Origin of the sequence: Peribacillus sp. FSL R5-0717 (assembly GCF_038002945.1) — a bacterium.
GTDB lineage: Bacteria > Bacillota > Bacilli > Bacillales > DSM-1321 > Peribacillus > Peribacillus frigoritolerans.
This window is the reverse complement of record NZ_JBBOOF010000001.1, coordinates 1211102-1268772: the sequence shown is the minus strand read 5'-3', so window position 1 is coordinate 1268772 and position 57671 is coordinate 1211102. Positions and strand designations below refer to the sequence as shown.

The 57671-nt window shown below is 42.5% G+C and carries 54 protein-coding genes, 2 pseudogenes and 1 riboswitch (2 of these 57 running past the window's edge); of the genes and pseudogenes, 45 read left to right on the top strand and 11 right to left on the bottom strand.

All coding sequences use genetic code 11. The features are described from left to right. Positions 1-230: the 3' portion of a UPF0715 family protein gene (locus tag NYE65_RS27180; protein ID WP_445670402.1), read on the top strand. 7 nt of this gene lie to the left of the window's left edge; 230 of the gene's 237 nt are visible here — the last part of the coding sequence; its start codon lies beyond the left edge, outside the window; the stop codon is at positions 228-230. 91 nt (positions 231-321) lie between these two features. Here NYE65_RS27180 and NYE65_RS06155 read toward each other — a convergent pair whose 3' ends face one another. After that, positions 322-1002, bottom strand: a complete 681-nt coding sequence (locus tag NYE65_RS06155) for a copper homeostasis protein CutC (RefSeq protein WP_034309543.1) — start codon at positions 1000-1002, stop codon at positions 322-324. A 217-nt stretch (positions 1003-1219) separates the two neighbouring features. On the opposite strand from NYE65_RS06155, the gene NYE65_RS06150 reads away from it, so the two are divergent. The 4 genes from NYE65_RS06150 to NYE65_RS06135 all read left to right on the top strand — a co-directional run bounded on the left by NYE65_RS06150 (position 1220) and on the right by NYE65_RS06135 (position 3512). Beyond that, on the top strand, positions 1220-1486 hold the full coding sequence (locus tag NYE65_RS06150; protein ID WP_034309540.1) for a transporter suffix domain-containing protein: 267 nt from the start codon (positions 1220-1222) through the stop codon (positions 1484-1486). Between the two features lie 39 nt (positions 1487-1525). Further along, positions 1526-2152: an NUDIX hydrolase gene (locus NYE65_RS06145; protein ID WP_268591988.1), complete on the top strand. Its 627-nt coding sequence runs from the start codon at positions 1526-1528 to the stop codon at positions 2150-2152. Positions 2153-2522: 370 nt separating this feature from the next. Continuing rightward, a complete protein-coding gene (locus NYE65_RS06140) occupies positions 2523-2984 on the top strand; it encodes a DUF2690 domain-containing protein (protein WP_052137328.1) in 462 nt (153 codons plus the stop codon). 84 nt (positions 2985-3068) lie between these two features. Next, positions 3069-3512, top strand: a complete 444-nt coding sequence (locus NYE65_RS06135) for a DUF2690 domain-containing protein (RefSeq protein WP_176548667.1) — start codon at positions 3069-3071, stop codon at positions 3510-3512. Positions 3513-3537: 25 nt separating this feature from the next. Here NYE65_RS06135 and NYE65_RS06130 read toward each other — a convergent pair whose 3' ends face one another. Then, positions 3538-4080, bottom strand: coding sequence for a methylated-DNA--[protein]-cysteine S-methyltransferase (locus tag NYE65_RS06130; RefSeq protein WP_340860042.1), 543 nt, complete (start codon positions 4078-4080; stop codon positions 3538-3540). Next, a complete protein-coding gene (locus NYE65_RS06125; protein ID WP_340860041.1) occupies positions 4070-4666 on the bottom strand; it encodes a bifunctional transcriptional activator/DNA repair enzyme AdaA in 597 nt (198 codons plus the stop codon). The genes NYE65_RS06130 and NYE65_RS06125 overlap by 11 nt, the downstream gene beginning before the upstream one ends. A gap of 174 nt (positions 4667-4840) precedes the next feature. Between NYE65_RS06125 and NYE65_RS06120 the strand changes: the two genes are divergently transcribed. The 17 genes and pseudogenes from NYE65_RS06120 (at position 4841) to NYE65_RS06040 (ending at position 25333) form a co-directional block, all read left to right on the top strand. After that, positions 4841-5767, top strand: a complete 927-nt coding sequence (locus NYE65_RS06120) for a DNA-3-methyladenine glycosylase family protein (protein ID WP_340860040.1) — start codon at positions 4841-4843, stop codon at positions 5765-5767. 604 nt (positions 5768-6371) lie between these two features. Continuing rightward, positions 6372-6797: pseudogene (locus NYE65_RS06115) on the top strand (collagen-like triple helix repeat-containing protein). A 282-nt stretch (positions 6798-7079) separates the two neighbouring features. Beyond that, positions 7080-8675, top strand: coding sequence for an ATP-binding protein (locus NYE65_RS06110; protein WP_057276838.1), 1596 nt, complete (start codon positions 7080-7082; stop codon positions 8673-8675). Next, on the top strand, positions 8669-9358 hold the full coding sequence (locus NYE65_RS06105; protein WP_057276837.1) for a response regulator: 690 nt from the start codon (positions 8669-8671) through the stop codon (positions 9356-9358). Before NYE65_RS06110 ends, NYE65_RS06105 begins: the two co-directional genes overlap by 7 nt. Positions 9359-9719: 361 nt before the next feature. After that, positions 9720-10601 carry a helix-turn-helix transcriptional regulator gene (locus tag NYE65_RS06100; RefSeq protein ID WP_340860039.1) on the top strand — a complete coding sequence of 294 codons (882 nt, stop codon included), beginning with the start codon at positions 9720-9722 and terminating at the stop codon, positions 10599-10601. A gap of 215 nt (positions 10602-10816) precedes the next feature. After that, a complete protein-coding gene (locus tag NYE65_RS06095) occupies positions 10817-12109 on the top strand; it encodes a CitMHS family transporter (RefSeq protein WP_340860038.1) in 1293 nt (430 codons plus the stop codon). Between the two features lie 201 nt (positions 12110-12310). Further along, complete coding sequence (locus NYE65_RS06090) at positions 12311-14254, top strand: PTS mannitol transporter subunit IICBA (protein ID WP_340860037.1); 1944 nt, start codon at positions 12311-12313, stop codon at positions 14252-14254. An 86-nt stretch (positions 14255-14340) separates the two neighbouring features. Next, positions 14341-16431 carry a BglG family transcription antiterminator gene (locus NYE65_RS06085; RefSeq protein ID WP_340860036.1) on the top strand — a complete coding sequence of 697 codons (2091 nt, stop codon included), beginning with the start codon at positions 14341-14343 and terminating at the stop codon, positions 16429-16431. A 5-nt stretch (positions 16432-16436) separates the two neighbouring features. After that, positions 16437-17579 (top strand): mannitol-1-phosphate 5-dehydrogenase, encoded by a 1143-nt coding sequence (locus tag NYE65_RS06080; protein WP_340860035.1) that lies wholly within the window; start codon positions 16437-16439, stop codon positions 17577-17579. Between the two features lie 619 nt (positions 17580-18198). Beyond that, entirely contained in the window at positions 18199-19728 is a 1530-nt protein-coding gene (gene nikA, locus NYE65_RS06075; RefSeq protein ID WP_340860034.1) for a nickel ABC transporter substrate-binding protein, read from the top strand. Next, positions 19729-20682 carry a nickel ABC transporter permease gene (gene nikB, locus NYE65_RS06070; protein WP_340860033.1) on the top strand — a complete coding sequence of 318 codons (954 nt, stop codon included), beginning with the start codon at positions 19729-19731 and terminating at the stop codon, positions 20680-20682. Further along, positions 20673-21512, top strand: coding sequence for a nickel transporter permease (gene nikC, locus NYE65_RS06065; RefSeq protein WP_445670401.1), 840 nt, complete (start codon positions 20673-20675; stop codon positions 21510-21512). The genes nikB and nikC overlap by 10 nt, the downstream gene beginning before the upstream one ends. Next, entirely contained in the window at positions 21509-22306 is a 798-nt protein-coding gene (locus tag NYE65_RS06060; RefSeq protein WP_289350711.1) for an ABC transporter ATP-binding protein, read from the top strand. Before nikC ends, NYE65_RS06060 begins: the two co-directional genes overlap by 4 nt. Next, entirely contained in the window at positions 22303-23067 is a 765-nt protein-coding gene (locus tag NYE65_RS06055; RefSeq protein ID WP_251541902.1) for an ABC transporter ATP-binding protein, read from the top strand. Before NYE65_RS06060 ends, NYE65_RS06055 begins: the two co-directional genes overlap by 4 nt. Before the next feature lie 288 nt (positions 23068-23355). Further along, positions 23356-23760, top strand: coding sequence for a DoxX family protein (locus NYE65_RS06050; protein ID WP_260358432.1), 405 nt, complete (start codon positions 23356-23358; stop codon positions 23758-23760). 4 nt (positions 23761-23764) lie between these two features. Continuing rightward, positions 23765-24613, top strand: a complete 849-nt coding sequence (locus tag NYE65_RS06045) for a VOC family protein (protein ID WP_340860032.1) — start codon at positions 23765-23767, stop codon at positions 24611-24613. Between the two features lie 33 nt (positions 24614-24646). Further along, on the top strand, positions 24647-25333 hold the full coding sequence (locus NYE65_RS06040; RefSeq protein ID WP_340860031.1) for an FMN-dependent NADH-azoreductase: 687 nt from the start codon (positions 24647-24649) through the stop codon (positions 25331-25333). A 74-nt stretch (positions 25334-25407) separates the two neighbouring features. Here NYE65_RS06040 and NYE65_RS06035 read toward each other — a convergent pair whose 3' ends face one another. Beyond that, positions 25408-26820 (bottom strand): sigma-54 interaction domain-containing protein, encoded by a 1413-nt coding sequence (locus NYE65_RS06035; RefSeq protein WP_057276823.1) that lies wholly within the window; start codon positions 26818-26820, stop codon positions 25408-25410. Positions 26821-27201: 381 nt separating this feature from the next. On the opposite strand from NYE65_RS06035, the gene pruA reads away from it, so the two are divergent. From pruA to NYE65_RS05950, 17 genes are all read left to right on the top strand, one after another. After that, positions 27202-28749 (top strand): L-glutamate gamma-semialdehyde dehydrogenase, encoded by a 1548-nt coding sequence (gene pruA / locus NYE65_RS06030; protein ID WP_249597328.1) that lies wholly within the window; start codon positions 27202-27204, stop codon positions 28747-28749. 18 nt (positions 28750-28767) lie between these two features. After that, on the top strand, positions 28768-29961 hold the full coding sequence (locus NYE65_RS06025; protein ID WP_034309472.1) for an ornithine--oxo-acid transaminase: 1194 nt from the start codon (positions 28768-28770) through the stop codon (positions 29959-29961). Between the two features lie 22 nt (positions 29962-29983). Beyond that, entirely contained in the window at positions 29984-31249 is a 1266-nt protein-coding gene (locus tag NYE65_RS06020) for a Glu/Leu/Phe/Val family dehydrogenase (protein ID WP_445670400.1), read from the top strand. A 37-nt stretch (positions 31250-31286) separates the two neighbouring features. Further along, positions 31287-31541, top strand: a complete 255-nt coding sequence (locus NYE65_RS06015) for a hypothetical protein (RefSeq protein WP_098866167.1) — start codon at positions 31287-31289, stop codon at positions 31539-31541. Between the two features lie 655 nt (positions 31542-32196). Further along, entirely contained in the window at positions 32197-32877 is a 681-nt protein-coding gene (locus NYE65_RS06010) for a DUF975 family protein (protein WP_340860030.1), read from the top strand. A gap of 431 nt (positions 32878-33308) precedes the next feature. After that, a complete protein-coding gene (locus tag NYE65_RS06005; RefSeq protein WP_034309467.1) occupies positions 33309-33488 on the top strand; it encodes a hypothetical protein in 180 nt (59 codons plus the stop codon). 630 nt (positions 33489-34118) lie between these two features. After that, positions 34119-35354 (top strand): cytochrome P450, encoded by a 1236-nt coding sequence (locus NYE65_RS06000; RefSeq protein ID WP_340862093.1) that lies wholly within the window; start codon positions 34119-34121, stop codon positions 35352-35354. A 303-nt stretch (positions 35355-35657) separates the two neighbouring features. Then, on the top strand, positions 35658-36308 hold the full coding sequence (locus NYE65_RS05995; RefSeq protein ID WP_340860029.1) for a phosphatase PAP2 family protein: 651 nt from the start codon (positions 35658-35660) through the stop codon (positions 36306-36308). Between the two features lie 82 nt (positions 36309-36390). Next, positions 36391-37002, top strand: a complete 612-nt coding sequence (locus NYE65_RS05990; protein ID WP_328176392.1) for a DedA family protein — start codon at positions 36391-36393, stop codon at positions 37000-37002. Between the two features lie 178 nt (positions 37003-37180). Then, the gene (locus tag NYE65_RS05985) at positions 37181-38818 is read left to right on the top strand and encodes a spore germination protein (protein WP_328176391.1); all 1638 of its coding nucleotides are present in this window, start codon (positions 37181-37183) and stop codon (positions 38816-38818) included. Next, on the top strand, positions 38808-40034 hold the full coding sequence (locus NYE65_RS05980) for a Ger(x)C family spore germination protein (RefSeq protein WP_328176390.1): 1227 nt from the start codon (positions 38808-38810) through the stop codon (positions 40032-40034). Before NYE65_RS05985 ends, NYE65_RS05980 begins: the two co-directional genes overlap by 11 nt. A 21-nt stretch (positions 40035-40055) precedes the next feature. Further along, positions 40056-41174 carry a GerAB/ArcD/ProY family transporter gene (locus NYE65_RS05975; RefSeq protein WP_328176389.1) on the top strand — a complete coding sequence of 373 codons (1119 nt, stop codon included), beginning with the start codon at positions 40056-40058 and terminating at the stop codon, positions 41172-41174. A 19-nt stretch (positions 41175-41193) separates the two neighbouring features. Then, on the top strand, positions 41194-41427 hold the full coding sequence (locus tag NYE65_RS05970) for a hypothetical protein (RefSeq protein ID WP_328176388.1): 234 nt from the start codon (positions 41194-41196) through the stop codon (positions 41425-41427). A 170-nt stretch (positions 41428-41597) separates the two neighbouring features. After that, complete coding sequence (locus NYE65_RS05965; RefSeq protein WP_340860028.1) at positions 41598-44807, top strand: DEAD/DEAH box helicase; 3210 nt, start codon at positions 41598-41600, stop codon at positions 44805-44807. 419 nt (positions 44808-45226) lie between these two features. Next, the gene (locus tag NYE65_RS05960; RefSeq protein ID WP_328176386.1) at positions 45227-45709 is read left to right on the top strand and encodes a DUF2975 domain-containing protein; all 483 of its coding nucleotides are present in this window, start codon (positions 45227-45229) and stop codon (positions 45707-45709) included. Positions 45710-45719: 10 nt separating this feature from the next. Beyond that, positions 45720-45941, top strand: coding sequence for a helix-turn-helix domain-containing protein (locus NYE65_RS05955; RefSeq protein WP_034309451.1), 222 nt, complete (start codon positions 45720-45722; stop codon positions 45939-45941). Positions 45942-45996: 55 nt separating this feature from the next. Next, a complete protein-coding gene (locus tag NYE65_RS05950; RefSeq protein WP_340862092.1) occupies positions 45997-46788 on the top strand; it encodes a DUF817 domain-containing protein in 792 nt (263 codons plus the stop codon). Positions 46789-46871: 83 nt separating this feature from the next. Here NYE65_RS05950 and NYE65_RS05945 read toward each other — a convergent pair whose 3' ends face one another. Together NYE65_RS05945 and NYE65_RS05940 are read right to left on the bottom strand one after the other, a co-directional pair. Beyond that, positions 46872-47186: a DMT family transporter gene (locus NYE65_RS05945; RefSeq protein ID WP_034309447.1), complete on the bottom strand. Its 315-nt coding sequence runs from the start codon at positions 47184-47186 to the stop codon at positions 46872-46874. Beyond that, complete coding sequence (locus NYE65_RS05940) at positions 47186-47527, bottom strand: DMT family transporter (RefSeq protein ID WP_063594494.1); 342 nt, start codon at positions 47525-47527, stop codon at positions 47186-47188. The genes NYE65_RS05945 and NYE65_RS05940 overlap by 1 nt, the downstream gene beginning before the upstream one ends. 72 nt (positions 47528-47599) lie before the next feature. Next, positions 47600-47700, bottom strand: a riboswitch (guanidine-I (ykkC/yxkD leader). Between the two features lie 472 nt (positions 47701-48172). Here NYE65_RS05940 and NYE65_RS05935 point away from each other — a divergent pair. Then, positions 48173-48505 (top strand): response regulator transcription factor, encoded by a 333-nt coding sequence (locus NYE65_RS05935; protein ID WP_445670399.1) that lies wholly within the window; start codon positions 48173-48175, stop codon positions 48503-48505. A 184-nt stretch (positions 48506-48689) separates the two neighbouring features. On the opposite strand, the gene NYE65_RS05930 is transcribed toward NYE65_RS05935, so the two are convergent. After that, a complete protein-coding gene (locus NYE65_RS05930; RefSeq protein WP_241635009.1) occupies positions 48690-49661 on the bottom strand; it encodes a DMT family transporter in 972 nt (323 codons plus the stop codon). A 501-nt stretch (positions 49662-50162) separates the two neighbouring features. Between NYE65_RS05930 and NYE65_RS05925 the strand changes: the two genes are divergently transcribed. Continuing rightward, complete coding sequence (locus NYE65_RS05925; RefSeq protein ID WP_053536026.1) at positions 50163-50447, top strand: AbrB/MazE/SpoVT family DNA-binding domain-containing protein; 285 nt, start codon at positions 50163-50165, stop codon at positions 50445-50447. 59 nt (positions 50448-50506) lie between these two features. Here the strand turns inward: NYE65_RS05925 and NYE65_RS05920 are convergent, their stop codons facing one another. The 4 genes from NYE65_RS05920 to NYE65_RS05905 form a co-directional block, all read right to left on the bottom strand. Beyond that, positions 50507-50944, bottom strand: coding sequence for a GNAT family N-acetyltransferase (locus NYE65_RS05920; protein ID WP_057276806.1), 438 nt, complete (start codon positions 50942-50944; stop codon positions 50507-50509). A gap of 352 nt (positions 50945-51296) precedes the next feature. After that, positions 51297-52442: a Ger(x)C family spore germination protein gene (locus tag NYE65_RS05915; RefSeq protein ID WP_340860027.1), complete on the bottom strand. Its 1146-nt coding sequence runs from the start codon at positions 52440-52442 to the stop codon at positions 51297-51299. Positions 52443-52446: 4 nt separating this feature from the next. Further along, the gene (locus tag NYE65_RS05910; protein WP_340860026.1) at positions 52447-53931 is read right to left on the bottom strand and encodes a spore germination protein; all 1485 of its coding nucleotides are present in this window, start codon (positions 53929-53931) and stop codon (positions 52447-52449) included. Further along, positions 53906-55006 (bottom strand): endospore germination permease, encoded by a 1101-nt coding sequence (locus NYE65_RS05905; RefSeq protein ID WP_340860025.1) that lies wholly within the window; start codon positions 55004-55006, stop codon positions 53906-53908. The genes NYE65_RS05910 and NYE65_RS05905 overlap by 26 nt, the downstream gene beginning before the upstream one ends. Before the next feature lie 234 nt (positions 55007-55240). Here NYE65_RS05905 and NYE65_RS05900 point away from each other — a divergent pair, with 234 nt between their 5' ends. The 4 genes and pseudogenes from NYE65_RS05900 to NYE65_RS05885 form a co-directional block, all read left to right on the top strand. Continuing rightward, the gene (locus NYE65_RS05900) at positions 55241-55759 is read left to right on the top strand and encodes a YfiT family bacillithiol transferase (protein ID WP_412762696.1); all 519 of its coding nucleotides are present in this window, start codon (positions 55241-55243) and stop codon (positions 55757-55759) included. A gap of 33 nt (positions 55760-55792) precedes the next feature. Beyond that, positions 55793-56305 carry a GNAT family N-acetyltransferase gene (locus tag NYE65_RS05895; RefSeq protein ID WP_340860024.1) on the top strand — a complete coding sequence of 171 codons (513 nt, stop codon included), beginning with the start codon at positions 55793-55795 and terminating at the stop codon, positions 56303-56305. Between the two features lie 23 nt (positions 56306-56328). Next, on the top strand, positions 56329-56814 hold the full coding sequence (locus NYE65_RS05890; protein WP_340860023.1) for an SRPBCC family protein: 486 nt from the start codon (positions 56329-56331) through the stop codon (positions 56812-56814). 624 nt (positions 56815-57438) lie between these two features. Then, positions 57439-57671, top strand: a pseudogene (locus NYE65_RS05885) (MFS transporter); it runs 1016 nt beyond the window's last position.

Genomic DNA, 57671 nt, shown 5'->3' with positions numbered 1-57671 from the left:
CTTTTTATATCGTCATCCCGTATTTATTATTTGCTGTTCCGGTACAGGTCCTTTTCAATAAACATCCTAAAAAATTCAGTTTAAACTATTTTTGCCTTTATATTTTTTTCTCTTTGCCGGCCGTATTCGTTTATAGTTCGGTGCTTAATTTTGACTTCAGCATGGATATTTTGACTACAAAGAATTACTATGCAATCAGCCTTTCAGCGGCACTGTTTTTTTGGTTTTGAGATTCGGTCTTTTTACAAAAAAAAAGCTCTGCATCATAAAAAGGGACCTTCAGACAAACAAAAGGGACCGGTTAAATGGTCCCTTCCAACATTATTTCTTTAGCAAGTTTACGATTTCTTTAGCTTTTTCTAATGTAACTCCTTCAATGATACTGTTGTTTTTTCGAACAGCCGTACCGAAATGATAGTGACCGGTATGCAGTTCGGAATGGATAGAAAGGATATTATCCTTATTCAATCCGCTTCCAACCAGTATGGCTATGTCGCCGCAGACTCTTTTCATTTGTTGAATCGTTTTCATGCGGCTAGGGAAATCCCCATGCCCGCCTGAGGTCAATATCGTAGTGATTTCTGGATATTTTGCTAGCATTTCAGCTGAAATGACAGGGTCGTGCGTATCATCTATGGCTCGGTGGAATGTAATTTCCAAACCTTCACATACGGTCAATAGTTCTTCGAGGTATGGTCGATTGATTTCATTTTTTTCATTTAATGCACCTAATACGACCCCGTTCGCTCCCAGTGATCGAATGATTTGGATATCTTTTTTCATGATTTCCAAATCCTTTTGCGTATAGCAAAAAGATTGGCTATGAGGCCTTACCATCACGTTGACTGGTATCTTCACTGAATTGACGACAGCTTCTATCAGGGCGTGGCTTGGAGTTAATCCACCCTCGGCTAAAGAACTGACAAGCTCGATTCGGTCTGCGCCCGATTCTTCGATTATAAGGGCATCTTCTATCGTTGTGGCAATGAATTCAATGTACATTGGATTTTCCTTTCCTGCATGCAAGTGTTATATGAATATTAAATCCATTAAAAATCGCAAAGTCAATTCATTAATAGTTTTCCTCAAATGGAATATCTTTATTTCTCAAATTTATGAAACGAAATGAACATTCAAACGTATAAAAACAGAATATATTCAATGGTATATTTGTTCGGCGGGGTAATTAAATGAAAATATCATGACGGAGGTTATTTAATTGGATAAAGAAAGTAAGGAAATAAAGAAATCGAGATTTTACAAAGTAGGGATGGGGTTCCTTATCATTTCCCTTCTCACTTGGATCATTCCTGTCGCGGCTCCTTTTACGCCATTTTCGACTGCGGTCAAGGCTGGGGTCATAACAGGTGCGATTGTCTTTGCGGAAGTGATGTTTTGGGCAGGAGCGCTTTTGGTCGGGAAAGAAGTAGCCGCTAAATATAAAGGCTATTTAAACCCGAAAAATTGGAGAAAAGAAAAAGGCTGAAGCTGTTTTTTATAAAAAAGGGCTGGGAGTGAAGCTCCAATGGAAACTGAGTTGTTGAAAGTTTTCGATTCCAATCGCATTCAAACCGGCGTGGCTTCGCGAGAGGAAGTACATAGATTGGGACATTGGCATGAGGTTTTCCATTGCTGGTTCGCAAGTTCGGAAGCGGGCGTGGATTACCTATATCTTCAGCATCGTTGTGCGATGAAAAAAGATTATCCGAATCTATGGGATATTACGGCTGCCGGCCATTTACTGGCTCATGAAACGGTATACGACGGAGTAAGGGAGATTAAAGAAGAGCTAGGCATTGACGTTTCCTTTGACGAGTTGGTTCCATTAGGGATTATTGAATACCATCAAACGAAAGAAGGTTTCATCGACAAAGAACTGGCAAACGTCTTTCTATATGAACGTGCACATGGCTTCGATGATTTCACCCTGCAGCCAGAAGAGGTTTCCGGGATGGTGAAGGTTGTGCTGACTGACTTCGAAGAGCTTTGGACCGAAGCGAAGGACAAAGTGAATATTAAGGGATTTGAAATGAATCACGAAGGCCGCAGGATGATGATCGATCGATTTGTTGGACGGAATGAGTTCGTTCCGCATGATCGTTCCTATTATGATAACATCATTAGATTGATCAGAGAAAACCTCGCTAATTGAATTTAAAGCCCTGATAAAACGATTCGCGTTTTGTCGGGGCTTTTCTTTTTTCTTGAAAAAAACATTAAGTATATCGACCTGTATCTTTCCCGATCAACGGCAGCCTATTGGCTCGTTTTGTCCCAGCTTGATACTCATAAGTTCTTAGTTACCTTATTTTGCCCTGAATGGCTCATAGGGATAATGACTTTGTCTCTGTGATGATTCAGCTGATAAAGCAAGACATACCAGACTGTAATGATGATGCCAGGCTGCATCGTAAAGGCGGGGATGTAGTTTTTCATGAACTAGGGAATTTATCACTTGTAAGAATATTACAAAATTGTAAGATGAACAGTGTATAAATTTTGTTAAGGGGATGAGTGAAATAATGAAAAAAATGGTTTTATGCATTTCATTTTTTGTAGCTTCTTTAGTCCTTTTTGGCTCCCTTGATTCTTTTGCGAACAAAGCTTCAGCCGAAACACACACCTATGATGGAAAAAGTCCTTACTATAATAGTTGTGCGAATAGCGCTGTCACGAAGAAGTCGGTGAAAATTTATGCCAATGGCGGTTCTGCCAATTTGGAGTTGAAATTCAGCACTGTCTGTAAAACCGCCTGGGCGAAGATCACTCTAAGCAGACCGGCTAAAGCAGATGGTGAGGCAACGGCATTGGTTGTCCGCAATACTGATAATAAACAATTCAGCTGTGCATCTCCTGGAGGAAATGGTGAAATAAATAAAGGTCAAACGTCATGCTATACACCGATGGTATATGATTTAGATCCGCGTAAAGCAAAAGCGGTAGCCTTTTGGCCATATACAGCAGGTGAAACCGACTGGTATTAATGAAAAAAGAAAAACCTTCATCTATATTTTTGCAAAGAGAGGATGAATGAATTGAATAAAAAGCTTAAAATGATAGGTTTAACCATGGTGATGACACTGTCGCTGTTTATTGTCGACTTTGGATTTGGAAAAAATCAAGCACTGGCCGAAACACACACCTATGATGGAAAAAGTCCATACTATAATAGTTGTGCAAATTCGGCGGTAACGAAGGATAAAAAATGGATCGATTCCAATTCATACGTAGAATTGAAATACAGCACTGTGTGTAAAACCGCCTGGGCAAAAGTGACCGTAACACGCCCCGCCGTATACAATCATGAAGCGGATGCCAGAATCGTCCGAAGTACTGATGGTAAGGCCTATACATGCTCAAGTTCCGGGGGCAATGGTGTTGTGAATATCGGGCAGACCTCATGCTATACACCAATGGTATATGATTATGACCCGCGCAAAGCACAGGCCCAAGGGATCCATGCGATTCCAAATAGTGATGCCTATAATAAAGCGGTGACTATTTGGTACTAAAAACAGAAAACGCAAAAAAGCATCCTTATAGCCGGATGCTTTTTTTGCGGTCAGATTGTGCTTCCAATTCAAGTAGATATCGTTTCATCTCCGTACCTCCACGGTAGCCGGTGATGGCCCCGTTTTTTCCGATAACCCGGTGACATGGCACCGTGATCAGAATTGGGTTGGCGCCAATGGCCGTACCAACCGCACGAACAGCTGCAGGTCTTTGGATGATTTGGGCAATATCGGAATAGGAACAGGTTTGTCCATAGGGTATTTGATTCAGCGCTGCCCAAATTTCTTGTTGAAAGGGGGTTCCTTTTATATCTGCAGGAAGGGAGAAAGTCTGCCTGGTTCCTTTGAAATATTCTTGTAGTTCTTTTAGATAGGGATTTAATGCTTTTTCATTTTCAACAAGGTTCGCATTTGGAAAGCGTTTTTGCATCATCGACTTCAGTTCTTCATACGTTTGACCGGGAGAGCCTACATAGCAAAGCCCTTTTTCCGTTCTGGCCACATATAATTGCCACTTATCATAATGCAATATGGCCCAGTCAATGGTTTGTTCTTTATCATTCTTCATTTTCTTCACGCTCCAAAGCTTGAGTTTTGAGATAAGCATTCCTATATCCTGAAGGGGTATTCCCCATTTTCCTTTTGAATAACGTCATGAAATAGGGTGTACTGGAGAACCCGGCAGTGAAGCCTATTTCAGTTATCGGCAGTTCGGAGGTTTCCAGCAGCCTCGCCGCTTTTTCAAGGCGAAGCCGCTGAATGTATTCAGTGGGCGATATTCCCTTTACTCGCTTGAATGTTCGTTGTAAATGATACGGGCTGCCATGGGAAATATCCGCCAATTTGTTCAAAGTGAGGGGTTCGCTGTAATGGGTGTCGATCCATTCGGCTATTTGTTCAACCCATTCTTCTGTCGGCACATTCAGTCCTTCCGGTTTACATCGTTTACAAGGCCGGAACTCCTCTTCCAAAGCCATCATGGCATTTTTGAAGATCTTCACGTTTTCCTTATTAGGCACCCTTGATTTACAGGAGGGCCTGCAAAAGATGCCTGTCGTAATTACCCCGTATAAAAAATGATCATCATATGCTGCATCACAATCTATAATAGCTTTCCAATATTCATTCGGGAAATCTGCTTTTTTCGGATTCACTACATTCACCTCTCCATTCAGTATACAAGAAAGGGTTGATATACAAACATTTTGATAATATAAAAGCAAGATAACGTAATTGTTCAATGGGATTTGTTAAAATTAGGGAGTTAAATGAAAGAGCAAGATAACGTATCGGTTTGTCATTAGAATAAAGCTAAAGGAGGGAGCAGGATGAAAGAGACATTATCAAATGATGAAGGCATAAATGAATTGAGAATTCATGCACCAAAAGAGTTTCGTTTTTCGGAAAATCTTAAATATTTATCAAGATCCTCCAATGAATGTCTGTTCGATATTGTTGATCAAAAAATTTATCGAGCACTTGTTGTCGAAAACGAGACGCTTTTAGTAGAAATCAGTGCGATGAATGAAACGGAGCTGACCGTCCGTTTCCCAGGACGAACAGCACCGGTGGAAAATCAGGTAAAGGATGCTGTTTGCCAATACGTTCGTCACTGGTTCGATCTTGAGACAAATCTGCTTCCTTTTTATGAATTGGCCCAAAAGGACCCTTTATTGCAAAAGCCGGTAAGCCAATTCTTCGGCTTGAGAAATATGGGCATCCCTGATTTATTTGAAGCGATTGCCTGGGGAATACTTGGTCAGCAGATTAACTTGACTTATGCCTATACCTTGAAACGGAGGCTTGTGGAGGGATTTGGTGAATATATTGAATTTCAAGGAAAGCATTATTGGCTGTTTCCGACCCCTGATGCGATCGCGAAATTGACCGTCGAAGATTTTGCCGATTTGAGGATGACGGTAAAGAAGTGTGAATATTTAATAGGTGTTGCTCAAATGATTGCAGAAGGGAAACTTACTAAAGAAAAGCTATTGAATGCAAAGGATGTAAAAGAGGCTGAAAAAATGCTGACCAACATACGGGGAATCGGTCCGTGGACAGCGAACTATGTCTTGATGCGCTGTTTGCGTTTTCCAGCAGCCTTTCCCATCGATGACGTCGGGCTGCATAATTCCATGAAACTGCTCATGCAAACAGAAGCAAAACCAACGAAAGCGGAAATCCTGAAACTATCGGAAGCGTGGGCTGATTGGGAATCCTATGCAACCTTCTATTTATGGAGATTGCTATATTGAATCCCGGGATAAAACTGCAAGTAACGTCGATATATCCCTCGGAGATAAAACTATAATTTACGACGATATATCTCTATTCAGTAGAATTCGTTGATATATCTCCATATTCGGAGATAAAACTATAAATTTCGTCGATATATCTCCATATTCGGAGATAAACCAATAAATTACGTCGATATATCTCTATTCGGAGATAAACAGTAGAATTCGATGATATATCTCCATATTCGGAGATAAAACTATAAATTACGTCGATATATCTCTATTCGGAGATAAACGGTAGAATTCGTTGATATATCTCCATATTCGGAGATAAAACTATAAATTACGTCGATATATCTCTATTCGGAGATAAACGGTAGAATTCGTTGATATATCTCCATATTCGGAGATAAAACTATAAATTACGTCGATATATCTCTATATTCGAAGATAAACCAATAAATCTCGTCGTATATCCCTATATACGGAGCTAAAGCAATAGAGTACGTCGATATATCCCCATATCCGGTGATATATCTATTTTCTAATATAAATGCCTTTCCAGCCCAAACACGTTGGGTCCATATTTCATAACCTATTACATTCAATCTTATAGAGGTGAATGACCATGTTTATGTACCCAACGTATCATTATGAGGATCAAGTTCTTCTTGAACGGCAGTTTCCCGGTCTATCCGGCTTTCCGGGCATACCAGGATCACCGGGCTTTCCAGGCCAACCCGGTTTTCCCGGTGTGCCTCAATTTCCAGGTTAGCCAGGACCACCGCCGGGTTCGCAAGCACCTTCAGCTCCTCCGCCAGCATTTATTCCCCAACAGCAATCGGCTTCAGCATTTGCGATAGATCCGGGTGCGATTTCCTTTTGTCTGTTCAGGAATACTTTTATATGGCTAAACAATGGTGCGCGTTTCTGGTATTACCCCATCTTCGTCGGTCCGCGTTCTGTTGCCGGCTTCAGGTGGAATGGCAGGTTCTGGACGATTTTTGGCATCGATACAAGACAAATCAATTCATTTACCTGTTTTTGAAAAAATGCTCAAAGGAAATGTTTCCTTTGAGCATTTTATGTTTCAGATTGTTTTGCTTTCAAGACAGAACCAGCATTGTCCAAAGATAAGCATCATTAAGATTACAAGGTGGAAAACAACTGCTCCTTGAACTTCGCACCATCTTCGGCGTGTCCATTTTTCTTAAATAGGGCACGGGGAAATAAACGGCCAACAATGTTCAATATTTAATAGAAATGGTAAAATCATTATGCTCCTATAAAAATTAGTGAATGAAAATGAAAATAGAGGATGCTGTTGAATATGAGGAAAGTATCGCTGGAAACCAAGATTCTCGGGTTAGTCTTATCGTTGAGCCTGTTTTTGATCCTGTTATTGACGACTACTTTTTCCTATATGGAAGGAAGGCAAATAGCGAAGGATAAAGGTCAATTGGCGTTGGAGCTTTCAAAGACGATTAGCTTCATGCCTACCGTTACAGAGGCTTTTGAGACGGATGATCCCGCTGGCATCATCCAGCCGATTGCCGAAAAGATCCGCAGGGAAACAGGTGCTGAGTTCATCGTTGTGGGGAATGCAGAGGGAATTCGCTATTCCCATCCGCTGGCTTCCGAAATTGGGAAGCGGATGGAAGGCGGGGATAATAGCAGGGCCATTCAGGAAGGCGAATATTATGTCTCCGAAGCGGCAGGATCACTAGGTCTTTCCATTCGGGGGAAGTCACCGGTATTCAATGAGGATGGAAAAATAATTGGAATCGTCTCCGTCGGTTTTTTGGTGGACGATGTCCGCGCCCAAATTTTCAAGGATTTGTCCAAGGAGATGATTGTATCTTTAGTGGCCATCATGATCTCGATCATTGGCAGTTATATGCTGGCAAGGAGCATACGTAAAGATACACTGGGGCTGGAACCATTTGAAATCGCCAATTTATATAAAGAAAAAAATGCAGTGCTTCAATCGGTGAAAGAAGGGATTCTGGCCATTGACCAAAATGGGCTGATTACCTCGATGAATCAGCCGGCGAAAAAATTGCTGGATATTAAAGAGTCCGTTCGCCATTTGAACGTCGATGGCCTATTTCCTTCGAAATATTTATTCGAGGTGCTGAAGTCCGGTGAACCGCAAGTGGATAAGGAGATTTCATGGGAAGACAAATCCGTTATCGTCAATTGTACGCCGATTTTCGATAGTGAAGGGGTAAGCGGTGTTGTCGCTTCGTTCCGTGATCGAACGGAAATTGAGGAAATGGTCAACACACTATCGGAAGTGAAGATGCATTCGGAGGATTTAAGGGCACAAACCCATGAATTTACCAATAAACTATACGTCCTTTCAGGTTTGATACAATTAGGGGAATACGATGAAGCAATCGATATGATTCAAAGCGAAACATCCGAATTGCATTCCCTGAACCGTGTCGTGTTCGAACAGATAAAGGATACAAAGGTACAAGCCCTGTTACTTGGCAAGATCGGGAAAGCATCGGAGAAGAAGATCATCTTCGAAATAGATGCACAAAGTTACCTGGAGAAACTGCCGGACCATATAAAACTTTCACAACTAACATTGATTCTAGGAAACATTATCGATAATGCACTTGAAGCGGTTTCAAGCATGGAGGAGCCGCTCGTGAAATTTTTCGCCACAGATATCGGAAATGATATGGTATTTGAAGTGAGTGATAACGGAAAAGGAATACCTGAGGATGCCATCGCCCATATTTTCGATAGGGGTTTCACTTCGAAAAACAGCGGAAGTCCGAGTGGTTATGGACTTTCGAATGCTGATCATGTCGTAAAAGAGCTGGGCGGCATCATCGAAGTTCAAAGCGAGGATGGGAACACCATATTCACCGTTTATCTTCCTAAAGAACAGCGAGGAGGGAAAGAATGCTGAAGATAAGAGCAGTCATTGCAGAGGATGATTTTCGTGTAGCGGATATCCATGAAAAATTCTTGAAAAACTTTGATGAAATAGAAGTGGTCGGAAAAGCTGTCAATGCCAAAAAAACGCTTCGGATTTTGGAACAAAAAAGCCCGGATTTGCTTTTGCTTGATGTTTATATGCCAGATCAGCTTGGTACAGACCTCCTTCCGGACATACGGAAAAAATTCCCGAATGTGGATATCATCATGATTACCGCGGCAACGGATAAAGAACAACTGGAAAAGGCGCTTCACTATGGTGTTGAGAATTATTTAATTAAACCAGTGGAGATGAAGCGTTTCAACCAAGTTATCGAAGAGTATCTGAAGAAAGTCCATCTGATGAAATCCAAACAAGAGATAGACCAGGATTTTGTGGATCTCATTTTGAAAAAGGGTTCATCCGTATCGGAATCGAACGATGGGCAGGCCCTGCCGAAAGGGGTCGACGAAATCACTTTGGCGAAGGTGATCGAGGTACTCGAAGGAAGCGATATCGGTTTGTCGGCTGAGCAAGTGAGCGGACAGATCGGTGCTTCCAGGACAACCGCGAGACGCTACCTGGAATACTTGATATCCGTTAAGAAATGTAAAGCGGAAGTCGTATATGGGGTAGTGGGGAGACCTGAGCGAAGATATTATAAAATTCAATAGAATTAAGTGAGAGACACCTTCAAGATTGAAGGTGTCTTTTTTAGGCTGTTTTCCCATACTTTGTTGCTATTTACCAGGTAGTGAGTTGTGGTTGATTTCCCCTCCAGATGTTCGCTTTCCGCGGGGCGGGCGGTGAGCCTCCTCGGCGTAAACGCCTGTGGGTTCTCACCTTTCCCGCTGCTCCCGCAGGAGTCTCGCACTTCCGCTCCAATCAACCTTAAATAGTTTCGTTTTAAAAACAACAATCTTTACGAAGAGTACCTTTTTTTATGATGCATCGTTTGAAGGATTATGAAAAAAGCAATATATGTCAAAAAACCGATATGTTAATCTGTTATCCTTTTCTTAAGGAGGTTCGGAAATGAGATATAGCCCCATCATCCAAAAAACGATTGAATATATAGAGAATAGCTTACAAGACGAATTATCCTTGGAGAACATCGCAAGGTTCGCAGGTTTTTCGAAGTTTCATTATCATCGAATTTTTCACAAGGAGGTTGGCGTGACCGTATCGGAATATATTCGATATCGAAGAATTGCCAATGCAGCTAACATGCTGCTTTATACCGATGAAAAAATAATCGATATTGCTTTATATTACCGCTTTGAAACACAGGAATCCTTTACTCGTTCATTCAAGAAATATTATGACCTGCCGCCAGGGCAATATCGGAAACTCGTAAGTAAACTAACCTTGCAAAAGGAGGAAATGACGATGAAAAACGAACAATTATTAAAAGGCTGGGGCTTAAGCGGGAGTCATCCATTCAATTATCAAATGGGAATTGACCGGGAGACATTTCATAAAGGCCAGGCATCAGGATTCCTGAAATCCGTCACTGCCGAATCCAAGGAGGAATTTGCTACGATGATGCAGCAATTCAAGGCGGAAAATTACCTAGGTAAAAGAATGAAACTGTCGGGCTTTTTAAAATCAAAAGGTGTTGATGGATTTTGTGGTTTATGGATGAGGGTGGATAATGCGCTCCAGGATGTTTTGCAATTCGACAATATGGGGAATCGGCCCATCGTCAACGATACGGAATGGAACCATTATTATATTGTCCTGGATGTGCCCGAAAACAGTGCCATCATTTCATTCGGGGTCCTTCTTTCAGGGCGCGGCCAAGTATGGATCGATGAACTGGAATTCGAGGAAGTCAGTATCGATACACCAACGACCAATATAGATTACGGCTGTGACCTTTTGGACGGACCGGAAAATTTATCATTTGAAGAATAAATGCGCGGAACATTTGCTTGAATATTCGCTTATTTACTTAGAGAACGCGCCATTCAACCCGGGGAATGGCGTTCGGTTCCTCCTCGAAAAATCGGTTCCGTGAACACAATGAACAAAATTAACAAAATAGTTTTAAAACACAATAAATTGAGAACGCTTACAAATGAAGCGGTTTCATATACACTTTATCTTATTAGAAGATAGGAGTGATAGATATGCTCGCTTTATTAGGATACTTGATGATAGTAGTGTTTATGATTTTAATTATGACAGGGCGACTTTCAGCCATGATAGCTTTGATTGCAGTACCAAGTGCCTTTGCACTTATTGGCGGGTTTGGCGGTAAAATGGGTGAGATGGCGCTGGAAGGGATCAAAGACGTTGCGCCAACGGGAATCATGATTTTATTTGCGATCCTTTTCTTTGGCATTTTGATTGATGCTGGGGTTTTTGACCCGATCATCAATACGATTCTTAAGGTTGTAAAAGGAGATCCGGTGAAAATTGCCATCGGCACGGCAGTCTTGGCCTTGCTGATTTCCTTGGATGGAGATGGAACGACAACATATATGATAACGATTTCAGCTATGCTTCCGCTATATAAACGGATTGGAATGAGACCGCTAGTATTGGCCGGCATTGCCGTTTCGTCATCTGGAGTCATGAACCTTCTTCCTTGGGGAGGCCCTACAGCACGGGTGATGACCGCTTTAAAACTTGAAATGTCCGATGTGTTCACACCCGTCATTCCAGCGATGATTGGCGGAGTCCTATTCGTCCTTTTCATGGCATACTGCCTGGGTAAAAAAGAAAGAAAGAGAATCGGGATCATTGAGGTCGATTATCATGCTGTGGCACAGCAGGCGGCTGCAACGGAAGATGCTTATCTAAAACGGCCTAAATTGATCATATTCAATTACGCATTGACTCTTACACTGCTGGTTGCGCTGATCATGGAACTTATGCCTTCAGCGGTTCTGTTCATGGTAGGTTTCGCGATTGCCATTACGGTTAACTATCCGAAACTCAGTGATCAGAAAGAACGTGTAGCAAACTATGCGGACAATGCTTTATCCGTCATTTCGATGATTTTTGCAGCAGGTGTTTTCACTGGGATCCTTGCCGGCACGGAGATGGTCGATGCCATGGCAAACTCTTTGATTCAGCATATTCCAGATCAAATGGGCGCACATTTTGCTGTCATCACAGCCATCATCTCAGCACCATTTACGTTCTTCATGTCTAATGACGCATTTTATTATGGGGTGCTCCCATTACTTGCTAAAGCGGGAGCTGCTTATGGAATTGACCCTGCCCTGATCGGCAGAGCTTCACTATTAGGGCTTCCCGTCCATCTATTAAGCCCGCTTGTTCCATCTACCTATCTATTGGTTGGAATGGTAGGGGAAGATTTCGGTGCCTTGCAGCGCACTTTCCTGAAATGGGCATGCGGATCGACGCTTGTCATGATAGTGGTTTGTGTCCTATTGGGAATCATCCCGCTATAAAGTTTTAAAGAGTCCCGTTCGCCACGATGCGAACGGGACTCTTTTCTGTCTGCATCAAGCGCTGAATAAACTGGAAAAGTGAGATACATTATGTTTGTCTTCTCTTTCGCGACAAAGTTAGCTTTTTCTTTTATTGAATGAGGGGTATACGTACCTTAAGATTAAAGGAAACAATATTAATAAGAAGGGAAGAGTGCAAAAATGGCTCACTTTAATATAAAAGTTGCAGTTCAAAAGTTCGGTAACTTTCTAAGTTCAATGGTCATGCCGAATATATCAGCTTTCATAGCATGGGGGCTAATCACTGCCCTATTCATCCCATCTGGTTTCCTGCCAAATGAAAGCCTTGCCAAAATGGTTACACCGATGGTTACGTTTTTATTGCCGCTTTTAATTGGGTATACGGGCGGTAAGCTAATCCATGACCACCGCGGCGGCGTAGTCGGTGCGATTGCGACAATGGGCGTCATCGTCGGATCTGACATCCCGATGTTCCTTGGAGCCATGATAATGGGACCGTTCGGCGGTTATGTCATCAAGAAATTCGATCAATTGATTGAAGGGAAAATAAAAGCCGGTTTTGAAATGCTTGTTAATAATTTCTCGGCTGGGATTATTGGAGGCTTATTGTCCATTCTATCCTTCTTGGCCATCGGGCCTGCTGTGGACGTATTTACAGGCTGGCTTGTAGCAGGAGTCGATTGGCTTGTCGGTACAGGCTTACTTCCGTTGACAAGTATCCTGATCGAGCCTGCCAAGGTCTTGTTCTTGAACAATGCCATCAATCATGGTGTACTATCACCAATTGGTGTAGAGCAAGTTAAACAAACAGGGGCTTCCATCCTGTTCCTTCTGGAATCGAATCCAGGACCAGGTATCGGCGTACTGCTCGCTTATTGCTTTTTTGGAAAGGGAACGGCGAAGAAATCAGCACCAGGAGCTGCCATCATTCACTTCTTCGGCGGGATCCATGAAATTTATTTCCCTTATATCCTAATGAAGCCGATGTTATTCTTAGCCGTCATTCTTGGAGGCATGAGTGGAGTTTTCACATTGGTCCTACTGGGCGGAGGATTGTTCGCTCCAGCATCTCCAGGCAGCATACTTGCCATTACAGCGGTAACTCCGCATAATGCAGGTGCATATATTGCTAACTTTGCAGGGGTCATCGTGGCCGCCCTTGTTTCATTCATCGTCGGTGCATTCATCCTGAAAACAGGAAAGCAATCTGAAGAGAATATTGAAGATGCCGCGAAAAAAATGCAAGAAATGAAAGGCAAGAAAAGCTCTGTTGCCGATGTATTCGCTTCAGAGCCGGGAACGATGCCAACAAACGTCAGCAAAATAATTTTTGCCTGTGATGCCGGAATGGGATCAAGTGCGATGGGGGCTTCGCTGCTTCGCAAGAAGGTGAAGGAAGCCGGATTGGATATCACTGTTACAAATACGGCGATCTCAAACATTCCTGCTGATGCACAAATCGTCATTACACAGGAGGAGTTAACTCCAAGGGCACAGAATAAAGTGCCGAATGCCTATCATGTATCCGTCGATAATTTCCTATCGAGCCCTGAATACGATGCATTGCTTGCACGGCTTCAGGATGACGGTACAGATGAGCTGCATGAAATCGTCGAAGATGCTGAAGAGAAGGTTCCCGGTGTTCGTGAACATTCAATCGAGCCTGGCATCGACGGGGATGAGCAGGAAGGTAGTGAATTGCTTCGTGAAGAAAATGTCTTCCTTAATCAACAGTTCGCCAATAAGGAAGAAGCGATCCGCTTTGCGGGAAGAGCTTTGGTCAATGCAGGTTACGTTAAGGAAAGCTATATTGAAGCGATGATTGCCCGTGATGAATTGACTTCAACCTATATGGGGAACGATGTAGCCATTCCGCACGGAACCGAGGAAGCTAAGAAAGATGTCCTTAAATCCGGATTTACCGTTTTACAAATTCCTGATGGTGTCGACTTTGACGGTCAAAAGGCACGATTGATATTCGGCATTGCCGGCAAGGACGGGACACATCTAGAAATTCTATCTGGCATTGCAGTTACATGCTCTGACATGGAGAATATTGAAAAGATGGTTAAAGCCAAATCAGCCAGGGAATTGATGGATATTATAAATGTAGAAAATAATTAAATACTCTTAACCAAGAATAGAAAAGCGTTATACGCTTTTCTATTCAGTATTTTCTCGTGTTACTCCACCAGAAATGAGTTGGTAGCATGTATATTACTTCAAGGGAAAAATCAATCATAGAATTGATCATAAAAACTTCAGGAAAACATACAGCCTTATCCATTGCGACACAATTGAATGTTAGTGTCCGGACGGTTCAACGCGATCTGAAGTCCATAGAAAAAATCCTGCAATCATTCGAGTTGCATTTAACACGCAATACACATGAGGGACTGTCCATCGACGGGAAGAATGAACAAGTCTTTCGGCTTGTACAGCACCTGATGGGCAATCATCCGATCGATCAAACGCCACAAGAAAGAAAACTGCATCTTCTTTTAGCTTTACTGCAGGAAGAATCATATAAAACCCAAGTTCTTGCGGGGGATCTCGGAATAAGCATTACGACTCTTACAACCTATTTGGACGAACTGACCGAATGGTTAAAGAATTTTAATATCGTGATTACCAGAAAAAGGGGAGTCGGAATAGAGCTTGCCGGCACCGAAGAAAATAAACGAAAAGCCCAGGCAGCCTATTTCTTGCACTTCTTTAATGAAGAGCTGATTGAAAGTTTATTTTTGCTGCAAGAAGGAAAATTTCCAGAAGCGAAAATCCTCGACTATTTTGATCCCGAATATCTTCTGGCTATCGATGGGGTGCTGAACTCAACTTTTAACAGTGCCCATTCCCGATTGGCGGAAAGCGGGTATATAGGGTTAATTGTACATATTTATGTAACCCTGCAAAGGAATGAAAGCCACTATTTTTTGGAGAAGGACTTCAATAAAATAAGCGAACTTTCCGATGAGAATAATCTCATGAATAAAATAGGCAAGGAACTCAGCGCCATGCTGGGAGTTTCTTTTACCATCGATGATATAAGCTACCTTGCAGCCATCCTTAAAGGCTCCAAACTTCATGCGGCGGATGCCGTTCCCTATGACAGTGTGCTGCTTGGACAGCTGATAAGAAACCTGGTAAAAGATGTTTCGGCACAACTGCAAATCGATTTGACCAAGGATTTCCCATTGTATCAGGGGCTCCTTGCCCATATGGAACCATCGCTTTTCCGAATCAAACAGGAAATGGGATTGTACAACCCCTTAACCGAAGATATTAAGCGAAAGTATCCGGTTCTCTTTTTGGCAGTGAAGACCAGTCTGGAAAAGGGATTCAAAGAAATAAAAGAATTTCCTGAAGATGAAATAGCCTTCATCGTCCTTCATTTCGGATCTGCATTAGTGCTGCGGGAGGAAGAAATATCAATAAGGGCACTCATCGTCTGCCCGACAGGTATCGGTACGTCGAAGATGCTTGCAAGCCGGATCAAAAAGGAAATCATCGAAATCGAGACTGTAGAAATCAAGACCATCAAAGACATCCAGCAGCAGGGCAGCCTGAAAAACTATGATGTGATCATTTCTACCGTCCGGCTTCCGTATATCGATAGTGATTATATCCTTGTATCCCCTCTTTTGAGTGAAGAGAATATTTTGAACATCAGGAATTATTTAAGGAAGAATATCGAAAACTTCACGAAGAATAAGCGTTATGGCATTCAGTCAGCCGATAAGGATACCGTGACCAAAAAAGAGGATGGCGAACTGAAAGAAGTGCTGCAGGAATTGAAAGATGCCCAGCAGAGCATCGAGTCGATCATGAATAATTTCCGGTTTTATCGGCTGCCGCATCGGAAAGGACATCCAGAAATCATCGAAGAAATGGTGAGGATGGCTGAAACGGAAGAACTGCTGATGGGTGCGGATGATGTGGTCGGATCCTTGAAGGAACGGGAAAAAAAGGGCGGTTTAGGCATTCCGGGCACGGGGATGGGCCTTTTCCATACGAGACATAAGAATATAAAAGAACTGATATTCCAGGTGGCCCACCTGGAGGAATATCGTCTGGTCAAAGGTATGGACGGCAATGACGTCCATATGAAAAATTTACTGCTGATGCTGGCACCTGAAGAATTGAGTGCGAAGCAGCAGGAAATCGTCAGCTTAATAAGTTCAAGCTTAATTGAAAGCAATGAATCCATCATGATTTTTTCATCTTCGGACGAAGAAATGATTAGAAGAAGGCTGGAAGCCATATTTTTGGATTATTTATATACTAACTTGATAAAGGGATGATTGTAATGAAACAAGCAGTACATTTCGGTGCAGGAAACATTGGAAGAGGATTTATCGGAGCACTTTTTTCACAATCAGGATATCATGTGACATTTGTAGATATAGCTGATCAAATCATCGATCAGTTAAATGATAAAAAGCAATATCAAGTCAAACTGGCCACTGATCAACAAGAATCAGTCACTGTGAAAAATGTTTCGGGATTAAACAGTTTAAAGCAGGAAGAGGAAGTCATTAAAGCAATTTCCGAAGCAACCTACCTCACCACTGCTATCGGTCCCAATATTTTGCCTCATATCGCTCCTTTAATTGCAAAAGGATTAGCATCAAGAGTGAAGGAAACCGATGAGAAACTTTATGTGATCGCTTGCGAAAACCAAATATCGGCAACAGACCTTTTAGAAGGCTACATTCTGGAAAACCTGGATCAAGCTACTAAGGAGAAACTAGCCGATAAAGTCTACTTCTTCAACTCAGCAGTCGATCGCATCGTTCCTATCCAAAATAACGAAGGATCACTCGATGTTTTGGTGGAACCTTATTATGAATGGGTCGTTGAAACGAAGGAAAGCATACCTGCCGTTGAAGGGATGACCATTGTAAAAGAACTCGCCCCATTCATTGAGAGAAAACTGTTTACCGTTAATACAGGACATGCCGTCATTGCTTACCTTGGTTATCTCAAAAATAAAAAATCAACGATTGACCAGTCATTAGAAGACGCAGGCATTGTGGAGCAAGTCAAGAGAACCTTAGGGGAAACGGGTGCCTATTTAATAAAGCAATACGGCTTGGATGCAGGTGAGCATCAGCAGTATATCGAAAAAATCATTAATCGTTTTAAAAACTCCTACCTGAATGACTCGGTAAATAGAGTCGGACGTTCACCGCTGCGTAAACTCGGGCCAAACGACCGTCTCGTGCGCCCTGCGGTAGAAGCAAAGAAAGCCGGACTTTCCTATACTAATCTGGCGAAAGCGATAGCGGCCGCTTTACTCTTTGATTTTAACGAAGATGAAGAAGCCCTTAAACTGCAAACGATGATCAAAGAACACGGTGTAGCTTCAGCACTTAAGGAAGTTAGCGGATTGGACGAAAATAGCGAAATCACCGAAGAAGTCATCAACCACTACAACAACTTGAAATAAAAGCCGAAGAACTCCTGAAATCCTTTTTCAGGAGTTTTTTACTTAATCAAAAAGCCAATCATCGAAGGAACTGGCATCCGATAATAAAACTCCAAAAAAACCTTGTAAACAGTAATCATTACGTTTTATAATGGAAGACAATCAAGACAAGAGAGAGTGTTTTAAAATATAAATCGTAATCATTTTGATTTATTGGGCGAAAAGCACTGAAAGAATGGATTGAAAAAGGAGGATTCGTGCAATAAATAGAGAATTTGGTGCATTTTTTAATAATTTAGTCCTATTGCAAGAGATTTAGAGCTGTTCCTCAAGGGTTTAGAGCAAATATTCACGAATTTGGAGCAAATACTCTTGAATTTCGAACAAAAACTCGTGAGTTAGAGCAAATACTCGTGAATTTGGAGGATTTACTCGTGAGTTTGGAGCAAATACTCGTGAGTTTAGCACATATACTCGTGAATGGATGTTTTCTCTCGAGGAGGATTACATAGTTTGATTTCGGATAAGCATTCGGCGATGTGTTACGTCGTTTGTCATGATGGTAAAGCCGCAACATAAATCGTAATCAATACGATTTTGTGTCGACCAAAATAGTTGAGGTAATGGGAGGAAATATATCGTGTTCAGAAAATGTAAATTGATTTTTATTGTATGTTTATCAGTCTTTCTTTTGGCTGCTTGTTCCACCGAGTCTGCGAAGGATCAAGCGGGAGGGAAGAAGGAAGTGAACTTGCTTTTTAATTTTGCGACTAGCTCGCTTGATCCGAATGTTGATACTAGTTATGTGTCGCTTAGGGCTGGCATCACTGAGACATTGGTGCATCTCAATGATAAGGATTTGACCATCGAACCTTGGCTGGCGAAGAGCTGGGATAGCAAGGATGGTCAATTATGGAATTTTGAGTTAAGGGAGGGTGTGACGTTCCAGAATGGAAAGCCGATGGATGGCAAAGCGGTGAAGGCTTCCTTGGAGAGGGCGATGAAAGATAGTCCGGCGATCAAGAATGCTTTGCGGATTGAGTCGATTGAAGCGGACGGGAATGCGCTGACCATTAAGACGGAGGTTCCTTTTCCTGAGTTTCCTTCTGAATTGGTTCATCCAAATACATCGATTATTGATGTGAAGGAAAGTGACTATATAAACAAGCCGATAGGAACCGGGCCATTTGCCGTTTCGAAATTCATACCAGGTACGGCTGTTGATTTAATCCGATATGAGTCTTACTGGGATGGAGCCGCAAAGCTTGAGAGAGCCAGGTTTTCGTTTAATGAAGATGCCAATGCACGGTCTCTTGCCCTTGAATCGGGAGACGCTGATATTGTTTTCCGTCCGGAAGTGGAAAGCCTGGAAAATTTAGAGGCGAAAGATGGTGTGAAGGTTGAATCGACATCGACTTTCCGCGTACATCAAATGACGATGAATTTGGAACGTAAAGCATTGCAGGACATACACGTCCGGAAGGCGGTTGATGCCTTGATCGATCGTCCATCCATTGCGGAAACGATTTTACATGGTCATGCTGAAGTGGCGACGGGGCCATTCCCATCCACTTTCTCTTTTGCCCCGGATTATCCGAAAAAAGCGAATGGAATGGAAACCGCTAAGGCGTTTCTTGATCAGGCGGGATATAAGAAAGTGGATGGTGTCATGCAAAAAGACGGTAAACCGTTAACGTTTACACTGCTTACATACAGTTCACGTGCCGACCTGCCGTTAATTGCCCAAGTTTTTCAATCGGATGCCGGTCAGTTGGGGATTGATGTGAATATCAAGCAAATAGAAATCCCTGAAGAGTATATGGCTTCCAATCGCGATTGGGATTTAACGACCTACAGCAATTTAACGGCTCCGAGAGGGGATGCCGGTTATTATTTAAATGCTACTTATCATCCAAAGGGTGCCTTGAACTTCAGTGGGGCTGATGATGATCGCCTGACGTCCCTGATTGATGAGCTGAACGTGACGGTCGGGCAGGAGGAGCGCTCGGATTTAGCTGAGGAGATTGCGATGTATGTGGATGAACAGGTGTATAATTCATTCATTTTACATCCGAATACACTTGTTGCTTATGATGCCGATAAAGTTAGAAACTGGATCACTTCGAGAAGCGAATACTACATGCTGACGAATGAATTGGATGTGAAGTGAATGTTTCGCATCTTAGTCCGCCGGTTCATTGAGGTAGCGATTTTTGTTCTTGTGATTACATTCATTTCTTTCCTTTTTGTTCGGCTTGCTCCTGGCGACCCGGTTCTCTCGATACTTCAAGTGGATGATGTATCGGTCACAAACGAGCAAGTCATTGAGCTTCGTGAAGAATTAGGGTTCAATGATCCGCTGTTCGTGCAGTATGGTAATTGGTTTTCGGACTTTATCCGATTGGATTTCGGGCATTCCTATCTGACGAATCAGCCTGTGATGGAAATGATCATGAGCGGGCTGCCTGCAACACTTGAGCTGGCGGCTGGTGCATTGCTTGTCATGCTTGGTATAGCGATTCCGTTAGGTTCGCTTGCTGCCTTGTACAGGGGGAGCTGGATCGATCAATTCAGCCGGGCTGTTTCTTTATTGGGGGCAGCCATTCCTAGCTTTTGGCTGGGGCTGCTTTTGATAGATTTATTTGCGGTACGATGGGGAGCCCTTCCAACGATGGGCAGGGACGGGTTTCGTTCTTTGATTCTGCCGTCGGTCACGCTGGGGCTGGCCATCACAAGTGTGTACGTCCGTTTGCTGCGTTCGAGCTTGATAGATTCCCTCAGTCATGATTTCATCAGGGCTGCCCGATCTAGGGGGATTTCAGAGATGCGGATATTCTTTGCCCATGCATTTCGTTATAGCTTGCCCCCGGTCATTACCGTATTCGGCGTCAGCCTTGGCAGCCTGATCGGCGGTGTAGTCGTGATTGAAGTTATTTTTGCCTATCCGGGCATAGGTAAGATGGTCGTGGACTCGATTCGGTCGCGGGATTATCCAGTCATCCAAGGGTACCTGCTGGTCATGGCCATCATTGTATTCATGGTTAATAGTGCCGTGGATTTATCTTATCGCTATTTAAATCCGGAGCTAAGACTGAAGGAAAGGAAGCATGGAAAATGGAGTTAGTTATCAAAGGGAAATCCAAAAGGCGCTGGAGAATGACCGTCCTATTTACGGTGATGGCGACAATCCTTGCCGTTGCGGCTTACACCTTTCTTATTGTGAAACATGATCCGGCACTGGTCAATCTGGAAGAAAGGCTATGGCCGGCGAGCATGGAACATCCGTTAGGGACGGATCATCTAGGGCGTGATGTATTGACGCGCCTTCTGCTTGGTGCACAGCTGACGGTTGGATACGGCCTCTTATCTTTGTTTGCCGCAGTTATCATCGGCGTCCCGTTCGGGATGATTGCCGGTTTTAAAGGAGGTCTGATCGATCGGGTCTTCATGCGCATTGCCGACGCGTTTCTCGCATTCCCAGATACGATCGTTGCCATTGTTCTTAGTGGTTTATTAGGACCGGGAATCGAAAATCTCCTGTTGGCGATCGTTCTTGTGAAATGGGTGAATTATGCCCGGCTTGTGCGAAGTACGGTGATCACCGAACGTCAGAAGGATTATGTCACAGTTGCTAAAATCAATGGATTAAGTTCATTTGGGATCATGAGGAAGCATCTTTTTCCGCACCTTATCGGGAACGTGCTTGTCCTTTCTAGCCTCGATTTAGGAAAAATCATACTGCTCATATCTTCCTTATCATATATCGGGCTCGGTGCGCAGCCGCCGGCACCGGAGTGGGGAGCCATGCTGAATGATGCCCGTCCATACTTTCAATCCAATATGCTGCTGATGATTTACCCAGGGCTCGCCATCGTATTTGTCGTCCTTCTAACCAACATGTTCGGTGATTATTTGCGCGATGCATTTGATGTGAAAAAGGAGGTGGGATCATGAGCATTTTATCCGTGAGGCAGCTGCATATCATGGGAAAGCAAAATCATATCGTCAAGGATCTTTCATTAGATGTGCAGGAGGGTGAGTGGTTCGCACTTGTCGGACAAAGCGGTAGCGGCAAAAGCATGACGGCCATGGCAATATGTCAGCTGCTTGCACCCAATCTTCAAGCGAAGGGGGAAATATGGTACGGGGAAAAGAATTTATTAACCCTATCTTCCTCAGAAATCAGGAAGGTTCGCGGAAAGCGCCTGGCCTATATTTTTCAAGATTACCAGGGTTCATTCACACCGTTCCTTACCATCGGTCAGCATTTCGACGAATATCAGCGAACACATTTGAACCTTTCCAAAAAGGCAAGGAGGCAGCAAGCGGTCAATGCGCTCATATCGGTGGGCCTGAATGACGATATCTACGGCAGATACCCTTTTCAATTAAGCGGCGGTCAGCTTCAACGCGTATCCATTTCTATGGCCCTGCTGCTTGAACCTGATATCTTGATAGCGGATGAACCGACCACAGCCTTGGATAGTGTATCTTCCTTTAAGGTCTTGCAGCTGTTATCAAAGCTCCAAAAAGAAACCGGATGTGCAATCTTGTTCATTACCCATGATTTACGTCATGTCAGGAAGTATGCGGACCGCATTGCGGTCATGAAAGACGGGGCCATAATAGAGACCGGTGATAAAAATCAGGTATTGAATCATCCGCAGCATGCTTATACGAATGAACTGATTCAATCATCGCCATCATTGAGGAGAATTCCATTTAAGCTTGAAGGAGTGTCAGGATGAGTTTATTAGACGTGCGAAATGTCCATAAAAGCTATGATAACGGAGTGGAAATACTAAGGAACGTGAATTTCAGCATGGAAAGGAAGGAATGCCTCGGGTTAGTGGGGGAGAGCGGCTGCGGAAAAAGCACACTGGCAAGACTCATCCTTCAGATTGAATCTTTTGACCAGGGCAGCATCCTATTTGAAGGAACCGAGCTGCAAAACAAAAGCGAACGCAGTTTAAAACCGTATCGCAAGAACATCCAGGCCGTTTTGCAAAATCCTGCATCGGCTCTGAATCCAAAACTAAGGATAAAGGATTCACTAATGGATCCATATCTTCAATTTGGCAGCCAGGTCAATTTGAAATATTTTACGTATACAAGTGAAGCGAACTTTATCGGACAGCTCCTGGAAACGGTGGAGCTTCCAAGGAGTTTTGCTGAACGTTACCCGCATGAGCTAAGCGGCGGACAAAAGCAGCGGGTGACCATTGCACGTGCAATCAGCATCGAACCGGCCCTCATTATATTGGATGAACCGGCTTCAAGCCTGGACGTGCTGTCCCAAGCGGCAGTGCTGAAATTGTTAGGCGGGCTGCGGGAGACTTTGGACACTTCCTACCTTTTTATTTCTCATGATCTATCGGCTGTACAGGAGATGAGCCAACGGATCATGGTGATGAAAGGGGGTGTTATTGTGGATTCTTTTGAAAAAGAACAGCTTTTTTGCAGCGATCGCCATTCATACACAAAAGAACTGATTTCGATGTTTGAATAATGAAGTTGTGTTTATTTGAGTTTTAAATCGTAATGATTTCGATTAAGTTTAATGCTTAAGGAGGAAGTAAGGTGGCATGTTAGGAAGTCGGGAGAACGATTGCGGATTCTTTCATCATCAATTCAACCATTTATTACACATTTAAATTGTGGCACCATGGAACGAGTTGCTTCGGCAATTCGTTTTTATTTAGGGAAGAACGAAATTCCAATAAACTTACTTGACATTATAAGCTTATTAAAATATAATTACTTACATAAAGTAACCAACAAAAAGGAGAATTCATACATGAATAAAAATGATGCAGGTCAAGTTTTTTTAAGGGTGATTTTAGGTCTTACTTTTTTCATTCACGGCGTTTCAAAGTTTCAAGGGGGCATAGGAAATACGGCGGGATTTTTCGATAGCCTTGGCATTCCTGGCTTCATGGCATACATCGTTGCAGGAATCGAATTGATTGGAGGACTTGCGGTTATACTGGGTTTGGGAACACGAATCGTATCCGTCCTATTTGCGGTCATTATGGCGGGGGCGATTTTCACGGCTAAATTACCTGCCGGTTTTCTTGGAAACGGGCAAGCGGCGGGTTACGAACTGGACTTGGCACTGCTTGCCATGTCTGTCTATCTAGCGTGTGCAAACCGCACGGTTCTTTCTTTGGATCATGTGATTTTCAATAAAAAAGGGAAGTGACAATATGGATAAAAATTTTCATCAAAAACCAATTACATTTGTTGGCGAAGTCAGTATAAATGTTTTGGATTTGAATAAGGCCATTCTGTTTTATCAAGAAATCATCGGTCTTCAAGTATTGAAGAAAACCGAACGGCAAGCTGTTTTGACGACAGACGGAAAAACCCCGTTGCTGACACTTGAGCAGCCTGCGGATGTGATTCCGAAAGAAGGGCGGACGACGGGCTTATATCACTTTGCCCTTTTACTGCCAACCCGTGCCGACTTATCGATTTTTTTACGCCATTTACTTCAAACGAAATATCCATTTGGAGCTGCGGATCATGAAGTGAGTGAAGCGCTGTACATTACCGATCCGGATGGAAATGGCATCGAAGTATACTCTGACCGGCCATCAGCTGATTGGAGATGGGCAGGCGGGGAGGTCGAAATGGGCACGGATCCGCTGGATGGGAATGACCTTCTGAAAGAAAGCGATGGTGAGTGGAGCAAACTGCCTGCTGGTACCTTAATGGGGCATATACATCTGCATGTAGCGGATTTACGTAAAACGGAGGAGTTTTACATGCAAGGTCTTGGGTTTACCGTCGTGAATCGATATGGAGGAGCGCTCTTTACTTCAACCGGCGGATATCATCATCACATCGGATTGAACACATGGAATGGCGTTGGTGCGCCTGCCCCTAAGGAAAATAGTGTGGGGCTAAACTGGTATACACTCGTTTATGCAGATGAAGAAGCGAGAAACAAAGTAACGGAGCAACTGGAAGGAATCGGGGCTGTCGTCACGAAAAAAGAAGGGTTTTTCGCTGTAACAGATCCATCAGGCAATGAGATTCATTTAATCGTCTAAATATTATAATCAGAAAGCAATGGTGAGAGGATAATGGGATTCTTAAGCAGATTATTTGGAAATAAAGAAGCCGCGGCAGAAGAGAATGGGAAAAGGACAAAAGTGTTATTCGTGAAAGTGAACGATCGTCCAGCAGATCAGGCAATCAGCTCGAAAATGTATGACACATTCTTACAAACATATAAAGAGACACACCGTACAGATGAAGTGACCGAGCTGGATTTATTTAAAGAAGAGCTTCCTTACTATGGAAATACGGCGATTACCGGACTATATAAACGCAACCAAGGTCTTGAACTGACAGCTGAAGAGGAAAATGCCGCAAAACTGGTTGACCAATATTTAAATCAATTCATGACCATGGATAAAGTGGTATTCGCTTTCCCTCTATGGAACTCAACGGTTCCTGCACCGTTAATCACCTATCTTTCTTATTTGGCACAAGCAGGAATAATGTTCAATTATACGGCGGAAGGTCCTGTCGGGTATGCTGGAGATAAAAAAGTCATGCTATTGAATGCCCGTGGTTCTGATTATGCATTAGAAGGAATGGCTTCCGCTGAAATGGCCGTGAGTTTAGTGAAAAATATCATTAGTCTATGGGGTATTAAGAATCCGGAGACCGTGGTCATTGAAGGCCATAATCAGTATCCGGATCGGTCACAAAAAATCATCGCGGATGGTTTGGAAAACGTTGCAAAAGCGGCTGAAGCATTCTGATTGCAAAGTGAAAAGAATAGCAGGCAAAGAAAGGCCTCCATATCAATGGGGGCCTCCTTTGTGCAGGGATGGTGTTATTTGACCTGATACTTTTTCAAACGGTATTGAAGGCTTTGGCGGCTAATATTCAGGGCCTTGGCTGCTTGGGAGATATTCATGCCATGTTCCTTCAATATCTTCTCCAAGTATTGCTTTTCAGTATTGGCTATATAATCATCAAGAGATAAGGTCGAATCCTGTAAATCTCCATTTGCATGAGTCTCTTTTCTTCCGGGATGAATGTCTTCCAAATGGGCTTTCTTCCTAAATAGAGCCGGAAGGTGGGTGATGGCAATCTTTGTATCGCCAGGCTCCATTAAATTCATGGCCCCCTCAATGATATGTTCAAGTTCCCTTACGTTCCCGGGCCAGTCGTAATCATAAAAAAGCGAGTAGACTTCTTCGCTGATCCCTTCTATATTCAATTCGAACAGCGCATTGAATTTCTCGATGAAGGATTGCGCCAGCAAAGGAATATCCTCTTTCCGTTCACGAAGAGGCGGGATGAATAACGAAACGACACTTAATCGGTAGTATAAATCCTTTCGTAAATGGTCATTTGAAATGGCATCTATCGGATCTTCATTTATCGTTGCAATGACTCTAACGTCAATTTGTTTATCCTTAGTATCCCCAACGCGGCGAATCGTCCTTTCTTGAAGGGCCCGTAATAATTTCGCTTGCATGTTCGGATTTAATGAGTTGATTTCATCTAGCAGGATGGTACCGCCCTGTGCCTGTTCGAATAATCCAGGCCGTTCGATCGATCCGGTGAAGGCGCCTTTCTTTGTGCCGAAGAGTATTCCTTCAATTAGACTGTCTGGCAGGGCAGCACAGTTTTGGCTGATGAAGGGTTGAGTCGAACGGCTGCTGCCATTATGGATGCTTTGGGCGAAGAGCTCTTTTCCGGTGCCCGTTTCCCCAACGATGAGGATGGAGGATGCCGTCCTGGTCGAGCGCTTGCACTTTTCTATGACTTCCAGGAAATTTTCACTCGTTCCGATGATGCTGTCAAAGGTATATTTGGTATCGCCCTTATTCAATATATTATCTTTAATGATTCTTTCCAGATTCGTTATATCCTTTGCCACTTCAATGGCCCCGATGATATTTTGCTTTTGATCCAAAATTGGAAACGTATTATTGATTGTTGTAATTTCCTGACCAAGATTATTGAAGTAGGTCTGCTTCGAGTTCTCGGTTGTCTTCCCAGAATGAAGTGCCCTTATTAATGTACTCTCCGTTTCTTCCTTGAATTTAAAGATTTCATGAATCTTCTTCCCTAAAACTTCTTCTGAATCCATTCCTTCGATTTCTGCCATTTTCTTGTTATATACAATCGTCCGCCCCTTTATATCGATTATATGTATCCCTGTATCGATTACATCCACAAGCGAATAGAGGATGGATTGGAAACCATCTATTTTAATGATTTGATCTAAATTCATGAATGCCTCCCGTTTTTCTTCTTTTCTTAGAGCTATTGTAGAGGAATTGAAGCAAAGGCGCAAATAAAATTTGCACAGCAAGATTATTTTGCATCGGAGTGCAAAAATATTTTGCGGAAAAAGTGCGAAAATGCTGTTTTTTATGGTTTTTCTAGTTGGCATGAAATTTGCATTAATAAAAAGTGTAAGGTTTAAGCGACAAAAATAGGGGTTAGAGCAAAAAATAATGGCATACTATGCCAATTTTGCCCTTAAAGTGCTGAATTTCATTGCATTTTTCAAGAAAAAACATTATTTTTTCGAAAAAATGAAAAGTTGGCACGGAACTTGCTTGTTTAATAAGGGAGAAGTAAAAACATAAACTTAGGGAGATGAGACATAATGGTCCAAACATATAAACACGAACCATTTACTAATTTTAAAATCGAAGAAAACAATAAAGCTTTTCAAGCGGCATTGAATGATGTAGCTAATGATCTAGGGAAGAAATATCCGCTGATCATTAATGGTGAAAGAGTGTTTACTGATGAAGTCATTACCTCTGTAAACCCAGCAAATAAAGAAGAAGTTATCGGAACCGTATCCAAAGCGAATAAAGATCTTGCAGAGCAAGCGATGCAAGCGGCAGATAAGACATTCCAAACTTGGAGAAAAACGAAAGCGGAAGTGCGTGCAAACATTTTATTCAGGGCTGCAGCGATCGTTCGCAGAAGAAAACACTATTTCTCGGCTCTATTGGTTAAAGAAGCAGGGAAGCCTTGGAATGAGGCGGATGCAGATACAGCGGAAGCGATCGACTTCATGGAATACTATGCACGTCAAATGCTGAAGCTTAAAGACGGCATGCCAGTGGAAAGCCGTCCGATTGAACACAATGCTTTCAATTATATTCCGCTTGGTGTGGGTGTCATCATCTCACCTTGGAACTTCCCGTTTGCGATCATGGCAGGCATGACGACGGCTGCTCTTGTTTCAGGTAATACGGTCTTATTGAAACCGGCCAGTACAACACCGGTCATTGCAGCTAAATTCATCGAAGTGCTGGAAGAAGCGGGCATGCCTGCAGGAGTTGTGAACTTCATTCCAGGAAGCGGTGCCGAAGTGGGCGATTATTTGGTAGATCATCCTCGTACACGTTTCATCAGCTTTACCGGATCTCGTGATGTCGGTATCCGTATTTATGAGCGTGCGGCGAAAGTACATGAAGGCCAGATCTGGTTAAAACGTGTCATCGCTGAAATGGGCGGTAAAGATACGATCGTTGTTGATAAAGAGGCTGATCTGGAATTGGCGGCACAATCAATCGTCGCTTCTGCATTCGGATTCTCCGGTCAAAAATGTTCTGCTTGTTCACGTGCTGTCATAGTGGAAGATGTATATGACCAAGTCTTGAATCGTGCCATTGAATTAACGAAAGAAAAAACGATCGGGGAACCAACAGATCTAAACAACTTCATGGGTCCGGTCATCGATCAAGCAGCTTTCGATAAAGTCATGAGCTACGTTGAAATCGGTAAAGAAGAAGGGAAAATTGTTACAGGGGGAGAAGGAGACAATTCAAAAGGTTTCTTCATCCAGCCAACTATCATTGCCGATGTGGATGAGAACGCACGTGTCATGAAAGAAGAGATTTTCGGACCGGTTGTTGCATTCTGTAAGGCAAAAGATTTCAATCATGCAATCGAGATTGCCAATAACACGGATTATGGATTAACGGGTGCAGTCATCTCTAACAACATTGAACATATCGAACAAGCGCGTGAGGATTTCCACGTAGGTAACTTGTACTTCAATCGCGGCTGTACTGGTGCCATTGTAGGATACCAGCCATTTGGCGGATTCAATATGTCAGGTACAGATTCAAAAGCGGGCGGTCCTGATTATTTAGTTCTTCATCTTCAAGGTAAAACAACATCTGAAACGCTATAAATTTTAGGGGGAATCAACATGACAACTTTAACGGAAAAATTAATCGAGCAAACAGAACAATATGGTGCAAACAATTATAATCCACTTCCAATCGTCATTTCGAAGGCAGAAGGAGTTTGGGTGGAAGATCCTGAAGGCAATAAATATATGGATATGCTTAGTGCCTATTCAGCAGTGAACCAAGGCCACAGGCATCCGAAAATCATCGACGAATTAAAAAAACAAGCTGATCGCGTAACATTGACATCCCGTGCATTCCATAGTGATAAATTAGGACCATGGTATGAAATGGTTTCACGCATTACGCAAAAAGACATGGCACTGCCTATGAATACAGGTGCTGAAGCCGTTGAAACAGCCATCAAAGCTGTTAGACGCTGGGGCTATGATGTTAAGGGAATTGCAGAAAACCAAGCTGAAATCATTGCTTGTATCGGGAACTTCCATGGCCGTACGATGGCAGCCGTGTCCCTGTCATCCGATGATGAATATAGAAGGGGCTTTGGACCGATGCTGCCAGGGATCAAGCTTATCCCTTACGGCGATCTTGATGCATTGAAAGAAGCGATTACACCGCAAACGGCTGGATTTTTAATCGAACCGATTCAAGGTGAAGCGGGAATCATCATTCCGCCACAAGGATTCTTAAAAGAAGCTTACGACTTATGTAAAGAAAATAATGTCCTATTCGTTTCTGATGAAATTCAGTCAGGACTTGGACGTTCAGGAAAAATGTTCGCCTCTGACTGGGATGGAGTAGTTCCCGATATGTACATTTTAGGTAAAGCGCTGGGCGGCGGGGTTTTCCCAATCTCTTGCGTAGCTGCGAACCGTGAAATCCTTGGCGTATTCAATCCTGGTTCCCATGGTTCTACATTCGGCGGCAATCCATTGGCATGTGCGGTTTCCATCGCTTCATTGGAAGTCCTTGAAGAAGAGAAGCTTGCGGAACGTTCATTGGAGCTTGGACAATACTTCATGGATAGTTTAAAAGAAATCAAGAATCCAATGATTAAAGACATCCGCGGCCGAGGCTTATTCATCGGAGTCGAACTAACAGAAGCAGCAAGACCATATTGTGAGCAGCTTAAAGAAGAAAAACTGCTATGTAAAGAAACGCATGATACAGTTATCCGTTTTGCTCCGCCATTAGTGATTACTAAAGAAGACTTGGATTGGGCAATCGAACGCATTAAAAAAGTTTTATCCTAATATACCTATGAGGTGAATTCCATTGAGTACAACAATCAAAGAAGAAAAAGAAACTGCCAGCTTGCTTGATTCAACACAGGTCGTAATCAAGGAGGCGCTGGATAAGCTTGGCTATTCTGAAGAAGTGTTCGAGCTTTTGAAGGAACCTTTACGGATGCTTACCGTCCGGATTCCAATTAAGATGGATGACAATTCGACGAAGATTTTCACTGGATACCGTGCCCAGCACAACGATGCTGTCGGTCCGACGAAAGGCGGAATCCGTTTTCACCCTGAAGTCGATGAGGAAGAAGTCAAGGCACTTTCAATGTGGATGAGTTTGAAATGCGGAATCGTGAATCTGCCATATGGCGGAGGAAAAGGCGGCATCATCTGTGATCCGCGCCAAATGTCAATCGGTGAATTGGAAAGGCTTAGCCGTGGATACGTTCGGGCAATCAGCCAAATAGTGGGGCCGACTAAAGATATCCCGGCCCCGGATGTTTATACGAATTCACAAATCATGGCATGGATGATGGACGAGTACAGTAGAATAAGAGAACACGATTCTCCTGGTTTCATTACAGGTAAGCCACTGGTACTGGGCGGTTCACACGGCAGGGAAAAGGCGACTGCACAAGGTGTCACCATCTGTATCGAGGAAGCGGCTAAGCGTAAGGGCATAGAATTGAAAGGTGCTCGCATCATCGTCCAAGGGTTTGGGAACGCAGGAAGCTTTTTGGCCAAATTCATGCATGATGCAGGTGCGAAAGTGATTGGCATATCGGACGCATATGGTGCCATCTATAAACCTGAGGGTCTGGATATCGATTACTTACTTGATAAAAGGGATAGCTTTGGAACGGTAACGACACTATTCGATCATACAATCACCAACCAGGAGCTTCTGGAACAAGATTGTGATATTTTAGTGCCTGCTGCCATTTCCAATCAAATCACCAAAGAAAATGCACATCTTATCAAAGCCCAAATTGTCGTAGAGGCCGCGAATGGACCTACCACATTGGAGGCAACCAAGATCTTGACGGAACGCAATGTGCTTCTCGTACCTGATGTATTGGCAAGTTCAGGCGGTGTGACAGTTTCTTACTTCGAATGGGTTCAAAATAATCAAGGTTATTATTGGGAAGATGAAGAGGTCCAAACCAAATTAAAGGCGTTATTGGTCAACTCATTTAATCAAATATATGAAATGGCCGAGACGAGAAAAGTGGATATGAGGCTGGCAGCGTATATGGTGGGTGTCAGAAAAATGGCAGAAGCCTCGATATTCCGCGGCTGGGTATAAGCTATAGTCTAATAATGGGGAGTGGAGGAGTGATTCCGTGTTAAAACCGATTCATACCATCGAGTGTGCTCATGATGGGACCGTCGAGCAAGTTTACGTTCAAAAGGATTCCTATGTTTATGAATGGGAAAGGCTCTTTTTAGTGAAGACGGAAGATGGGAAATTGATTGATGTTTCAATAGGTGCCAGTGGTCACATTACTGAAATTAATGTTTCGGCAGGGGATCCTATTAATAGAAAGCTTCCTTTAGCTTTGCTCCAAGACGATTTTGTTATAACTGGCTCTGATTGATTATAGGAAAGAGGGTGTTCCAAAGGCGGAAGCGATTTCTGCTTTGGGATGCTCTTTTTTTTTTGTTGTGATCATTTATTAGGCGATGACAAAGCCAGGAAATAGTTTGAAAAGAAAAAACGATGAGGGCTCGATCGTGGTGAGAAGAACAAGAAGGACAATCCCACTTACGAAGATTCATCCCACACTTCAATTTCAGATCGTAAGGTCGATAAGTGGTGGGGAGTTCAACCATGCTGTTCAAAAGATTTTGAGATAGATTAAATGAGTGGCCCGGTCTACCTGGGAAAAGGAAAAAGAACTAGATTAACATAAGGACCTTTAACCAAGATAAATACACGCGCCTTCGCTGACCATACATCTTAACAGGGGATGGTTCCGCGAAGGTATTTTTGATTTGGAAGGGCATATTGTCTTATTCCCTTTCATAAACTTTTACAAGCCAGTACCAAGGCAAGAAAGGAGTGGATCATGGTTGCTCGAAACCAGTTAACTATATCCGTGTGCGCTTTCTAGGAATTTAAGCCCACGACTGGAAGCTAGTATGTTAAAATACAAATTGAGATTTATACATCAAATAAATAGTGGTTTTTCTGAATCTATCCATATTTACATTCAGAATTCCGCTGTTTAAAAGAGGGGAGTTAATCAGAGAATGAGAATCTCAGAATTAAAGAGGAAAGCCCTTCAGTCGTTGGGAGGTAAATGGGGAGTAACTGTTTCGCTTATGTTGCTGTTATTCTTGATCAACCTCATTTTTCCTTTAATTGTCGAAGTGATCGGAAGCGGTGGTTTTTCAGAATGGCTCATGCAGGATGACACACCGTTATGGTCCGATATCTTCAGCATGGTCTTTTCCATTGCCTTAATCCCGCTTACCATTTCAACCACTTGGTTCTACCTGAATTTAGTTAGGGAAGGGAATCCTGGCATTCCAGAAGTGTTCGCTATCTATAAAGATGGTAAAACCTCTTTCAAGCTTATTGGGGCTTCCATCTTACAGGCAATTTTCATTTTTTTATGGTCATTATTATTAATCATTCCGGGTATCATCAAGGCCATCGCTTATTCGCAGCAGTTTTTCTTATTGAAGGATCATCCTGAATACACGGTGCTTGAAGCCATTACAGAGAGCAAAAAAAGAATGAAGGGCTTGAAATGGAAGTATTTCCTTATGCACCTGAGCTTCATCGGGTGGGGCATCCTTTGCATGTTCACGCTGGGAATTGGTTTACTATGGTTGATTCCTTATGCAGGAACGACAACGGCTGCATTCTATGAAGAACTGATTGTGCCTCAAGAAGATATTGACGATGATCAAGAAATAGAGGGATAAAAGATTAACCGATAGCAAAAGGCTATCGTTTCAGACTGTAGACAAACTCGATTTTAATCGAGTTTGTCTACAGTCTTTTTATGGCATGTGCAATTTTGACGTTGATTTCCGCTCGCGCTTTCCGTGGGCGGTCCGCGAGCCTCTTGCGGGGTCTCCGTAGACGCGCTTTTCCCGCAGGAGTCTCGCACCTTCCCCTCCAATCAGCTTTGTTATAAAAATTAGTTAGAAACCATACCTGATGAGTTGAAGGTGTTGGTTTGGGAACATCATTTGATCAAAGTCACGCTTTCCGAACCCCTTTTGTCTACAAACTGCAATCGGTAGCAAATGGCAACCGGTTTTTTATTCCCGATTCTCCTTAAAAAGGTTAAATTGTTCATTTTGCCTGGTGTATAATAGAATATTGAGAATGCCATTTAGGGGGATTATATGTGAGTGGGTATAATATTGCGGATCTGGTATACCAATTGTTTTGCCTTTTATTTCTAATCCTGATCATCGTTGGGACCGTATCCCTTTTCCGTTCCATCAAGCACCGTAAAACCAGACTGGATATCATGGAAAAGAAAATGGATGATTTGCATGAACTGATTAAAAGGGGAAAAAATTGACGGCGGCATCGTGCAGGCGTTCAAGCTGCAGGTTAACTCGAAGAAAAACGAGTTTGCCTGCAGTTTTTTTATTTAAACAGCTTGATTTCAGAAATAATTTAATCCTATATAAAAGTGTGAAAAAGTCTAGCCTTATTTTAAATCATGGTTATCACCTGTGATAGCTTGATGGGCATTCGGCAGGAAACCATTTCGAACCCTATGTTGTCTGTAGTTTTTATTAATTGAAAGCGTTCCAAGAAACGTGATCCACAAACTCCGGCAATTATAAAATAATCTATACTGAAATAACTTAGTGGAAAGCGCTGTCTCCAAATTTGAAAAAAGAGGATTGGATTTTAGCATCGATTGAGAGACATAAAAAAATAGAAAAAGAAAGGGAATTGTAAAAAATAAGCAGTTTTACATAGGGGTGTCGGGATTGTGGGGCAAATTTCATGTAAGGCCGCTGGTATGGAAGATGCATGGTTTGTTGCGGTCTTTTACCCTATAATGGAATAGATGTGTATTTAAGGATTTGGTGAAAAAGTCTATCAGGAATGCTCGACCCTATAACAAATCGACGGAGTTGGAGAATGCTTAACATTCGTCCTTTTGTTATGTAACTTTTGAGAAGTGGGAGGAGTCGGTATCATGAAAGAAGTTATTGCAGTAAAAGAAATTACTAGGTTTAAAACAAGGACGGAGGAATTTAGCCCGTACGCTTGGTGTAAAAGGATGTTAGAAAATGACCCTGTGAGTTATCACGAAGGAACGGATACGTGGAATGTTTTTAAATATGAAGATGTGAAGCGGGTTCTCAGTGATTATAAACATTTTTCAAGTGTACGGAAACGGACCACCATATCGGTTGGAACGGATAGTGAGGAAGGTTCTGTGCCTGATAAAATCAAAATCACTGAAGCGGATCCACCTGATCATAGAAAACGCCGTTCACTGCTGGCAGCAGCATTCACACCTAGAAGTCTTCAAAACTGGGAACCACGCATTCAGGAAATTGCAGATGAATTGATTGGACAAATGGATGAGGAAACGGAAATCGATATTGTGGCATCATTGGCGAGTCCGCTTCCGATCATTGTCATGGCCGATTTGATGGGAGTTCGCTCGAAAGATCGTTTATTGTTTAAGAAATGGGTGGATACCTTATTTCTTCCTTTTGATAGAGAAAAACAAGAAGAAGTAGATAAATTGAAGCAAGTGGCAGCAAAAGAATACTATCAGTATTTGTATCCGATTGTTGTGCAAAAACGATTGAACCCGGCGGATGACATCATCTCAGATTTATTGAAGTCAGAAGTGGATGGGGAAATGTTTACGGATGATGAGGTCGTCCGGACTACCATGCTGATTTTAGGTGCAGGAGTCGAGACAACCAGTCATTTATTGGCCAATAGCTTTTATTCGCTGCTATATGATGACAAAGAAGTTTATCAAGAGTTACATGAACACCTGGATTTAGTTCCGCAGGCGGTCGAAGAAATGCTCCGTTTCCGATTCAATCTTATTAAATTGGATCGCACTGTAAAGGAAGATAACGATCTATTGGGAGTGGAATTGAAAGAAGGGGATAATGTGGTCGTTTGGATGAGTGCAGCTAATATGGACGAAGAGATGTTTGAAGACCCCTTCACACTTAATATCCACCGCCCTAATAATAAGAAACATCTCACATTCGGTAATGGCCCTCATTTCTGTCTCGGAGCGCCGCTTGCCAGGCTGGAAGCGAAGATTGCGCTTACTGCATTCCTGAAGAAATTCAAGCATATTGAAGCGGTGACATCGTTCCAGTTAGAAGAGAATCTTACCGATTCAGCGACAGGGCAAACTTTGACCTCACTACCGCTTAAGGCAAGCCCCATGTAAAAAACGAAAAACCTTGTGCCTAACCTGCATAAGGTTTTTTTCTTTTTGCATGTTGAATGGTATGCGTTAAATATGTTCCTGCCGCTCCTTGAAACGTTCGGCAGGAAATCTTATAGTAACCTGAAGTTGAGGTGACAATGACGAATAGAGTAGTATGATAAAGTAGAAAATTTTGTGTCCAGGCATGTTCCCCGAATTGGGTTGGCGGGCGATGAAGCAATTACACCCACCATGCAATGAAGAAGATATGATAAAATAGAAATTTCCAGATAAAACAGTTTTAATAAGTGAAAGGATGTTATCATGAAAATAAAGCAGCAATTAACCATTGCCTTTATAATAAGTGTACTTTCTTTAATCGGGTTCAGTTTCATGGCATTTACCATAAGTGCAAATGAATACCTGAAATTTGATGAAGATGTGATTTCCTTGGTGCAGGGAATGGAGTCCCCTCTGCTGACGGACATCATGAAGTTCTTTACTTACATAGGTTCAACCGCTTCACTGATCATCCTTTCCTTGGTCATTTTGTTTTTCTTATATAGGGTTTTGAAGCATCGTTTGGAACTAGTCTTATTCACTGCAGTCATCGTGGGTTCACCTCTTCTCAATTTGATGGTTAAGCTATTCTTTCAACGCGCCCGACCCGATTTACATCGACTCATCGATATAGGGGGATACAGTTTCCCTAGTGGACATGCCATGAATGCATTTTCTTTATACGGTATTCTTACATTTCTGCTATGGCGTCACATTACGGCTAGGTGGGCAAGGATTCTCTTGATTCTTTTCAGCATGATGATGATCCTCTCGATAGGTATTAGCCGAATATACTTGGGGGTCCATTATCCTAGTGATATCATTGCCGGGTATTTGGCGGGCGGTTGTTGGATTACGATTTCCATATGGTTTTTCCAAAGGTATCAAGACCGGCGGAAGAACAAAGATCGTTAATAAAGGAGCACGGTTATTGCAAGATAAGCAGCCAGCAGGTAACAAGCCAGCTGTTGATTCAAGAAAGTTAGGAGCGTATTAAATGGAAAACTGGATTACGGAATTCATGAATGATTTTGGGTATATGGGAATCTTTCTATTAATAGCATTGGAGAATATTTTCCCGCCGATCCCGTCTGAGGTCATTCTTACTTTTGGCGGTTACATGACGACAAAAGCGGATATGACGATTATCGGTGTCGTGATCGCTTCGACTCTAGGGTCTGTGGCAGGGGCAGTCGTCCTTTATGGAATTGGTTTACTTCTTGATGTGAAGGTCATTGAAAGGTTCGTGGAAAGATGGGGCCATATTCTTCGGTTAACGGTATCTGACGTCCATAAGGCGAATTCATGGTTTGACAAATACGGGTCATGGACCGTGTTTTTCTGCAGGCTGGTTCCGCTGATCAGAAGTTTGATCTCGATTCCAGCAGGGATGTCCCATATGAGCTTTTGGCTCTTCCTGCTTTACACAACATCCGGAACATTAATTTGGAACATCATCTTGGTGAATATCGGTGCAGCTGTTGGCTCTTCGTGGGAAGATATTGTAGGGTACATGGACATTTATTCAAACATCGTATATGCGATACTGGCCCTGCTATTTATCGCTTTCGTTGTTTTGATTTTTAGAAGGAATAAAGGCAAAGTATAATCTCAGTTTAGTTGATTGGGCCGTTATCATCGGCATTCATTACCTAACCGAATATGACCATCAAAGGCTGTCATTGCAACAGCCTTTTTCTTATTGAAGGAAGAACACTGAACCTAGAATAAAGGGGGGGTGCTTTGGACAAAATGAGTGAAACGAAAAAGGAATGAGGTTCGGTGCTATGGCTTCTTTTTTCAAACAAAAGAGACAAGTGAAGCAAAATGAAAAGAAAAAGGAAGATGAAAGTCAATCCAAAAGCAAAACGCCTGATTATATTGAAAGTTCCCTTTCTGCCAATCTGGAAATCGTGAAGCAAAAGACGGGAAAAAGTCCCGACATCATTATCCGAACGTTGAAAATCGGACTAAACCCGGAGATAAAAACAACTATTTTGTATGTGCAGGGTCTGATTGATAATCCTAGCGTTACCGATTTTATAATTGAATCAATCATGAAAAATCCCCACCTATCAAAAAACATACTTCCACTGGAAGCAATGGAAATTATCTCTGAGGACGTGGTTTCCCTCGGTGGCGTAGAAAGGGTCACGGACTGGGAAAAGCTATTTTTGACATTATTATCAGGGGACACCATCATTTTTATTGATGAAGTAAACGTCGCCCTGGTTGCCAGTACAAGAGGAGGAGAGAAGCGCTCGATTCAGGAGCCAAGCACACATTTGACTGTCCGGGGATCTAGGGAAGGGTTTACGGAATCGAATGGAACGAACATCGCCATGATACGCCGCATCATCAATACCCCGGATTTATGGATAGAGTCGATGAAAATAGGCACGGTGACAAAAACGGACGTTTCCATCATGTATATAAATGGAATTGTCAAGGAAGGAATTGTCGAGGAGGTCAAGAAGCGCTTAAATCGAATTAACATCGATAGCATTCTTGAATCAGGATATATTGAACAATTGATAGAAGACCAGGTCATGACCCCATTCCCAACCCTTAACCATACAGAAAGACCGGATATGGTCGCAGGAAACCTGCTGGAAGGAAGAGTGGCGATATTCGTAAATGGAACGCCTTTTGTCTTGATCGCCCCGGCATTGTTCGTACAATTTTTCCAATCTGTCGAAGACTACTATAATCGCTTCGACATTGCTTCAGCGACACGTTTTTTACGGATCATCGTTTTCATCATCTCGATAGTCGGGCCGGCTGTCTATGTTGCAGCCACGACTTTTCATCAGGAAATGATCCCAACGAAGCTGCTGGTCATTGTAGCGGCCCAAAGGGAAACGGTTCCTTTGCCTGCCGTCGTTGAAGCGCTTCTTATGGAAATGACCTTTGAAATATTACGGGAAGCAAGTCTTCGGATGCCAAAGGCCGTTGGTTCGACGATGTCCATTGTCGGGGCATTGGTCATCGGGCAGGCGGCCGTCCAGGCTGGTATCGTATCGCCGGCAATGGTCATCATCGTCTCGATCACGGCGATTGCCAGTTTTGCAACGCCTTCTTATGCCATAGCGATTTCAGCCCGCATTGTGCGGTTCGGATTCATCATTTGTGCCGGCATGTTAGGTTTTTATGGGATGATTTTAGCCTTTATCATCCTTATTGTCCATTTATGCAGCCTGCGTTCACTTGGAGTTCCATATATGACACCGCTCGCCCCTCTGAATCCTAAAGGGCTGGGCGACACATTCTTCAGAAGACCTATATGGGCATTCAAGGAAAGGCCGCAATATTTGACCAATGAAAATAATCTGATCAGGGAAGGCAATAACCAAAGACCGCTGCCTCCTGAATCGCGTGGAATGAAAACTTCTGACGGGAAAAAGGGTGAAGGCAATGAATCGTAAAAGATTAGTTCTGCTCTTGATGATGTTGATTGCCGCCACATTCACCACAGGCTGTTGGGATAAAACAGAGTTAAATGAAATGGCCATCGTTTCGGCGGTCGGACTCGACAGAAATAAAGAAGGGAAGTTAGTGGGAACTTTCCAAATCATTAATCCAAGTAATGTTGCCGGAGCTCTTCAGGGCGGCGGAGGATCGAATCCACCGATATCCATTTATCGGGCCACGGGAGATAATGTGCTTGAATTGGATGGTAACGCTTCAATGAAAATCTCCCGAGATATGTATTTTGCCCATGCCAACCTGGTTGTCATCGGTGAGGAACTAGCAAAAGAAGAGGGCCTTAACGATATTTTCGATGCATTTGAGCGCTCACCGGAATTCAGGGCAACTACGAGGATCGTGATTGCCCGGGGTGTGAAAGCAAGGGATATTGTCGAAACGTTAACCGCAATCGATAAGGTATCAGCCGAGAAAGTCATTAGGACGATTGAAACCACTGAAAAAACCCAGGGGAAAAGTATTAGCATCAATCTCCAAGAGGTGATCAAGAATCTGCTTAGTACCGGAAAAGAACCGGTAATAAGCGGTTTTACCGTGAGAGGAAACACGGGTAAAGAGGATAAAATGGAGAATACCATGTCCTCGGATATTGAGGCGAACCCTAATGCAGCAGGGATAGGTGTTTTTAAAGATGGCAAATTGATTGACTGGCTGGATGGTGATAAGGCAATAGGATCAATGTGGGTATTGGATAGAATCGAAAATGTCCATTTATACCTTGATTGGGAGGGTAAAAAAAACGCAGTCACCTATTCAGTCATTCGCCAAAAAACCAATATCGGGGCAAAAATAGTAAACGGCGAACCGAAAATATCGATAAAGGTCCGTGCAGAGGGAGATATCCGGGAAGCGAATGTTCCTTTGAATCTAACCGATATGCATGTTCTGATAGATATTGAAAGGAAGTTAGCGAAAGAATTGAAGAAGGAGATGGAAGACGCAATCGTTCGGGCACAAAAAAATAAATCCGATATTTTTGGCTTTGGGGAGCTCATGCACGAATCCCATCCGAAAGAATGGAAGAAACTAGAGAAAAACTGGGACGACGATACTTTTCCTAAACTGGAAGTTGATGTGCAGGTAGAAACTTTCATTCGCCGTACCGGATTACGTAATAAGCCATTTCTTTCAAATTTACAAAAGGAAGATCAATAACGGAAAGGAAGTGGCATCCTTATGGAGAAGGCAAATATCAGCGGGTACCAGCTGTTCGTCCTTATTTTCCTGTTTGAAATGGGCAGTGCACTTTTGGTTCCGCTTGCAGGTGAAGCCAAGCAAGCTGCCTGGCTGGTCATCCTTATTGCGATGATTGGCGGATTTATATTATTTTTCATTTATTATGGCCTTTTTCAATACTACCCTGATCAGCTGTTAACGGAATTTGTACGAAATATATTGGGGAATTTCCTGGGCAGGATCGTAGCTTTTCTATATATCCTTTATTTCATCTATCTTTCTGCAAGGGTGCTAAGGGATTTCGGAGATACGCTGCTTACTTTTGCCTATCCTCATATTCCGTTATTTGTCGCGAACGCTGCATTCATTTTAGTCGTGGTGTATACGGTCCGTAAGGGGATAGAAGTAGTGACGAGGACGGGGGAACTATTCTTTGTCTTGGAGAATTTACTTTTAATGACCTTCTTTCTTCTGATTATTGCTTCAGGCATGATCCATTTAAACAACTTAAAACCCGTTATTGAAATGAGCGGGACAGAGATGGTGAAAATGGCTTTCACTAAAACCGTATTCTTTCCATTTGGTGAAATCATAGCGTTTTTAATGATTTTTCCTTATTTAAATGAACATAAGCGATTGAAAAAAATTGGAATATGGAGCTTGGCTACTAGCGGTATTTTTCTCGCGGTAATAATGGCTGTGAATGTTTCTGTACTTGGTGTGGACCTTATGACGCGTTCGCAATACCCTCTTCTTACCCTCATTCAGTCCATAGAGGTCGCTGGCTTTCTTGAACGTCTCGATGTGTACTTCTTGTTTTTGTTAATGATTGGCGGGTTCATCAAGATATGTGTATTTACTTATGTAGCGGTAACGGGTACGGCGAATGTTTTCAATGTTAAACAGCCCTCCAGACTTGCATACCCTGTTGGCATTGTCATTTTATTGATTTCGATTATTATTTCAAGCAGCTATACGGAACATATCCATGAAGGGCTGGATGCCGTACCAAATTACATCCATCTGCCATTTCAGGTGATCATTCCATTGCTTCTCTTGATCATTGCCTTTTTTAAGAATCGAAAAAAAGGGAAGACAAGCACCAAAAAAAGTTCCTGAAAGGCGGAGTTGATCAAAAATGAAATTCTTCGGTATTACGCTTTTGCTTCTTGTCCCTTTAGTGGTCATATCTTTAGGTATGGATATTCTAATGGGATTTGATCTGGATAATTCGATCAAGCATGCCTTTAACCCATTTTTGGTGAAGGACCCCGCTGAACTTATCCTTTTTTTCATTCTTCTTGCATTCCTTATATTCAGCTTCTTTTATCGAAAAAAAAAGAAAAAGAACAAGGGCAAAGGGCAACAATGATGTTGCAATTCCCGTTGCTGAAATAGAGATGAACTCCGAATGGGGGAGTTTGTCTTTTTGCTTTTTTATAACCTTGTAAACCCATTTCATAGTATGATGATAAAATGAGCTTATTTTTCAGCGGAATGTAAAATCACTCAACCAAAAAACCCCGGGAGGAGGACGGCAATTTGGATATCAAATTGAATCGAAAAATCATAAAAGACATGTGCGGGGCCGTCTCCTTCAAAAGAGGGGAAGCTTTTCATCGTGCCAATAAAGTGACATTTGAAAGCTATCATCATGATGGTTGTGAAGCATCGGTTAGAGGCAAGGAAGACTTCCATGTCACGATTGAAGTGGATGCAGTCGGCGGATTTCAGACGAAATGCAGCTGTCCTGCACTAGCTTCCTTCCATAGGGATTGCCAGCATATTGCAGCCGTCCTGCTGTCGGTTTACGACCATAAGCGAGATGGAACGATTCCTGAAGGGATACGTGCAACCGGTCCTGATGCTACAGCCCATAAGGAGTTGTCAGAAGGCTTGCTTACCCTTTTCAATAATCAGAATGTACGCAAAAGCGGTCATCAGCGCCATTTTGAAAATAGAATGATACTTGAAGCGGAGTTTACGTGTAAACCAGTATGGATGGGAATGGAACAATATATGTTAGGACTGGAAATGAAAATCGGTTCTCTCAATGTGTCGAATGTCCGGGATTTCCTGAAGCGAGTTAAAGCAGGAAAGCCTGCCCAAGTGTCCCCTTCATTTATATATGACCCGGTGCTGCATTGTTTTCAGAATGAAAATGATTTAGTGCTTCAGGAGCTCATTACAGTGATATCGGATGAAAAAGTCTATGTGGACGCCCTGACGGATAAATCCGAATATACATTGGACCATCACTTATTACTTCTGCCTCCATCTTCTTTTCGAAGGCTTGTCCCCATCCTTGAAGCGGCTCCAATGGTGCAGCTTGCCTATGGCGGCATTACATTCAATGGCTTTCGTGTAACAAACGGACCGCTTCCTTTACAGTTTGACTTTACTGAAAGCGAGGACAAAGGTTATCAACTGAATATTAAAAGGCTGCACGAGATGATCGTCATGGATGCATACACATTGGTCCTATTTGAGGGGAAATTGGTTCAGCTCGAAAATGAGGATTTCAAACGCCTTTCAGAGTTAAAGCAAATGATGGAGGATTCGGGGATGAATCAAATTCCAATCCATCATGACCAGCTGGAATTATTCCTGGACAAAGTGGTACCAGGCTTGAAAAGACTCGGTGAAGTCCATATAGCAAGATCCATCACCGAATTGTTTTTGAAGACACCGCTGGTTGCAAAGCTATACTTGGACCGAGTGAAAAACAGGCTGCTTGCCGGGCTGGAATTCCATTATGAAAATATCGTGATCAACCCTTTGGAAAAACAGGAATCCAAGGTTATGAGGGATGTTGAGAAAGAGGCGGAGATAATAAAGCTGATGGAGGATAGCCAGTTTGCCAAGACGGACGGAGGCTATTTCTTGCATAACGAAGAATTGGAGTATGAGTTCTTGTACCATATCGTTCCTAAACTCCAGAAGCTGGTGCAAATCTATGCCACTACCGCTGTAAGGAACCGAATTTCCCGTGGAAATGCTGCACCGCGCATTAGGTTGAAAATTAAAAAAGAGCGTACTAATTGGCTCGAATTCAAATTTGAAATGGATGATATCCCAGATAAACAAATACGTGAGGTCTTAGCCGCGCTTGAAGAAAAAAGGAAATACTATCGTTTAAGGAATGGATCGCTGCTTTCCCTTGAAACAAGGGAATACGAGGAAATCAATCGTTTTCTGAATGCACTGCCCGTCCAGGATGAAGACCTGGAAAGCACACTGAACATGCCCCTCATAAAAGGGCTCCAGCTCCTAGACTCCGTTAATGACAGCCAGACATTCACGATGGAAGAGTCATTCCGGCAGTTTTTGGATAACATCAGGAATCCCGGCGCCTTGGAGTTCACGGTGCCAAAGAGTCTGGACCCGATTTTGCGCGAGTATCAAAAAAACGGCTACAAATGGATGAAAATCCTTGCACAATACGGTTTTGGCGGGATTCTTGCTGATGATATGGGTCTGGGAAAAACACTGCAAAGCATCACGTTCATTTTATCCGAGCTACCTGACATCCGTAAGAAAAGGGTTCCGGTGCTTATTGTCTGCCCATCATCATTGACTTACAATTGGCTGAATGAATTCACTAAATTCGCTCCTGATATACAAGCCGTCGTCGTGGATGGAGACAAGACGGAAAGGTCGAAGCTGTTTTTAGAAATGAAGGACGTGGATGTAGTGATCACTTCTTATCCATTGCTTCGGAAAGACATCAAGTCGTTTGAAAAAGAGGACTTCCATACGGTGTTTTTCGATGAGGCACAGGCCTTCAAGAACCCGGTGACACAAACGGCACGAGCGGCCAAGAAGATAAAAGCGGCACATCGCTTCGCGTTGACTGGTACGCCCATCGAGAATTCACTGGAAGAGCTCTGGTCCCTTTTCCACGTCGTATTCCCTGAACTATTCATGGGGTTAAAGGAGTATAGCAACCTCTCTAGGAAGCAGATTTCCCGCAGGATCCGTCCATTTTTGCTACGGAGAATGAAAGAGGACGTACTAGGGGAATTACCGGAAAAAATCGAGTCGCTGGAATCGATGGAACTGCTTCCCGATCAGAAGAAACTGTACGGGGCTTATCTGGCCAAGCTGCGGCATGATACGCTGAAACACCTGGACAAGGATACCCTTCGCAAAAATCGGATCAGGATCCTTGCTGGCTTGACCCGGCTTCGGCAAATATGCTGTCACCCCGCCTTGTTTGTGGACGGATATAAAGGCAGTTCAGCAAAATATGAGCAGCTGATGCGAATTGTCGAAGATTCGAAGCATTCTGGAAGACGGGTGCTGATTTTCTCGCAATTTACAAAAATGCTTACGATCATCGGCAGGGACTTGGCCATGAAAGGACAACCCTTTTTCTACCTGGATGGACAAACCCCATCAAAGGAACGTGTGGAAATCTGCAATCGGTTTAATGCAGGAGAACGGGATATATTCCTCATTTCGTTGAAAGCTGGCGGTACGGGTCTCAATCTGACGGGTGCCGATACAGTTATACTATATGACCTTTGGTGGAATCCGGCAGTTGAAGAACAAGCCGCGGACCGTGCCCATCGAATGGGGCAGAAAAATGAGGTTCAAGTCATCAAACTTATTGCCCGTGGGACAATCGAAGAAAAAATGAATGAACTCCAAGAGAAAAAGAGACATCTTATTGAAGAAATCATCGACCCTGGAGACAAGTCGTCTTCTGCACTTACAGAAGAGGATATCAGGGAAATCCTGATGATATAAGGGTTTAGCCGAAGGTAATAAATAAATAGTTCAGTTATGGAGCATTCCTTTGTAAAGAGGAATGCTTTTTTATTTTTAAGGTACTTTTCGTAAAGATGGTTGTTTTTAAAACGAAACTATTTAAGGTTTAGAGCGGAAGTGCGAGACTCCTGCGGGAGCAGCGGGACAGGTGAGACCCCACAGGCGTTTACGCCGAGGAGGCTCACCGCCCGCCCCGCGGAAAGCGAGCATCTGGAGGGGAAATCAACCACAACTCACTACCTGGTAAATAGCAATAAAGTATGTGAAAACAGCCATTTTTAAAAAAAATAGGAAATTTCATTAACAATAATAATGTAATAAAAAACAACAATGTTTTATTGTAAAACGATAAAACATATGTTAGATTAAATGGACAATAAATAAGTGAGGTGCTTTTTATGAAACTAGGAACAACACTCTTTTTAAAGATGGCTGTTATTCTTATTGGAATTCCAGTTCTTGCTTTGTGCATCTTCTTGGTGCCTGGGATAGCGAATTTTGCAGCAGAATTATATCCGGATATGGCTTATTTGAAATATCTCGTTTTAATCGATTTGTATGCATCGGCGATACCTTTTTACTTTGCCCTATATCAAGCCTTTAAACTTTTAAGCTATATTGACAAGAACAAAGCCTTCTCGGAATTATCTGTAAGAGCTTTAAAGATTATAAAAAATTGTGCAATCACAATAAGCAGCTTGTATGTGGCAGGCATGCCGCTCTTTTATCTCATCGCGGAAATGGACGACGCCCCAGGTATCATAGTAATCGGAATGGTTGTCATTTTTGCTTCAATGGTGATTGCAGTCTTTGCTGCTGTTCTTCAAAGGCTTTTACAAGAAGCCATCGATATAAAATCAGAAAATGACTTAATAGTCTGAGGTGATTAACTTGGCAATTATAATCAATATTGATGTGATGTTGGCTAAAAGGAAAATGAGTGTTACAGAACTTTCCGAGAGGGTTGGAATAACGATGGCTAATCTTTCCATATTGAAAAACGGCAAGGCAAAAGCGATTCGATTAACAACCTTAGATGCGATTTGTAAGGCTTTAGAATGTCAACCCGGGGATATTTTAGAATACCGAAATGATGAAGGCACCCAAGATTAAGATTTATAAAGGGGAGTTACTCATGAATGTAGATAAAAAAATGGAGGCACCAATCATGAGGGCACTAAAACAACTCGTTCGTTTTGGTTGGGAGCAGGCCCTATCATGCTTGTTTCCTGCCGTTATTTTTGCCTCTTTGGCTATTACAAAATTCATCCTGCTTCCCTTTCTGCCGCGGTATGACTGGCTGCTCATCATCTGCCTTATCATGCAGTGGTGGATGCTGCGTTCCGGGCTTGAAACACGGGATGAACTAAAGGTAATCACCTTGTTCCACCTTATTGGTCTTGCCCTTGAACTTTTCAAGGTACATATGGGCTCCTGGACTTATCCAGAGGAAGGATATTTCAAGATTTTTGGAGTGCCTCTGTATAGCGGATTCATGTACGCTAGTGTAGCGAGTTATCTTTGCCAGGCGTGGAGGAGGCTAAAGGTTGAACTGATCAAGTGGCCGCCGTTTTTTGTCGTTGTATCCCTTGCGCTTGCGATTTATTTGAATTTTTTCACACACCATTATTGGATGGATGTTCGTTGGTGGCTATCTGGACTTGTCATCATCGTCTTTTGGCGAGCAGGGGTCACATACGAAGTTGGTGGAACCCGTTATCGTATGCCAATCGCATTTTCCTTTGTGCTCATCGGATTTTTCATATGGATAGCCGAAAATATCGCAACGTTCTTTGGAGCTTGGGAATATCCTAACCAAACCGATGCATGGAGTCTCGTACATCTAGGAAAGGTAAGCTCATGGCTCTTACTGGTGATTGTCAGCTTTCTTATAGTAGCGACGCTAAAACAGGTTAAGGGGAAAGATTCCGCTGTGATGGATGAGAGTCAATTTTTATAAGATGAATTATTCAAGTTAGATAAAAATAAGTAAAGACGACACATTGTGCCGTCTTTGATTTTTTCTATGCTTTTATGTCATTCCTATGAAACAAGTTTTAATCCCACTGCTGCGCCAAGGACCATGGCTATAAAAACGACCCTGCGCCAATCTTTGGATTCCCCGTATAAGAGCATCCCGATTATCGCTCCGCCTGATGCGCCGATTCCTGTCCAGATAGCGTAAGCCGTTCCCATCGGTAAGGTTTTCATGGCATAAGCAAGAAACAGGAAACTTGCTCCAAATCCGATGAATAACAGCAGTAAGGATTGCCAATTTCGGTCTTTGTGCAATTTATTGATCATCGCAACCCCAAACATCTCAAAAAGCCCCGCTAAGATTAAAGAGACCCAAGCCATTATGATTCATCCCCTTTCTCAGCCTTATCATCCGTCACTAGCTTCAAGCCGATCACCCCTGATAATAAGAGGAGGATCAATAGTGTTTTGCTCAGCTTGAAGGATTCTCCAAAGAAAAGGATTTCGGAAAAAACGGTCCCGGCAGTCCCCATACCGACAAAAACGGCATATACGGTTCCGACAGGAAGCTTCCTGCCAGCCATTATCATCAAGTAAAAACTGATGATGATCGAAATGACCGTTCCAGTCCAAGTCCAAAAGTCATCTGCATGTTTTAAGCCAATCACCCAAAATACTTCAAAAAAAGCTGCAATGAATACTTTAATCCAGTTTGTGCTCATGTAATAACGCACCTCCGATTTTATTCTTTACCAAAAAACAAAAAAAGCCCAAGAGATAACTGTTAAAACAGTTTCTCCCAGGCTTTTATCCTTCCGTGACACAGCATGCTGTGAGTTTTCTCTCGGACCAGACCAGCAATGAGACGCACTGCGGAACCCTAGAAAACCTTTGACATATACAATTACCTTTCATTATACATACTTTTTGAATTTACTCAAGGTAAAAGTTTTGCCAAATTCCAGGCCGATTTTTCCCTAATATCCGCATATGTCCCGTAACGTTTGCAGCTTTCATCTGAATACAGCGAGGCCATTTCGAACTTTCCGGACTAAATTTGAAAAAAGCCAGTTTTCCTATAGTTTTTTTATTTGGGTGAGTTGTGGTTGATTTCCCCTCCAGATGCTCGCTTTCCGCGGGGCGGGCGGTGAGCCTCCTCGGCGTAAACGCCTGTGGGGTCTCACCTGTCCCGCTGCCCCCGAAGGAGTCGCACCTCCGCTCCAATCAACCATAAATAGTTTCGTTTTAAAAACAACCATCTTTACGAAAAGATAGCAACAAAGTATGTGAAAACAGCCTTTTATTTAAATAACGCAACGTAAGGTACGAGACACCTGGGGGCGAGCATTAGCGGATTGCTTTGCAATATGATGAAAAAAAGTGGATATGTCCCTCAGGCGGCATTTTCAGGGACGGAAGCAATATTGTACGTGGAGAAAAAGAAATGGGATATGGTGTTGTTGGATTTAATGCTGCCAGGAATGGACGGGGAGGAAGTTCTTCGTAAAATTAGGGAGCATCATCATGTCCCTGTTTTGATTATATCCGCAAAAGGAGAACAGCAAACGAAAATAAATGGATTGCGCGCTGGGGCAGATGATTTCATTACGAAGCCATTTGATATTGAAGAAGTAATGGCAAGAATAGATGCTCATATCTTTGAAAGGTTTTATACAGGTGATACTGCACGAAATAAATAAGGAACGGGACTAGGGTTATCCATTGCGCAAAGTTTAATGAAAAAAATGAATGGTGAGCTTTTTGCCACTCTGAAAAATCATCAATTCATCATGACCTGTCAATGGAATAAAAGGACGTAGTCTGCTTCAGTTTTCAGCTCAAAAAAGCCCCGAAATCTTATCCGGGGCTTTTTTGGCTTGCTATTTAGGCATTCACTGTCCGTTTAGGGGATGGACCTTCTTTTTTATGTGATACATAGCTATGCAGGATCATTCCCATGATGACGATAAAGATGCCGAACCACGATAACGGAGAAGGAATCGGTAAAGATAGGAATAGTAATTCGCCAGCCAGGGCAAAAAGGACCTCCATCGATTGTGTTGCTTCAACTGAAGCTAATTTCTGCATATTACCGCGTACCAAATCGGTCGCCATGAAAAAAAGGACCGTGGCGATGACTCCAGAAAATAGTGCCACCAAAAGGGATTGGAAACTCTGCATCTTCGTCGGCGCACCTACTGTAAAGAAACCGTACAAGGAAAGCAAAAACCAGAATGGAAGACTCGCCAAAGTCATTCCCAAAACCCGCTGATAAGCATCCAGACGCCCTTCGGATACTTCCATCATTTTGCGATTTCCCAAAGGGTAGGCAAACGAGGCGATGACTATCGGGATCACTCCCAGCCAAAGATCGGCCATTGAAATGTGTTTGGTATGTTCCAGTTGCATCAGGATGATCCCAAGCAGAATGATCATGGACATGAGGAGGCCTTTCACAGAAACCTTTCCTCTTTGCCTTTCGATCCCATCTTTCGTTTGGACATTTTCAAAAAACAGCGGCGCAAGCAGCGCACCCGAAATGATCGTGATTTGCCAGGTGCCGGCGATCAGCCAGCCAGGTGAATAGGCGGACGCGAAGCATAAAGGAGCATAAAATAACCCAAATCCGACAAAACTCCAAAGCAGCCAAGGACCCGGCTTTTCTCTCATCACTTGTAAAAGGGGACGCAGGTTTTTTCTGCTCCATACGATACACAACAGAAAGGGCACCATAAAGAAATAACGCAGCGAAGCACTCCAAATCCAACTTCCGCCAGACAGCTCCATGGCCTGATTCAAAACAAACGTAAATGCAAAAAAGAAAGCAGAACAAATACCTAATATAATCGGACGCAATTGACTCACCTCAATCTGTTTTATGAGTCAGTAAGACTCTGGAAGGATGGCAATCGTTTCGGCTTTCTGAAAAAAATTCAGATATATCCACTGTTTCAAAAGCGGAATGAATTTTCGGAATATTATAAGCGATCAATTTAAATTTTCCTTCAAAAGCAAAAGAAAATCAACAGGATTCTTTTAAGCTAGAGAAATTCATTCTTCGTGATTCGACATGAAATGAAAAGAAAGCTTTTTGGAATTAAATGAAGGCGTTTCCACTTGCGAATTTAAATTAGAAATATATACCAAATGGAGAAGTGGTAAACGTTGTCGTGACGCGTGTTATGAAGGAATTGCTAATATTTTATATAAAAATCATATAGAGGCAGATAGTATAAGAAGATACGAGAATTGACGAATATGGTAGGTAGTGGTATCTTAATAGAAGTGCAAATAATGTCGAATGGTGACGAAATATATAAATGCAACATTCGCAAAAAAGTTAGTGGGGTAAATTAAATGAAATCTACAGGTATTGTACGTAAAGTTGACGAATTAGGGCGGGTAGTCATTCCAATTGAACTGCGCCGAACATTAGGAATTAATGAGAAAGACGCTCTGGAGATTTATGTAGAACAAGAGCGCATCATCCTTCAAAAATATAAACCAAACATGACTTGTCAGGTAACAGGTGAAGTTTCCGATGACAATATGAAACTTGCTGACGGTAAATTAATACTTAGCCCAGAAGGTGCCGAACTTCTAATTAAAGAAATTCAAGCCAGCATGGAAACTGCTAAATAATTAATATACTAGATAAATAGCATCCAAGTGTAGGAAGGTTTTCCCTACACTTTTTTTAATTAAATGGTGAAATAATAAAAATGGTTCGATTCACGGGCGAAACCAATCTTTTCATAAAGTCTCTGTGCTTTCACATTATCCTGGCCAGTCTCCAGTGAAACCCCTTTAGCACCTGTTTCACGCGCAAAACCGATGGCCGCGTTCAATAACTCCTCGCCAAATCCCTTTTTACGGGCGGACTCCTTCACGAATAAATCATTCAATATCCATGACCGCATCATACTCACAGACGAAAAAGAAGGATACAATTGTACAAAACCAATTGGATTTCCTTCATCAAACGCCATAAAAACCACAGACTCCCCTTTTGTCAGCCTTTCCCTTAAAAACTCCCTTGCACAACCAGGATCAGAGGTTTGCTCATAAAACACCCTGTATAAATCAAAAAGTTCCGTAAGTGATTCCAGCTCATGTAATGTAGCCTTCTGTATGCTCATAAATGGCCCCCTAAATGTTAGAATACTCTAAATTTACCATTTAACCATGCTATCCGCCAAATTCCGGTCCGCATTTTCCAGCCCCCTAAATCAGGATGGAGCTCAAAAAGGCACCATCCTGATTTTTTCGGCTATAAACCCAAGGTGAGCAGCAAACTTATGAGATATCAGCGTTTACTCGTGAGTATTTAGTCGATTTACTCGTGAGTTTGGAGCAAATACTCGTGAAATTGGGTGATTTACTCGTGAAAATGGAACAAATACTCGTGAATTAAGCCGATTTACTCGTGAATTCAACATTATCCAATAATATTGGGTACTATAAATTCCAAACCGAATCCTCAAATCTTCATTATTCCAGTGGTTTAGCTTCTAAGCCACCTGTGTTAAGGATATGTACCTTTACGTTTATATCATGTATTGAATCCTTATCTAAATAATCCTTAGGCTCTTTTAAATGATTCTTTTGCCAGTATTTTATCTCTTTGATATAAAGGGTTTTGCCTAGGTTTAAAGGGTCCGCGTTCTTTTGGAGCCCTGTTTTAAACGTTGATAGGATTTCCTTTTTTATTTGGCTTTCGAATTTACGTTTTATTTTGTCGATATCGATTTGGGTATCAAGCCCCAGTATTTTGCCGGAAACGTCAATTTCAATATCGAATTTGTACTTGCCATCCTTTAGAACAGGTTTCACTTTATGAGCCGGATGGGAAAAAGAGGCATAGATATCTTGCTTATTCATTGTGATGTTCACTGGAGTTTTGTTGGTCCTTTTAGTGAGCCAGCGTAAACCGCTCAGTTCTTTATCAGAGAACCAGGGCTGGGACACTTTATAGTAAATGATAAATGCACCATCCATATAGAGGCTTTTTCGCTTTTTATCTTTTTCCTTCCAAACTTTATCGTTCCAGGAAATGGAGGGTAATATGGTGGTAGATGCTTTTTCCCGCTGGTCAGAGTAATACCTTTGGACTGTAATGGGTTGGATGAATGATATAATCCGGTATACATCATCCGGAAAATATAATGTCGTGTATAAAGGTGATAAATTAAAAAAGCCGTTAATGGAGAAAAGCTCATCCATGGAATTTTTTGTGGCAAAGATATTGGATGAGTATCTGAGTAATTGGTTTCTGTATATATAATCCACTATTTCTGTGCTTTGCCGGTTCAAAACATTTTCACTGATTACAAATGTGGATACATGCCCTAAATAGAGAGATTGTTGAGTATTGCTCATTAGTTTATTAATGGCGATCGAAATGGACCGTCCTTTTTGTTTCCCTACATATACGGGAGGGGCTTGCGTCGGCTTTGCCTCCGTTTTAGCTACCGCAGCGAAGTCTACAAGTTGCGTATAGACTATGTATTCCCCATCTTTGAAATCTATCCCGATGGCCGTTATATAATGGAAGTCCTGGATCGTTTTTTCATCCCAACAGCCTGAAAGAAATAGGAGTAATTGCAGGGCCAACCAAATTTTACAGATGCGGAACATTGCCTTACTGCCCCTTTCTGGTTTTATCATTAGCGGCCAAGGATCGTTTGCTCATGGAATTCCATGGCGACTTTAGGAATGAATCCAGGATTTTTGTGATTCTTGGCGGGTTCATTCCGCCAATATATGAAACCCCGAATGAATCAAGCCTGGATAGTAAAGTGACAATGGAAAGGAAACCGATTATCAAGCCGTAGATTCCATAAATGCAGCTTAGTAACAGCACAAACATTCGCAGAACGGTAACGGCACCAGTTAAAGACTGGTTTACAAGTGTATAAGATGCAACAGAGGTTACGGCAGTGACGACAAGCATGGTTTGTGAAGTCAGTCCTGCCCTTATCGCCGCATCACCGACAATTAGGCCTCCTACAACGGCAACTGTCTGCCCAACCGCTTTAGGTAACCTGACCCCGGATTCACGGAATAATTCAAATAAAATGAGCATGAGAATGAATTCCATCGTGGCAGATAAGGGAAGCCCCAGCCTTGAAAGGGTTATGGTGGCTAGTAACGGGAACGGCACCTGTTCAATATTGAAAGCGGAAATGGAGATCCAAAACCCCGGCAATAAAATGGTAATCCCAAGCCCCATAAAGCGAAGAAGTCGCTCAAGGCTTACAAATAGATAAGGAAGATTCGAATCTTCTGCGGTTTTTATTTGCAATAGTAAGGTAGAAGGGGCCACGATTACCGTTGGCATGCCATCCACGATTAGAATGAATCTTCCTTGATTGAGTGCTTCGACTACAAAATCAGGACGACTCGTATAATGAGTGAGTGGAAATATACTATATTTACTGTTAGTGATCAATTCCTCCAATTGTTGGCTGCTCACCAATATATCTAAATCAAGGGAGTTAATTTCCGTTCTTACATTTTTAATGAGTTCTTTATTGATGATGTCATCCATGTACATCAGTCCGACTTTCGTTTGACTGCGCCTGCCAACGATAAACTCTTCATAGGCAAGCGATTTTGTTTTTAGCCGCTTTCTGATTAAAGCCGTATTGATGGAAATGTCCTCGACAAACCCATCTCTTGGACCTCTTACCGAGACCTCGAAGGAAGACTCCTCGGGCTGCCGGTTAGGCACGTTGGACAATTCGATTGAAAATAACTCTTGGACTGAGGGTATGAATAATAAGGCATGCCCGGAGAAAATCAGCTGCTGGACGTTATTGAATTCACTGTCGATGGTTACTTTCCTGAGGTCTATCAAGGGTTTTAGCTTGTTGATTGATTCTTCGGCATCGATGCTCTCATCCAATTCCATCATTTTGTTTAACTTTTCCAAAATTCCTTCGTTCAGTAAACTTATGTCGGCCATACCCGAGCAGTAAAAAATAAGGACAGTAATGGGTCTTTCGGTTTCTCCGATATAAATCATTTCAAACTTGATATCTGAGCTTGAACTGAATAACTCCCGAAATGTTTCCTCCCTTAATTCTAAGAGGGGTGGCTCATTTTTGGATCGTTTCATTCGCATGTCGTTTCCCCTCCTTAGATCTGATGAAAGTGCCGATAAACAAAAAGGCGGACAACAGTAACAGGAAATAAAAAGCGCCAGGATAGTAGAATGTCTGGCTTACATGCAAGAACTTGAAATTACTGAATGGTACGATGGAGATGACGACCATCAGAAAACCTACAGCGAAAAGAATTCCAAGCTTCACATTATTAGTTTTTCCTTTAAAGACTTCCATTATTAAGAATAACGCCATTGAAACACGGATATAGGCACCAGCAAGCCATTGGTAAATGGAAAAGAAGTCTGTATGTTCAATATATTTACCAATTGTCAGCAAACGCCATTGTTCATAGGCGGGGTACCTCATGACTTCGGCTAAGCTCGGCCCGAATTCAGCGAGTGCTGCTGTTAATGGACCAAGAAGTAAAAACACTAGTCCAAGGCATAAGAGTACTAATACCTTTATCTTGAGCTTATCCGAAAGTTTCTCTTGAAAAAAAACGATTAAAATCAGTTCGGCAAGGCCATAACCAGAATATTGAAGGGTTTTTATGCCATGAAAATAGCCATTCTCGAAAAGGGGAAGGAGGTGGCTATAGTCTTTTGTCGGTATATTTCCGGTCGCAACGAAAATGCCAAGAATGACGACTATTGGCAATAATACAGACGAGCAAATGGCGATGGACCGCATACCAGAATGGGCAAGAAAAATGCATAGCAGCGTAAACGGAATGATAATCGCTAAACTTGGGGTTTCAAAAAGAAAGCTTGTCGTGATCCAATCAATCGTTTCCTTTGTAGTGGCCAAAACAAGACTGATCAGATAAATCACGATAAAGAATAAAGCGATATTTTTAATGTGTTTTCCAAATCTATTTTCAAGCCAATCCGTCAGGGACTGATTATCCATATTCTTGATTATTCTCGATAATATATAGGCCCAAATCGGGATCAATCCAATAGTTAGGATAGAAAAAAACCAAGCATCCCTTCCGCCGGTGGATAGGAGGAAAGGGATCAAAATAACGTGATTAAGAAGGCCGATTGATAAAAAGAAGATGCTAAGGGTTTGTATCGAACTGATTTTTTTCAAGATGATCCTATCCCCATTTCCATTGTTTAAAGCTTGGATTGATGCAGATGCCATTCATTTGTTTATGGTTGCTAAATATGGAAATAGTATTCGTGCTAATGTTGTGGAATAAATTTCCTGGTGTTTAGTGATGAGTAGTAGAGCATAGCAAAGTATGCCGGAAAAAGGATTTGTCTTAATCGATAAAGAATATATATAGATGCTGTTTTTATTGAACATCAAGGGGGAATGAAGATGGATTTAAGATACCCGGTCGGGAAGTTTCAGTTTGACGGGGAAATTACTTGTGATATAGCCGAGGGGTGGCTCAAAGAGATTGAAGCTTTGCCTCGGATGCTGCGTGAAGCGGTAGGTAACATGGATGATGAACAGCTTGATACGGCTTATCGGCCTGGAGGATGGACGGTCCGCCAGGTGGTGCATCATGTTGCCGATAGTCATATGAATGCGTATATTCGCTTCAAATTGGCCCTTACGGAAGAAAGTCCTGTCATTAAACCGTACGAGGAGGGGCAATGGGCTGAGCTGCCTGATTATGATTTGCCGATTGAAGTATCTCTATCACTGCTCGAAAGTATACATATCCGAATGTGTAAACTTTTATCGGACCTTCATGCTGATGACCTGAGCCGGACCTTCATCCATCCTGATTCAGGAAAGGTGACTGTCGGTGAAAATATAGGCATTTATGCTTGGCACGGACGACATCATCTGGCTCATATTACTTCTTTATCAAAGCGCCAGGGATGGTGAATATATTATATCTTCTAAAAGGTTGTGATTACTTTGAATGCCGATATGAAAATCGAACAATTAACATCAATTGGATACCATCTTAATGAACTTTCCGACCTTTTGGTTCAGGTGGTGGATGATGGTGCGTCCATCGGTTTTTTACCACCCATGAAACAGTCTGAGGCCGTTGATTACTGGGGTAGTGCCATGAATCGTGATGTGATTCTGTTGGTCGCTAAGTTACAGGGTAAGATTGTCGGGAGTGTACAGTTACATTTATGTTCAAAGCAAAATGGCGGCCATCGAGCGGAAATCGCAAAATTAATGACACATACTGGTTATAGAAGAAAAGGCATAGGACGTTCACTCATGCTAGAGGCTGAGAAGAAGGCCAAGCAGAAAGGGCGGACATTATTGGTCCTTGATACGAGGGAAGGAGATCCTTCAAATCTCCTGTATACCTCATTGGGATATATTCAGGCAGGCAGGATTCCTGATTATGCGAAATCTGCAAATGGTGAATTCCAACCGACCATTTTTTATTATAAAAATAATCTCGGGTAACGAATTGAGTGGGGGGAATCCAAGTGCAAGCTGTAATCGAAATAGAAGGTAATGGGATTATCGCAAGGTTCGATCGCCTGCTCAATCATCCGGTTGAAAAGGTATGGGGTGCTTTAACGGAGAATGATAAGGTGGAAAAGTGGATGTCCAACCTGGAAATGAAGGACCTCCGAAAAGATGGGACGATAAAATTCAATTTCAATGATGGGTCAGGGAAATCTTTCGATATGAAGATCAGGGACTTCCGGGAATCTGCCGTTTTAGATTTTGAATGGGGGGACGGCTGGGTTCGTTTCGAGGTATCCCCTGAAAAGGATGGATGCTCATTGGTATTGAAAGAATCCATTACGCCCGTTAATGATCATACATCAAAAGATTTGGCAGGCTGGCATATTTGCCTTGATATGTTTAGTGATTTACTTGATGGACACCATCAGGACTTCCCAATGGATGAATGGGAAAAATGGCATAAGGAATATATGGACGCCGTCAAACGAATGGATGGATAATGGATGTGTGACATGCAGCAGGATACATAAGGAAACGGAACGATGAATTTCGGCCAAAGCCGAAATGATGCTTCTGCCAGATGGAAGTTTTTTATTGATATTCCAGTTAGCTCCATGATGAGATGACTTTAACTTTTGAGAAATGGAGGTTTTCCTTGTGACATTTATCAGACTGCGTTTCCAATCTTTGAACCGTTAATTGAATACGTTCAAGAGCTCTGCCGTCCGCAGGGTTAATGGGAATGGTCTGTCTATTTTTAAGGAAACCTTCATCTTACGCATTTAAGAAAAAAGAGACGATTTCAACTCTTTTTTGTGTCCAGCTGAAGCCGGGGCAACCTTGTGATCAAAGGTTTTCACGATTTCAGTTGACTTTAAAATGGAAGAATAATAGGGAGAATTACTTTACCTATCCAAGGGTCATTTTGGATAAGTGTAAGATCCTCCATTGTATTGACCAAACCGAAGGCCAGTGGGAGATTGATTTTTACCGTTAAAATACTCATCCTCTCAGGTTTCTTTAGATAGGTTCTGATCCATTTACTCTAAACACAGGCAAATAGCCTGTGTTTTTTTTAGGGCATCAAGAAAAAAATATTGAAAATAGAATGAGGTGTTTAAGAGATGAAATCATTAAATGATCAAGAAAAGGACAATTGGAAAAAGAATATCACTCTTTTTCTAGGCAGTCAGACGATATCCCTCTTTGGTTCGTCCTTGGTCCAGTATGCCATCATGTGGTATATCACGTTGAATACACAGTCGGGTGTCATGATGACGATATCCATCGTTTGTGGTTTCGTGCCCACCTTCATACTCTCCCCAATCGCGGGGGTATGGGCAGACCGCTATAATCG

Excerpts from the sequence above, each read along its gene's own strand:
- NYE65_RS06080 (WP_340860035.1), top strand. The coding sequence starts at position 16,437 with ATGAAACAAGCAGTACATTTCGGTGCAGGAAACATTGGAAGAGGATTT.
- NYE65_RS05935 (WP_445670399.1), top strand. The coding sequence starts at position 48,173 with ATGATGAAAAAAAGTGGATATGTCCCTCAGGCGGCATTTTCAGGGACG.
- NYE65_RS06145 (WP_268591988.1), top strand. The coding sequence starts at position 1,526 with ATGGAAACTGAGTTGTTGAAAGTTTTCGATTCCAATCGCATTCAAACC.
- NYE65_RS06085 (WP_340860036.1), top strand. The coding sequence starts at position 14,341 with ATGTATATTACTTCAAGGGAAAAATCAATCATAGAATTGATCATAAAA.
- NYE65_RS06095 (WP_340860038.1), top strand. The coding sequence starts at position 10,817 with ATGCTCGCTTTATTAGGATACTTGATGATAGTAGTGTTTATGATTTTA.
- NYE65_RS06045 (WP_340860032.1), top strand. The coding sequence starts at position 23,765 with ATGGATAAAAATTTTCATCAAAAACCAATTACATTTGTTGGCGAAGTC.
- NYE65_RS05975 (WP_328176389.1), top strand. The coding sequence starts at position 40,056 with ATGGAGAAGGCAAATATCAGCGGGTACCAGCTGTTCGTCCTTATTTTC.
- NYE65_RS06025 (WP_034309472.1), top strand. The coding sequence starts at position 28,768 with ATGACAACTTTAACGGAAAAATTAATCGAGCAAACAGAACAATATGGT.
- NYE65_RS05920 (WP_057276806.1), bottom strand. The coding sequence starts at position 50,944 with ATGAGCATACAGAAGGCTACATTACATGAGCTGGAATCACTTACGGAA.
- NYE65_RS05945 (WP_034309447.1), bottom strand. The coding sequence starts at position 47,186 with ATGGCTTGGGTCTCTTTAATCTTAGCGGGGCTTTTTGAGATGTTTGGG.
- NYE65_RS06105 (WP_057276837.1), top strand. The coding sequence starts at position 8,669 with ATGCTGAAGATAAGAGCAGTCATTGCAGAGGATGATTTTCGTGTAGCG.
- NYE65_RS06135 (WP_176548667.1), top strand. The coding sequence starts at position 3,069 with ATGGTGATGACACTGTCGCTGTTTATTGTCGACTTTGGATTTGGAAAA.
- NYE65_RS06010 (WP_340860030.1), top strand. The coding sequence starts at position 32,197 with ATGAGAATCTCAGAATTAAAGAGGAAAGCCCTTCAGTCGTTGGGAGGT.
- NYE65_RS06130 (WP_340860042.1), bottom strand. The coding sequence starts at position 4,080 with ATGAAGAATGATAAAGAACAAACCATTGACTGGGCCATATTGCATTAT.
- NYE65_RS06110 (WP_057276838.1), top strand. The coding sequence starts at position 7,080 with ATGAGGAAAGTATCGCTGGAAACCAAGATTCTCGGGTTAGTCTTATCG.
- NYE65_RS06050 (WP_260358432.1), top strand. The coding sequence starts at position 23,356 with ATGAATAAAAATGATGCAGGTCAAGTTTTTTTAAGGGTGATTTTAGGT.
- NYE65_RS05900 (WP_412762696.1), top strand. The coding sequence starts at position 55,241 with ATGGATTTAAGATACCCGGTCGGGAAGTTTCAGTTTGACGGGGAAATT.
- pruA (WP_249597328.1), top strand. The coding sequence starts at position 27,202 with ATGGTCCAAACATATAAACACGAACCATTTACTAATTTTAAAATCGAA.
- NYE65_RS06060 (WP_289350711.1), top strand. The coding sequence starts at position 21,509 with ATGAGCATTTTATCCGTGAGGCAGCTGCATATCATGGGAAAGCAAAAT.
- nikB (WP_340860033.1), top strand. The coding sequence starts at position 19,729 with ATGTTTCGCATCTTAGTCCGCCGGTTCATTGAGGTAGCGATTTTTGTT.
- NYE65_RS05925 (WP_053536026.1), top strand. The coding sequence starts at position 50,163 with ATGAAATCTACAGGTATTGTACGTAAAGTTGACGAATTAGGGCGGGTA.
- NYE65_RS05960 (WP_328176386.1), top strand. The coding sequence starts at position 45,227 with ATGAAACTAGGAACAACACTCTTTTTAAAGATGGCTGTTATTCTTATT.
- NYE65_RS06040 (WP_340860031.1), top strand. The coding sequence starts at position 24,647 with ATGGGATTCTTAAGCAGATTATTTGGAAATAAAGAAGCCGCGGCAGAA.
- NYE65_RS06120 (WP_340860040.1), top strand. The coding sequence starts at position 4,841 with ATGAAAGAGACATTATCAAATGATGAAGGCATAAATGAATTGAGAATT.
- NYE65_RS05940 (WP_063594494.1), bottom strand. The coding sequence starts at position 47,527 with ATGAGCACAAACTGGATTAAAGTATTCATTGCAGCTTTTTTTGAAGTA.
- NYE65_RS06100 (WP_340860039.1), top strand. The coding sequence starts at position 9,720 with ATGAGATATAGCCCCATCATCCAAAAAACGATTGAATATATAGAGAAT.
- NYE65_RS05970 (WP_328176388.1), top strand. The coding sequence starts at position 41,194 with ATGAAATTCTTCGGTATTACGCTTTTGCTTCTTGTCCCTTTAGTGGTC.
- NYE65_RS05980 (WP_328176390.1), top strand. The coding sequence starts at position 38,808 with ATGAATCGTAAAAGATTAGTTCTGCTCTTGATGATGTTGATTGCCGCC.
- NYE65_RS06090 (WP_340860037.1), top strand. The coding sequence starts at position 12,311 with ATGGCTCACTTTAATATAAAAGTTGCAGTTCAAAAGTTCGGTAACTTT.
- NYE65_RS05990 (WP_328176392.1), top strand. The coding sequence starts at position 36,391 with ATGGAAAACTGGATTACGGAATTCATGAATGATTTTGGGTATATGGGA.
- nikC (WP_445670401.1), top strand. The coding sequence starts at position 20,673 with ATGGAGTTAGTTATCAAAGGGAAATCCAAAAGGCGCTGGAGAATGACC.
- NYE65_RS05910 (WP_340860026.1), bottom strand. The coding sequence starts at position 53,931 with ATGCGAATGAAACGATCCAAAAATGAGCCACCCCTCTTAGAATTAAGG.
- NYE65_RS05950 (WP_340862092.1), top strand. The coding sequence starts at position 45,997 with ATGAGGGCACTAAAACAACTCGTTCGTTTTGGTTGGGAGCAGGCCCTA.
- NYE65_RS05915 (WP_340860027.1), bottom strand. The coding sequence starts at position 52,442 with ATGTTCCGCATCTGTAAAATTTGGTTGGCCCTGCAATTACTCCTATTT.
- NYE65_RS05985 (WP_328176391.1), top strand. The coding sequence starts at position 37,181 with ATGGCTTCTTTTTTCAAACAAAAGAGACAAGTGAAGCAAAATGAAAAG.
- NYE65_RS06140 (WP_052137328.1), top strand. The coding sequence starts at position 2,523 with ATGAAAAAAATGGTTTTATGCATTTCATTTTTTGTAGCTTCTTTAGTC.
- NYE65_RS06035 (WP_057276823.1), bottom strand. The coding sequence starts at position 26,820 with ATGAATTTAGATCAAATCATTAAAATAGATGGTTTCCAATCCATCCTC.
- NYE65_RS06155 (WP_034309543.1), bottom strand. The coding sequence starts at position 1,002 with ATGTACATTGAATTCATTGCCACAACGATAGAAGATGCCCTTATAATC.
- NYE65_RS05995 (WP_340860029.1), top strand. The coding sequence starts at position 35,658 with ATGAAAATAAAGCAGCAATTAACCATTGCCTTTATAATAAGTGTACTT.
- NYE65_RS06055 (WP_251541902.1), top strand. The coding sequence starts at position 22,303 with ATGAGTTTATTAGACGTGCGAAATGTCCATAAAAGCTATGATAACGGA.